Genomic DNA, 57,671 nt, shown 5'->3' with positions numbered 1-57,671 from the left:
GAAGATATCGAAATTCTCTATTGCTGTTAAAGAAAAAAGATTCTAACAAGGACTACTGTTGAGTTAGCAGTAATAATTGCACCTTCTCCATTTTTAACACCCGGCATTATGATTACATTTTGACCTATCCACACATCATTGCCAATCACTGTGTCACCCTGAAAAGGAAGTTGTTCTATTGCAGGAGTTACTTTTTCCCATCCACCGGTAGAGATATTAAAGGGGATAGGTTGTAACTTCATACATCCTATGAGTTGCTCCATTCATGATAAACCTAACACCCTCTGCAATAGCGCAAAATTTACCGATGATTAGCTTATCTCCAAGAAATTCATAGTGGTGCTCTATATTATTGTAAAAATTCCTCAGGAGACTTTTTCATCATCACTATAGTAAGTGTATTCACCAATCTCTGCATTGGGTTTTTCGGTAGGTTACTTATAGAACAAACCATTTTGATATTTTATTTGGGTATAATTTTTCTTATCTGATCCTAACATAGAATATAACTCACTCTCATATTTTTATATATTTTATTGTGTTTTATATGATTTATTATTTTGATACCACAGCAAAGCATCCTTTTCTAGTTGCTTTACAAATGCATCCTTGCCAGCGCAGTAGCCTTCAATATCCTCCGGGAATCGATAAGCCAGCTCCATCTTTAATTCACCATACTCTAAAGCGATGTCAGGATGTGTACGCAGAAAGTCCCTTACCGCTATATGCCTATTAATATCTTTGTGATTGCTTTGCTCAAAAATATGAATTTGGTATGTCCTGTTATCGCCACCTTTACGTAAATATCTCCGCCCTTTAATACCAAACTCACCCATACACTCATACCCAATGGCTACAAATTCTTCGTTATGCTTATCAACCAAACTAATATTTGTCACTACGGGCATTATATCTATGATTGGTTTAGCATGTAACCCCTTAACTGCTGTACTGCCAATATGGTAAATCTCCACCAATATATCCTTCAATATGTTACTTATCTTCTGTGATTCATTTTCATACTCTACTTCCCAAAAGGGGTCGTACGGAACAACTCGTATAAACAATAATAACCCTCCAATCTCTTTCTCAACAAATAACGTTACGACATTATTAGAAAAAGTCTTTATACTCTTTAACAATGGAGTCGCCAGCCAGAATAGACTATATTGACCAGCGACTACCTTAAATTTAATGTTTCAGATTTATTTTCTTATCACTAATTTCATAAACCACATCAGCCACATTATCGAGTAGCCGTTTGTCATGGGTGATAAACACTATAGTTCCAGAATACTCCTTCATTAATATTTCCAAAGCCTCTAAGCTTGGTATGTCAAGGAAGTTGCTGGGTTCATCCATTAGTAGGATGTTATATCTACCCATAAGCATTTTAGCTAACAATAATTTCATAATTTCACCACCGCTTAAAACAGCTAAGCTTTTTCCTATGTCGTTTTGTTTAATTCCCATTGATGCTAACACAGAACGAATTTCTGAAACATTGTAATCACAATCCTCCTGCATAAATTCCAAGACTTTTTGATTACTGTTGTACTTGTAACCATTTTGTGCAAAGTATCCTATTTTGGCCTTAGGTGAAATAGTAATTCCATCTTCATGATTTAAGATCATTTGGATTAAGGTTGTTTTTCCTGTTCCATTACCTCCAGTTATCGCTACTTTTGCTCCTAGCGGAATTTGAAAAGATGCATTTTCAAACAGTGCCTTATCCCCAAATATTTTATTAATTTCCGCACCGACTATAGGGTATGGATTATGGAGCTCCAATGCTTTACTTTGCCTGAAACGAATTCTGCGAATGTCTTCCGGAGCTTCTACTTTTCCTAAGGCCGCAATCCTGTGCTCTAGGGATTTAGCGGCATTATGCATCTTTTTTTCCTTACTTCCTATTGATTTTTGATGAGCTAAACGCCCTCCGCCTTCAGTACTTTTTTTCTTTGAAGCACCTTTTGCCTTCTGTTCTATTTTACGAGCCTGTTTTCGCTTTTCCTCTGCAGCCCTTTCCAATCGGGCACGTTCCGCAATAAATTGTTCGTATTCTGCAGCTTGGCTCTTACTTTCTTCCTCTTTCTGACGAAGATAATCAGAATAGTTTCCCCAATACTCAGTGATTTTGCCATCTTTCAGTTCCCATATTTTATCTACTATTTCATCAAGAAAATAGCGGTCATGGCTAATAACTAACAGTGCACCTGTAAAATATTTTAGCTGTCCTATTAGAAAATCAATTCCTTCACGGTCTAAATGGCTCGTAGGTTCATCCGCTAAAATACCATGAACCTGTGCCGATAAGGCCTGTGCTATTTTAAGCCTTGTTTCTTCACCACCGCTCATGGTCTGTATATTTAATTGCTCAACACCGAGCTTGCCTACAAGTGCAAAATCTTTTTCCTCCTGCAGAGTTACTTCGTCCAACTGGGGAATATAGGCAAGTTCACCCAGACGATTCATTTTACATCCTGGGGGAATTAATTCTCCTAAAAGTACCTTGAGTAAAGTGCTTTTTCCTGCACCATTTGCTCCTACTAAACCAATACGGTCATAATCATATACTTCTAATTCATTTATATCTAAAACATCGCGTCCTTTGAATTCCACACGAATGTCTTTTGCTTTTAATATTAATTCCATAACATTTCCTCCTGTCTATAATCGCATGCTTTCATTTGCTTGTACGCAGGGAAAACCCTGCGATTTTAGCAGGAAGAATTACATGAAAATAAGATACATAAATATCCCTCCAATATTGTTTATTTTAAATCTAATTTTCTAACCTCAGTTATCATTGGGCAAACTATAGCAATGCCAATAATTAAAATACCTGATAGTAAAAACCAATGATTTACACCGATTTTATCAGCAAAGAATCCAGAAAGAATTAACCCAATTGGCATAGCAAGTGACATGATACTTCCGGTCAAAGAAAATACACGTCCTAAATATTCAGACTTAATTTTCTCCTGAAAAAGAGCTGTTTGCACACCGCTATAAAATGGCACCGAAAGCCCCATTATTGCACAGCAAACTACAAATATTACAAATCCATTTGGAGGAAGTATTCCCGAAACGGCTAAACTGGCCCCCATTATAAAAAATGAACTAGTTATTAGTAATACACGCTTTTCGAAGCTCCCTAATCTTCCTAACAATAAGCCTCCTGCTAGCATTTCAAAGGCAAAGGAAATTTACGTAATAGAAATATGCACAGGTGTTCCATTAAAGTATTCCATGCTTATTAAAGGAAATAGTGCATTAATTGGCATATAAACAAAAGTATATAGTGTTCCTAAGAGTAATAAGGCAAACAATCCTTTGTTTTGTCTCAGAACGACAATTCCTTCTTTCATTTCTCTTATGAAATTTGGTTCCAAACTTTGCACTTGATTACCCAGCTTAGGTATACGTACAATTGCTACCGTAATAGATGCAATCACAGCACCCAATACGTCGATGGCAATAATAGCATTTAAATCCCAAACGGAGTATAAGAGTGCTGCAACTGCCGGACTAACAATATAACTTATAGACTGCAAAGACTGACTATAGCCTGCGCATTTCGTTAGCTGTTCTTCTGGTACTAAAAGTGATGTAACCGCATTGAGCGCTGGGGTATGAAAAGCTGTTCCAATGCTACGGATAAACAATACTATCATAACCATCCAGACAGGTAGCTCCATATAGAATGCAACAATAGCAAGCACTGCACCAGCTGCTGCGATAATTAAATCGGCACCAATCATTATCTTCTTCCTATCATGACGATCCACTAGCACACCAATGGCAGGCCCCAAAATCGTATAGGGTAAAAAACCTACTAATGAAGCCATAGACAAGACCATCGCAGATCCTGTTTTTTCTGTAAGGTAAAAAATAATCGCCATTTGCAGGATGGCACTAGTGATTAATGATACTGCTTGCCCTGCCCATATTGCATAAAATTTTCGTTTCCAATTGTTGTATTTTTCCATTTATATTATCTCCTGCATATTATTTTGCTTGAATTTCTATTTTGAATAGCATTCTAGGCAATAAAAAATGCAGGCCAAACCCCACAATGTGGCTTTTGGTCTGCATACATACAATTTGGAAACATTCATATTAAAGACATAGTTAAATAAAGGTATAGTTAAATAACCAATATCCTCACCGTAACTAATGAATGCTCAATATCGTATAAATAAGCACAACAAAAAAGCCTATCATCGGGGATAGATTCTGCTTTTTTTATTGCCAGCTTATCTTAAACGCATTGAGGCTGTCATAGGTTCGGTTCCTCCTACATCTTTATTTATACCAATTTATAGAATAACACAACAAGATGATATGTTCAATATAAAAATTATGGAATGAGTCTCATACTTCCAATTCGATGCCAGATTTAAAGGTTATGATAAAGTGGTCTTCATAGACTGTAACGCTCTGGATTATCTTTCTCACAAGCTTATCGTCGTACTCTAAGGTACGGAATTTATTATTGCGGATAAATTCAATCACCTCACCGATTCGCTCGTTCTCTCCACTGAGAGAGGCATCTTCTACTAAAAAGGTCTGGCGCTTATCTCGCAGCTCATCAATTTCATCTGCTAGATATTCATAGTCTTGACCCTTGTTCGCCAGCTTGATAAGTTCTTTTTGCTTTTCCTCCAATAAGTTGTTAATCTCTGAAATTTGGTATTCTGTCGTTTCACCAATCACAGCATGAATATTTTCTTCCAGTGTTTTTATCATGTTATCGCCACCTGAAAGCAGCTTATTAACTGCGGTCATCACAGCTCCATAGAGTTCATCTTCTTTTACGGTTCGGTTCTTACAGACTTCAGGACCCTGCTCAAATCTAGTAACGCATCGCCAGACAAATTCTTTTCTGCCGTGAATATTCCAATATGTTCTCCTATAAGTATCGCCACATTCTCCACAGAAGGTGATGGCACTTAAAGCGTACTTACTGCTATAAGTTCGTTTGCTCTTACCTTCTCCTGTGTAGATATTGCTTCTTCGATGAATTTCCTCCTGAACCTGCAAGAATAGTTCTTTTGGAATAATCGCTTCATGGCTATTTTCAACATAATACTGGGGAAGATGACCTTCGTTCTTCACTCGTTTCTTGGTCAGAAAATCTACTGTGACTGTCTTTTGAAGAAGGGCATCTCCGATGTGTTTTTCGTTTTGAAGGATCTTCTTAACTGATTCCGGTCGCCATCTTGGTTTTCCTGCTGCTGTTAAAATACCATCCTTTTCAAGACCCCGACCAATGCCCACTAGACTCTGACCTTCAAGGTATTCTCGGTAGATGCGTTTGATAATCTCAGCTTCTTCGGGGACAATGATTAAATTTCCATCTTCATCTTTGCTGTAGCCCATAAACCGTTTATGGTTGACCTGTACCTTTCCTTGTTGATATCGGTACTGTAGTCCAAGCTTAACGTTTTGTGAAAGGCTCTGGCTTTCCTGCTGTGCCAAAGATGCCATAATAGTCAGCAAAACCTCACCCTTGGCATCGAGTGTGTTTATTGCCTCCTTTTCAAAAATTATTCGAACTTTTAATTCCTTGAGTAATCTGACTGTCTTCAATGCTTCAATCGTATCTCGACCAAAACGACTCACACTCGTAGTGAGAACGATGGTTACTTTTTTATTGCGACAATCATCAATGAGACGGTTATACTCTTCCCGCTTTTATTTTGCTTTGGCTGAGGCTACATCAATATAGATATCAACTAACAGCCAATCCTCCACTATGGAGACTTTCTGAGTTAAGGCCGAAACTTGATTAGCTAGACTTCGTAACTGATCTTTTGTATTAGAGCTTACACGTGCATAAATAGCCACTCGCTTCCGTTTCGGTTGACGCCTCGCTGGAATATAATACATGTTGTCCTTTAAATCCATTGGTTCCCTCACTTTCTGGAATGGCTTAACTAATCACATTTAACCTAACTATCTATATAGAATAACCCCATAATAAGTAGGCTACTTAAATTTATTTTTATTTATTTTTTATATGAAAAGGTGTTGACCAATTCCCACATACTAGCTATTAAATATTGGATACAATTCCCCAACTCAACCGTTTCCAAACCCATCATATTAAAAAACCAGCCTCTAGAATATGGTAAACACATTCAAAAAGCTGATATAGCAACATATTACACTTTTACCTTTTGCATCAATACTATACACTCCACATGTATGGTGGTTAACGTATTAATTGATAATAGTATGTTGGAAGTGTGGTTTGGATGGTAATTAGATTACATGCTCAGATGCCAAAATTGCATAGACGTAACTATCCGTCCATTCGCCTTTACTCCAATAATCTTGGATAAAGTGTGCCTCTTGTCGCATACCTACTCTTTGACATAATTTCGCTGAGGCAAAATTTCTTGCATCTAGCACCGCCTGGATACGATGAACATTATGTTCTGAAAATAAATAGCCAATCACTCTCGTTACCGCTTCACTTGCATATCCACGTCCAGAATACTTAGGATTAAAAACATAGCCAATTTCTACCGTTTCTTTCATATCGGTGTACCAAACAGAAATATCCCCGATAACTTTCTCCTCTAACACACAAGCTATGTTCAACAACTTCGCTTCAGAAAGCTCATTATTATTTATTTTCTCATTTAATAACTCAGTAGAAGTACTATCATCCCATGGCTCATGTAACAAGTATTTACAAACCTCTTCATCTTGATAAAAATCTAATAGATCTCTTAAATCTTGTGATTTAAAAGTTCTCAAGGTCATTCTTTCTGTTGTTAAATTCATGCTTTTTCTCCTCCATATCGACTAGACAGAACCTTACAAGAAATTACTTCTTCTGGTAAGTCATCTGCACAAAGTTTTCTTGTTATCACTCAAATTTTATTGAAAAGTGCCTTCAAAGTAAATATTTATATACGACACATGACACAAATTTTCTTTAAAATAATACTAAAGAGGGACAAAGGCTATGCATAATCACTGCATAGCTCCATGTCTCTCCTATTTTTCGTTAAGATTAATGTTTAACTAATTCTTCAATCAATCTTTCAAAAAGATTATATCCAGCTCATATTAGTATTAGTAGAGCTTTTCAAATATACATCACTCTTTTCATCAATATGTCTTAAAAATTGCTCATTGTGCAATCCGCCTGAATTTATGTTTGTCTACATATCAATAGTCTAGCCAACATTAGGAATAAAACTTAAGAATCATAATCTATAAATTTAATTAAACAATTGATAACTCTCAAATATACTATCAAATTGTTCCAATGTGACCTGACTAAAATCATTAATCTTTACATTTTGTTTAACTCTTCGAATTTGGTTTTTAGTAAATAATTTTCGATAATCTTTATTCACCTAGCTATACACAAAATCCTCATAGATTTGTCTATCTCTTGATGTCATATAATTATTGAGTCTTTTCATTCTAATTAGTGAAGAGTCAACACTAGGTCTAGGATGAAATATTGTTCTCGGAATATTTTTTACGATTGATATTTCTAAATCTTTTCTAAGGATTAATGCCAAAGCTCGATTCATATCTAATAATCTTTTTGCAAAGCCTTCTTCTACAATTAAAAAACTGTCGCTTGCCGAGGTTTCGTAAGCAATCTTTTTTACAAGATCGGTACTGATGTTGTAAGGTATATTTCCAAATATTTTATAATCCTTGTCATGAGGGAAATTATAGGACAAAACATTCTCATTAATAATGTTAAGATTATTTTGATTTCCAACTCTTTTTCTAGTTGCCTCACACATCTTTGTATCAATTTCAATGGCAGTTACTTCCTTACAAATTTTGCATAATTCTTTTGTAAAATGTCCTTTACCAGATCCTATCTCATATAATAAATCATTCTGTGAGATATTAGTTAAGGATAATATGCCTTCAATGTCTTCTTTAGCAGTTATAAAATTTTGTGTGTATTTAATTTGTTGTCTTTTCATTATAAGCCCTTTCTATTGCTAACCGGGGGTTATTCTTTAGATAAATTGGTTTTAAATTATATGGTGCTTCTGGGATATGAACGAAAATGACATTTGTGCCATCCTCTAGATTTATAATTCGAACATCTTCATCTTCAATAATATTTGCGCTAACTTTTTGAGTGTTATTAAGCAAGTTAAACAAATCATCTCTTAGTTTATAAGGATCATCTACTCCAGTCACTTCATTATTTTTCTCATCCACTCCAAATACCACAAGACCACCATCAGTATTGGCGAAAGCAGAATAAGTATCCCAGAATGAGTCTGGAACATTATTTTTTGCTTTTTTTAGTTCAACGTTCTTTCCCTCGGTTAACTCTAATAATTTTTCTTTATCCATCTATATACCTCTATTTTTTCTATTTTAGCACGATTCACGCACGATTATTTTCTAAAAAGAGCCCTTTGTAAAGGGATTCTTTATTTATTTCTTGATTTTTTTGCACGATTCACGCACGATTCACGCACGATTTATTCATAATTATTCGCTTTATTCTCCTAATCTATCAAAAAAAAACTACCTTACGTGCGAAATAATTCTTCTAATAATTTTGCGAGTTTTAGGTTTCGAACCTATTATAGCAAAAAGAGAGACATAAAACTATGCAGCATCACTGCATAGCCCAATGTCTCTCTTATTTGTCAATATTAATTATGTCCCTAGTCTTCAACTCGACTTCAATACATTCATCCTTAATGACCACTCCCTCGACCAATCGATTCGTCAAACCCTCACCATACTCCTCCAGACGAGTGTGCTGAGTTTTCAAAAAAGCTTTGATGTCTGACCAGCGTCTCCGCTTCTCTTCATTGGTTGCATTCTCAATTAAAAGTTGCTGTTTCCTTTCTCGAAGTTTAAATATTCGCTCTGCTATGCGTTCATAGTCTTCTTTCTGATTTGCAAATTGATATAATTGCTTTTGTAAATCGTGTAACTGATTATCAACATCTTCCGCTGTTTCATCGTATTTGTTATTAAGAACTTGGGTAATATTTTTCTCCAAAACTTTCAAGTAGTTACCTTTATCTCCTATGAACTCATTAATCGCCTCTAATACTGCTTCATGAAGGAGATCTTCCTTAACCGTTCTCGCCTGACATTGCGTATGGTCAGTAAGGCGAGTCACACACCGCCAGACAGTCGCTTTACTTCCTCGACTGTTCCATTTTACTCGTCTAAAAATATCCCCACAGTGTTCACAAATCACTTTGCCTGATAAGGCATACTTCCCTTGGTACACTCGCTTCTGTTTTCGTTTGCCTGAATATAAGTTACTTCTTCTAGCCTTTTCTTGTTGAGCCAAATGAAAGGTTTCTTTGGAAACAATCGGCTCATGGTTGTCTTCGATATAATACTGTGGGACTGTCCCGTCATTTTCCACCCGCGTTTTGGTGAGGAAGTCCACAGTATAGGTTTTTTGAAGTAAGGCATCTCCCATATATTTTTCATTGCTAATAATGCGGTTAATACTATCTCCCGACCATTTTAGTTTGCCGGATCCCGTTGGGATTTTGTCGTTCATCAAGCCTCGTGCAATTCGTCCCGTCCCTTTCCCCTCAAGGTATTCTTTAAAGATGCGCCTGACCACCTTTGCCTGTTCCTGATTAATGATTAACGTACCTTCATCATCGGAATCATAGCCTAAGAACCGGGTTGTATTAAATTTCACCTGGCCTTGTTGATATCGATATTGTAATCCTAACTTGATGTTTTTACTCATAGATTCACTTTCTTGCTGAGCAAGAGATGCCATGATGGTAATCAGAACTTCCCCTTTTGAATCCAAAGTGTTAATGTTTTCTTTCTCAAAGTACACTGCTACATTCTTTGCTTTTAGCTGTCTAATATATTTTAGACAATCCAAGGTATTTCTAGCAAATCTTGAAATTGATTTTGTGATGATTAAATCAATATTTCCTGTCAAACACTCATTTATCATCCGGTTAAATTCGCGCCGGTTCTTAGTATTAGTCCCTGAAATACCTTCATCCGCATAAATATCAACTAATCGCCAGTCAGGATTTTTGTTAATATAATTCGTATAGTGACTAACCTGGGTCTCGAAACTTCCAGTTTGTTCTTCACTTTCTGTAGATACTCGACAGTAAGCAGCGACTCTCAATTTTGGATGTTCTTTATCTAATGCACCCTCTTGTAATTTTTTACGAGCTGGAATTACCATAACTCTTTTATCTTTCATACTTCCACCTCTATGCTTTCATACAGCACTGATGCCTTTCGTAGGGGGTCTCGTGGTAATTTGGCTTTTTCCTTCCATTGAAACTTAGTAGAGATAGACATTTTAAGGGGCTTACACTCAAAGTTTCGTCCTAGCTTATTTTTTCGCCTCTCACGTTCCATTTGAACTTTTTCAAATAGTTCTATTGAAACAATTGCCGGATAAAAATCGGTCCCCATATATATTGGATTTGCCAGAACCCTACCAATAAATCCATGGGTTTTATTGAGGCCCGCTTCTTCACCCACTTTAACCAAAGACTTTCCAGTTAAGTATATTTCAAATAAGTCCCTAATTATTCTCGCTTCGTTTTCATCGACTGTTATTTCACCATGTTTTATCTGATATCCGTAATAGGTTTTCATTGGCTACTCCTTTCCGTAAATCTTAAACCACATTTTAGATAAAAATGAAAGGTTTCTCGATTCTCTACTTTTACCCTTTCTAAGAATTCACTTAATACACTATCCTCATGCTCATTAAATGGATTCCTTCGTTTCAAAAATTGATTCAGTTTCTTTAATTCTTGAAATCGAATTAATTTATTTTCATCTTCCTCAAGAACAGTTCGTTTTTCGTTCAACAGATTCTTCTTTTCTTGTTCAATTCGGTTCAAGTACTGATGATAAAATTCAACATCTATCAACCCACTACTCTTGAGTTCCGTAAGTGTTTGGATGTTATTCTGACAATCCATAATTTTTTCCTCTACAAGATTCAATCGGTTTTGAGTGACAAAAGATGTTTCACTAAAAGCGTCAATCGTTTCTTCAATAAGTTCTTCTCTAGCAAATATTAGCTTGTTTATCATGGTCATGAATGCCGCTTGAATGTCAGTTTCTTTTATAAATTTCATCGGGCATTGTTCCTTGTTACTGATATGCGTAGGACAGCACCAAGCTATGTAATTGCTTTGATTAGTGGAATAGTGAATTCTCCTTTTATAATTACTTCCACAATGACCGCATATTATTTTCTTCGTCAAGGGGTAGACAGTATTGCCTCGACTTACTTTGGTTTCACTTCGATTACTGAGTAAATCCTTAACTTTTTCAAAGTCTTCTCTTGAAATAATAGCCTCATGATTATCTGGAATGTATAACATATCAACGTCACCGTCGTTAACATGACGCTGAAATTCCGAGTCAGTGTATGTTTTTTGATACAAAAAATCTCCAACATAACGTTCATTTGTCAAAATATACAGAATCGTACTTTCTCGCCATATCTCTTTCCTAGGCGGAGTTATATTTTTAGAGTTGAGCTTATTGGCAATGCGATAAGTCCCTTCCCCAGCCAGATAGCTTTCGAAAATATCTTGGATAATCCTTGCTTCCTTTTCATCTATTTCTAGATTATTATTTATAACTTTATAACCATATGGTGCACTAATGTGTCGATAGGAATTATTCTCAACGCGCTTTCTCAATGCCCACTTGATATTTTCGGATATTGTTCGTGATTCATTCTCCGCTAAGATACTCATTGAGGATAGTAATAATTCACCATCCATCTGTTGTGTATTCAAGTTTTCTTTATCGAAATGAATAGCTATTTTTAACGCACTTAATTCTCTGACTACGGTTAAACATTCCAAGATGTTTCTTGAAAATCTTGAAATGGATTTTATCAACACAAGGTCAATCTTTAATTGCTTGCAATCATCAATTAGAGATTGTAGACCTGGCCGTTTCTCCATATTCGTTCCGGTAATACCATCATCCGAATAGATCCCTACTTTATCCCATTCTGGATGAGAATCAATGAGTTGATCATAATGCGCCACTTGACTTTCTAAAGAACCTAATTGTTCTTCGCTATCCGTTGACACTCTACAGTAAGCTGCTACACGAGTTCGATTATTATTTAACGGTTGCTGCACCGCTTCTATTTTTGTTACTTTCTTCATAATCTCACCTCCTTCGGCAGTCACATATTACCTCTCAAACCTTATACTATCAACGTTTTAGGCCAGTAAATCCTTTAAGTATGGATTGAATTTTTCTAAGTTTAATTGATGTATTTCCGCCTTTTCCTCCTCGGTGATTAGACCGACTTCCTTTAATTCATTTAAGGCTTGTTCAGACAGAAAATAATCTATTTCACCATAAAATTGTGATGTTGTTATTTTGTCTTTCATCGTTCTCCTCCTTATTGCTTTATCGCCAAAATAGAGGTGAGTTCTTTTGTAAGTTAGTCTCCCTCTTACTATTAGCCAGGAGAATGAATGAATTCGGACGGTCTAAAAAATTTAGGCAAAAAAATAGACCTACCAGCACAGAATGCTAGTAGGTCATCTTATTATTTCTCTTTCATGGTTACTAAATATATTACGCCATCTACTTCGACTTCACCTTCTCCTTTTCTTGGTTGAGGCTGCTCACCACCTGCTGCTTGTTCAGAAGACAATGTAATTAGGTCTTTATCATTTTTTAACTTCTCATTTACTGCTTTTTGTATCAGTTCTGGATCATGCCCCAGTGAACGAATGCTTTGAATTCTCTCTTGACCGTTGCCATGCTTTCCGGAAATAATTTCACCAACTAACTGCTCCTTTGTAATGGGTTGGATTTGACGGTTCACTTCTTTTTGAACTTTTACCGCATCATAGCCGGCTTGTTCTAATCGTTGTGTCCGAGCATTTCCATTTCCCCATTTTCCTTGAATCACTTCACGTGCTACTTCTTGAATAGGAAGTCCTCTGTTGGATGTCACAAAACCATAACGCGCTCTTGCATAGCCCTGAATGGTACTAGAATACTTATGATAGCTTCTTCTGGCTACTTGCGAAACACCATTAATAATCGCATTCCCCTCTATTGTATTGATGTTATTTCCAGATACCGATTCTACCAGCCCAATGTGTTGTGCCCAGCCAGTTCGTAGATGATCCCATCTAAAAATAACGATATCACCTGGCAAAGGTAAGTATGTGTTCTCAGAAGATTTAAGTTGATACCAGATCCCTTTTTGTTTAAAGATATTTTTATGACGTTCGACCCCACACTCCCGCCCAATTAAGTCTGTTGCCCCTGCTTCATCGGATATAACAGTTATAAAGGCATCACACCAATCATCGGTATATTTTACAGGATAGCCCACTGGTAATGGCTTCACCTGATTATAACGGTCAATTAAATTTTTATGGTTAGTTGATTGTTTAGTCATACCAAGGTATTTTTTTGCTACTTGTATTATATTATTTGCACTTACAGGCATCTGCATTCCTCCTTCATCTAATATATCCAACGCCCCTGAATTTGCTGCGTTAATTGCTTTTCTTCTAGCAATCATTAGTTTTAAGTAATTCTTATAGCCAATCGCTGCATAATCATATTTTGCACCGCCCACCTTAAATAGACCTTTAACAGCTACTTCAAACTCTCTTTGACCACTCACGTTATAAATTCCTCCAGGACGTAATAAGTAGGTCCAATCATCAACAAAGTCCTCTAACGAATGATATCGATAATAATACCCCCCTTCTCTATCCGGTCGCTTACTTCCTTTGGTCACAGTAATCCCTGAAGGTCTCACTACAACATCTAAACTTTCTTCATTAAAAGGCATACTCATACCCGATAAGTTATTATTTTGAATCGCAACCGGACTCTTGCCCCACATACTTTCAACATGTAGTTGTGTAATTAATAAGGAAGGTAATATTAAGTAAGTTTTTGATTTGTCTAATATAAGCTGAATAACCTCTAACGCGAAGGTAGCACCTTGATAATTTAATTCCATAATTCCTCCTAACTTTCCGAATCTTTATCTTCAGACTGATTAATTTGTTTGAGCGCTTCTTTGATTTTGGCAGGAACTGGCAACCCTATTTGAATCGCATTTTCCAATATTGACAATCCTTCATTTGAGGCATAAAAACTGATTATTGTTGTTCTCAACACTGCGGACTCTCCTCCAAAAATATGAACATCTAATAAGTTAGCTAGACTTACAATGACGAAAATCATAAATTTCTTGGTAATACCTTTACGCCCTACTCGACTCGACAATTCATGATCATGGTAGGCTCTTAATAAACCAGTCACATAATCCGATAGAACCAAAGCAACAAGAAATGTCAGTAGACCGTCTATTGGCCCCAGATACCATCCCAAAATGCCGCCAACAATTGCGCTTGTATTATTTACTACATTTGAATTTAATAGTGTTTTCAATCGTCTTCACCCACCTCTCAAAGATGCACGTAATTCCATAAATCGATTGCGATAGCGGATATTATCGATAAAGGTAATGTTATAAACATTGTCTCTAAACGTTATCGCAGTATCTTCAGAAATGTCGTCTCGATACCGGATTGTAAATTTTAATTCCTTTTCTAATGATAATCCTAAAGCTGAATAATACTCATCACCATGAAGATTTGATACATGAGCCCATGCGGATCCAAATTCAACATACTCTTTCCCATATGGCGTCCCATATTCATCCACTAATGTGCGTTCCTCTGCAAAACTCATTCTTTGGTTTAAATCATTGATCGTAATATTCATTAAAAAACCTCATTTCGATAAGGAAACAGAATCGCCCTCATTAACTGAATCATGGATTTAAAATCTGCAGTTTCTCGATTTTCATATAAATAGGCTACCCCATAAAGGATAGCCATGATAATATCTGCTGGGACTTCATCATATTCTGTCAATGAGTGTCTTAATGTATTTTCTACAGTTTGCTGGGAGGATTGAATGAGTTGAGTAATCAGACTATCTTCAACTTCATTCTCTACCCTTAAAAATAGCTTTGCTTCTTCTAAACTAACTACCATTACATTCACCTACTAACTATTATGCTCCTGCTTTTTGTTTTAATAACTTAACAGCTTCTGGTAAGATCAGCTTTCCGTCCACTCTTTGTGACCCTAAAAAACCAACCTGACCTGTCGTCGCATATAATTCATTTAATCGTTTAAAGCTGCGTCCTTCTCGATCCGCAATCCAGTAGTAACTGAAATCACCAAAAATCACAGTGGTTGCTCCAGCTGCAATTTCCGGAACATAAGGAGAGGTTAGGACAGGACAGTTTAAAATTTTATCTGGTGTACCGGCCACTAAAGATGGCTGCCAGATATATTGGCCATTAGTATCCTTTAGCTGACGAATGGCTTTGACCGTTTGGTCATTCATAATGAATACTGAATTTTTACGGTAAGGCTCTTTAACGGAATAATATAAATCAATAAGATTATCGAAAGTGATTGCCTTATCAGAAGTAGTAGTAATTCCTACCTCCACAGAATTATCAGAAAGTAGCCCTAATGGTTTTCCAACCCCATCCCCTACTAAGAAGGCCTCTTCTTCCTTAGATCCTAATCGGCGAGCAAACTCACGCGCAATATAACTTGGTAAATTAAACGCAGAATCGTTTAATAATTCCTCTGATACTTTTACTAAAGTCCCCAATTTATGAGCTCCTAATAAAACTTGATTGAAACTCAAATCACTCTCAACATAGGACCCTTCTTCATCCATCCAAGAAGCATCTCCTTTTGAAGCGACCACTGGAATTTTTCGTTCACCGCTACTCGTTTGAATGACTTTCGCAATGCGGCGGAAGATATTTTCTGACTCTAATCCTTCTATTAATTGTCGTTCAAATTCATCTGGGACTAAATACCCACCTTCTGAATCCGTTCCAACCTGCAGTGCATTCTGTATAACACCGCTATTCTTACCGCGCATTACATTCCAAAATGCTTGTTCATATTCTGGGCTAGCTTTCCCTGACGCAATTTCTTTTGTACTCTGCGGTGATGTGACAATACCTTGTGAAGTAGCTTGGTTCATCACTTTATCCATTTCTAGTTGTTTTTCTAAACGTTCAATTTCATGACCTAAAGAAATAACTTCTTCCTCCATCGCTTCATAGCGCTGCGTATCTTCTGCTGATAAGACATCTGACACTTTATAGCAATCATCTAAAAAATCCTTGGTTTGATCCCAAGCTTTAGCACGTTTTTGTCTTAATTCTTGTAATTTATTCATTAAATTTTCCTCCTAATATTTCAATCGCTCTAAGCGATCATAAAATGATTGAATCGGTGTGTATTTAGTTTCTAACTTCGCGACAAATTCAAGAGCTAATTGCTTCGTTGAAAAAGAATAATTTGATAACGCAAGCTCTTTATCACCTTGATAAATCACATCGCAGAAGCCGAGTTCTTTGGCTTTATTCGCATTCATCCAAGTTTCAGCATCCATCATCTTAGACAATTCTTCTCTTGATAAATCAGTTTTTAGTTCATAGGCATTAATAATTGATTCTTTCACTTCCTCTAACATAACAATCGCTCGACTCATTTCTTTACTGCTTCCCATCACCGCTGTTAATGGATTATGAATCATCATGAGAGAGGTTGGTGCCATCTCCACAGTTGTTCCGGCCATTGCAATCACACTGGCAGCAGAAGCAGCAAGCCCGTCTACTCGAACTGTTACCTCATTGGGATAATTCATTAACATCGTATAAATTTGACTGGCTGCAATACAGTCACCTCCCGGAGAATTCAACCAAATAATAATAGGCCCATCTCCTTCATCTAATTGATTTTTAAATAGTTGAGGTGTGACCTCATCGTCTAACCAGGAATTCTCAGCAATGACTCCATCCATTACCAGCTCCCTTACACTTTCATTATTTGTCTTCTTCCAATTCCAAAATACGGTCATCTGCATCTATCCTCTCTTTATAAAAAGCCCCCGCTTGATCCAGTGGAAGCATGTTGCCATTCACTAAATATTGATTGCCACCCTCTTTATCACTGATATGGTTCATGTCTTCTAACTCTCGAATGTCATTTGCTGAAAGCCAACCGTTTTGACGTCCTACAGCATAACCATTCATTCGCGTCTCATAATCACCTCGTAAAAGTCCACTTACATTAAACTTTACAAAGTAGGTATCTTTCTCATCTTTAAAAAACAGTGATTGGTGAATTGCTTGTTCAATACGAACGAGCCAAGGATTTAGTGTGTATTTCACAAATTCCATGGATTGTTGCTCGATATTATTGAAGCTAGAGCGGTCTAAATCTCCAATCATATGTGGCGGCACTCGAAATATTCGCGCAATTTCATTCAACTGAAATTTTCTTGTTTCTAAAAACTGGGCTTGATCAGGTGGAATCGTTAATTGATGGAATTTCATCCCCTCCTCCAACACCGCGACTCGATGAACATTCCCTTTAGAAAATTGTGATTGCCACGTTTCTCTTAACCGTTCCGGATCCTTGACAATCCCTGGATGCTGTAAAACGCCTCCGGGTGTTGCACCATTCGCGAAAAACCTAGCCCCATAATCTTCTGTAGCCAACGCCATACCAATCGCGTTTTTAGCCATCGCAATGGGGCTGTACCCCATCAGCCCATCAAAGCCCAAACCCGGAATATGAAGCACTTCTGATCTAGTTAGTGATATCTTTTCTTCTCTACCTGAGCCATCAGAGGTTTTGGTGTAAACATAAATCAATTCATTATTCTTCGCTCTTTGAACTTCTACTTGATTAGGCATCAATGGGTACATTCCTAACACATCACCTCTACCGTTGCGAATCACTTGAGCATAGGCATTTCCGTATAGGAGCAGATGTGACATCATCGTTTCTCTGAAAGTAAAACTCGTCATTTCTTCATTGGGCTCATCATGTAATAGAAAGTAGAGAGGGTGCTCTCGTGCTTTAACTTTGCTGCCATTGTCTTCATAACGATATAAATGCAAAGGTAAGCTCGCAACAGACTCGGACAGAATACGAACGCAGGCATACACTCCTGTTGACTGCATGGCCGTCCTTTCATTAACTTGTTGGCCAGAAGGGGTTGAGCCAAATAAAAAAGATAAGCGACTATTTGTAAAATTGGTCGGCTTATCTCTCGATCGAAATAACATTTTTAATTGTTCAAACATTTTCAATTTATCACCTCATTTATAACAGTAAAATACCTCGGTCTTCATACACCGAACCATGTTTCCCAGCATTTCGAATGGCTCGATCTAATGCCATAATCGTTGCGACTATCCCATCAATTTTTTCAGATGATTTTTCCTTATCTGGTTTAATATTTCCAGCTGGATCTTTCTTAATAAAGATGTTATCCGCCATCCAATGTAAAACTGGATGACCACCATGAGCAATTTTTTCTTCAAGAACCAGTTTCATTAATTCTTTGGTCGGAGGACTCATGTCTTTAAATCCTTGCCCAAATGGAACCACAGTAAAACCCATTCCCTCCAAGTTTTGCGACATTTGAATTGCTCCCCAACGGTCAAAGGCTATTTCCTGAATATTAAATTGCGTTCCGAGTTCTTCTATAAACTTTTCAATATACCCATAATGAACGACATTACCTTCAGTCGTTAATAAATCTCCACTATGTATCCATTGATCATAATGTACATGGTCTCGACTTACTCTAAGTGCCACATTATCTTCCGGCATCCAAAAGTAAGGTAGCACTGCATATTTATCTTCTTCATCTTCTGGAGGAAAGACTAGGACAAATGCCGATAAGTCTGTCGTAGAAGATAAATCTAATCCGCCATAACATACCTTGCCTCTCAGGCGCTCAGGGTCTACTGGAAAATCACAGGCGGACCATTTATCCATTGGCATCCACCGCACCGCTTGTTTCACCCATTGGTTCAATCTAAGCTGTCTAAATGAATTTTCCTCCGCCGGATTCTGTCTGGCACTTTCAAAGGCTGCTTCGACTTTTTCCATAGCTACAGTAATATCTAAGGAGGGATTCGCTTTTTTCCAAACCTCTGGATCGGTCCAATCCTCATCTTCCTTCGCTCCATAAATGACTGGATAAAAAGTAGGATCCGTTTTGCGACCTTCTATAATATCCTCCGCTTTTTGATGAACCTCATAACCAATGCTTTGAGTATCGTTACCTGCTGTTGTAATTAAAAAATATAAAGGCTGTGTCCTCGCGTCCCCAGAACCTTTCGTCATAACATCAAATAATTTACGATTAGGTTGTGTATGGAGTTCATCAAAAATAACCCCACTAATATTAAACCCATGTTTCGAGTAGGCTTCTGCCGATAAAACTTGGTAAAAACTATTAGTGGGATGAAAAATGATTCTTTTTTGTGAGGCAAGAATTTTTACGCGTTTATTTAAGGCAGGACACATCCGCACCATATCAGCGGCCACTTCAAAAACAATTGAAGCTTGTTGTCTGTCTGCTGCACAACCGTATACTTCGGCTCGTTCTTCCCCATCCCCACAAGTGAGTAATAGCGCTAACGCTGCTGCAAGTTCTGACTTCCCTTGTTTCTTAGGAATCTCAACATAGGCGGTATTAAATTGCCGATACCCATTGGGCTTGATGGTGCCGAACAAATCTCTGATGATTTGTTCTTGCCAATCAATCAATTCAAATGGTTTGCCTGCCCATTGACCTTTGGTGTGCGTTAAACATTCAATAAAATCTACTGCGTAATCCGCTTTTTCTTTATCATATACTGATGTCTTTTCCTTGAATTGTGTAGGTACATACTTTTTAAGTTTTCTCAATCGTCTCCCTCCAAAAAAAACCAGAAAACTCTTTAAGAGTCCTCTGGTTTTAGAAATTATTGAGCCATATTACAATGTCGACAATAATAGGCTGTTCTATCTCTCATATTATGACAATATTTACACTCGATTTCATCCAACTCACCGGTCGATAGAAGCGTCCTATGATAACATTTTTGACAGTACACTGTATCACCTTCATCACAAAGCCAATCTTGATCATCATTACCACAATTTGCACAATTCATATTAACCTCCTAGAAATATATGATTTTTTATTATAAATATATTATATCTTGTATAAAAATAGAAGTTAATATATATTCTTAACTTTATCCTTTTGATATAGTACGTTTAATGAAGAACCGTTATCCCAAGAAACCATAATGGAACCAATATCATCGACTCCTACAACGGTTCCTAATGTGCCCACAGGAGGAGCTTGAACATCATCCATTTGAACTAATTCAATCCGACTGCCAAGAGGGTATCGTTTTTTGATAATTTCTAAAATTCGCTTATCCATTTTGGACCTCCTTTGGGAACCTAAAAGCACTATTTCCGGATAACTCTTTAAGTAAGATATTTCTTACGTCTTTGTAGTCCGGTCCTATCATCCCAATTGCCAGTAAAAATGTCCTAAAAGTATATTTGTCATTATCCGTTTGCGTTTCTTTTGCTGAAATAAATTTCCGTTCTTTTACGTACTGAATGGTTTTCTCAATGAATATGACTGTGGCTTGTATGACTTCTTGATCCGGTTGTTCATCGAACCAAGGAAATTCTAAATGATCACTTTTCACTTCAAAACAAACCCTGTCAGCATTTAAGGCTTTTTCAATTAGCACCCTTTTGGCAGTTAATAGATTTTCTAATTTGCCCAATTCACCGGCTTCAATTAACGGCACTGAAACAGCAAAGCCAGTTTCATTTTCTTGATTTATCACTCTAAATCCGGCTTCAAGAATCACTTGATGGACTTTTTCATTTAAACCAACGACTGTCGCATCGCGTTCAACCTTTATTTCCCCAATTTGATAAGCATATGTGGGTGTGCCAAGATACTTTATCGCCTCACCAGTTGCCTTTGATATGACTTCGCAAAGTTCTTTACGTTTACGACTTTCTAATTCATACATTATTTGCATGATTTCCCCCTCCTTTTCTTCATGTACATATATCACTCTAAACGGAGTAAAAGTCCAGTCATATCAGTGATTAAATAGCATTTATTACACATGATAAGATATACTATAAATAAAGGAGCTGATTTTATGCAATGGTTAACAACTTTCAATACCTGGTTTATCAATAGCAAAGATTCGATTACTTTATGGATTGCAATCATTGGATTTTTCTTGTCAATTTGGAACTTAATCTCAAAATGGTTAGATAACCGGACTCATTTAACCGTTGAAGTTAAAAACACCTATCGGATAAAATCAAACGTTCTTTTTCTAGAATTAGCTATTACCAATCATTCCAGAAAACAAACTGTACTCCAACGAACTAAAATTTCTATTCAAAACGAATATTTTGGTGTTTTACATGACGCTCGTCAGATTATGACAACCCAAGAAGTAGCAAAAGGATTTAAAGAAGCTACATATATTACTGCCTTTCCACTAACAATTCCACCGCTAGGTTGTGATCGATTTTGGGTAAGATATGACTTTGAAAATGAAATACCAGAATTGCTTGACGAAACGCAGGCTAATATTTCTTTAGTTTGTTTTGGTAAAGAGAAGCTTCATCCTGTCTCCTTACCTAAACGTTTAACTCTTGAGGAATTATTCAGAAATACTTGATAATACATCTGAATAGGTAAAATCTTTTCCTTTACGTTTTAAGCTTACACCTTTATCACTTCCAACTTGTTCAATATACCGTTTGATAATCACATCGCAGTATTTCTCATCTAGTTCAATTGTATAACAAACTCGATCCGTTTGTTCACATGCTATAAGCGTTGACCCGGATCCTCCAAAGGGGTCCAGTACAATCCCATTGGTTAAAGAAGAGTTTAAAATAGGGTACGCAATTAAGGGCACTGGTTTCATCGTTGGGTGGTCGCCATTTTTCTTCGGTTTATCAAACTCCCAAATAGTTGATTCCTTTCGTCCGGTATACCATAGATGCTTCCCTTTCTTCTTCCACCCAAATAGAATCGGTTCGTGTTGCCATTGATAAGGAGAGCGACCTAAGACCAGAGATTGTTTTTTCCAGATACAAGTGCCTGACAGATAAAACCCTGCCTCTTTAAAAGCTTTCCTAAAATTAAGACCTTCCGTATCAGCATGGAAGACATAGATCGATCCATCATCTGCTAGAACATCGTGAGAATGTTGAAATACGTCTAATAAAAACCGATAAAAGTCTTCATCGCTTTGGTTGTCATTTTGAATTTTCCCCGCTTTTCCTTCATAGTTCACGTTATAGGGTGGGTCCGTCACAACCAGATTTGTTTGACGGTCCCCCATTAACGATTCAAAAGTAGAGGCTTGGGTACTATCACCGCAGATTAAGCGGTGTCGGCCCAATTGCCAGATATCCCCTTGCTGCGTTATGGCGGGTTCACCAAGTACTTCATCCATATCAAAATCATCATCATGTATCCCCTCTTTTAAATCATCTTTAAATAAATCATCTAATTCATCCGGGTCAAATCCTGTTAATGATACATCAAAGTCTGTTGCTTCTAGGTCCGATATTAAAATGACGAGTTTGTCTTTATCCCAATCACCGCTAATTTTATTTAAGGCAACATTGAGTGCTTTCTCCTTGTCTTCATCTAAGTCGACAAGGACGCAATCGATCGTTTCATACCCTAAATCTTCTAATACCTTGAGTCGCTGATGCCCACCTACTACCCGTTCCGTTCTTTGATTCCAAATAATTGGATCAACGTAACCGAATGTTTCTAACGAACGTTTCAATTTTTCATATTCTGCATCACCTGGCTGTAAATTTTTTCGCGGATTATACTCAGCAGGAGTTAATTCTTTAAGAGATAACTTCCTCATCTCCATTGATAATCCCCTCCTTCGTTAATTTCTTATGAGCTGTTTGCTCCCAGGTAAACCGACTCGAATTAAAGTGGCCATAACAAGCTGTGCGCTGATATTTAACATGCCTTAAATTTAAATAGTCGATAATTCCCTTCGGACTTAAATCGTATGATAGTAAAATAATCTCTTTTAGTTTGTCGTCCGATAATTTACCGGTTCCAAACGTATTTACTGAAATGGCAACTGGCTGTGCTTTGCCTATCGCATAGGATATGCCGATTTCACATTTTTCTGCTAAGTTCTCATCAATCACTTGTCTTGCGATATGTCTTGCCATATAAGCACCCGACCGATCAACTTTTGTGGGATCTTTTCCTGAAAAGGCTCCTCCACCATGAGCACCTAAACCACCATATGTATCCACCATAATTTTACGACCCGTTAGTCCAGTATCTGCGTCAGGCCCTCCAATAACAAACCGACCAGACGGATTAATTAATATCAATGTATCTTCATCCAGTAAATCCTGACGGACAACTGGTAGAATAACACGAGATTTAACTTCTTGTTTTAATTGGTCGATATTTTTATCCTCATCATGTTGAATCGAAATGATAATCGCAGCAATCCTTTTCGGCTTTCCATCATTGTATTCTACACTGACCTGGGACTTGCCGTCTGAGTGGATTCCTTCAATCGTTCCTAACCATCTTGCTGAATCTAATCGTTGACATAATTGATGGGCATAAGATAATGGCATAGGTAAGCGGTCATAGGTTTCATTCGTCGCATAACCATAGACTGTCCCTTGGTCTCCGGCACCCAGCTCGTCATATTGACTTCCTTCTCGAACTTCCAGAGCTAAATCTACACCATCTCGAATGTCTTTACTTTGTTTTTGAATATGCATATGGATTTTGAACTTTCTCGCGTCATACCCACATGACTCCAATACCCGCCTAATAACTTGGCGGATTCCTATTTTTGTATTACATGTTATTTCTCCAGCTATAAATACATGACCTTTCGTAATCATTACTTCACAGGCTACTCGCGATTGATTATCCAGCGATAGTGCTTCATCTAAAATGGCATCCGATATTTGATCACATAGTTTATCAGGGTGTCCCTCACAAACACTTTCTGCTGTTTTAATTATTGTCATTGTCTATCCTCCAATTAAGATTTTTTCCTAAGTAGTTTTTCCATCAAATCATCTTTAGGTATCGGCCCATCATAGGACACACTCGCATTCTCTCGGACAATTTGATAAATCTGATACCACAGTGTATTAATTTGTTTCATGTAGTCTTTCGACATAGAAACATAGGGAGAGGCAATGGCATTCCCCGTCGTAGGATGCTTCGCTAGAAAACCAAATTCTGAAATAGCTTGTTCGCACTGGATCCATCTGGAAACTGTCATCGCATACTGTTCAATGAGTTGCTGATTCACAAGGGCTTCGCATTCATGTATTTTGAGCCAATTCCACATCTCCTTATAAATTTCTTCCACATAAAACTTTTCACCATTTTTTTGTTCTTGTTTTAAATAATCATTAATGGGTGGCATATCGGTCGCTTCCAAACCTGCTGGTGTGGGTAGAATATAAGTATCCTTCAACCGGTCATCATTTATCTTGTCCACTAAAGCATTCTTCTTTCGTCCTGCACCAATACGTGCGCCACCGCGCCTAGTACCATCTTTTGCCAACCACCTTTCACCTCATCTCAATTAGCCCCACTGTCAGGCAAATAGGAAGGGGGTAATACCCTGTTTGAATTCAAAAAAATTTACGCGAGGGTCCCCGCCCGCTGAACGCCTTAGCTTCAGAGAGATTCGACCTCCCCCTCCCCTTATATATTTCCACCATATTGACGTCACTAAAACCTATTTCTAGTATTTATACTCAACACCCTTTGGAAATCGATCCCCATCTAATATCGATTGCTTGGAGTGGCAAGGTTTGCATAATGTTTGAAGGTTAGTAAAGTCATTCGTTCCTCCTCGTCCCAGCGGTAAGATGTGATGCACTTCCTGACCAGCAGTCAGTCTTCCCTCTGCTTGACACTGCTCACACAAAGGATTCTGATGCAGATACAATTGTCGTATCCTTCGCCACTGTCTTCCATAGCGTTTGTTACTTTCAGGGTCTCTCTGATATCGATTGTAAGTTTGATGGCTTTCCTTTCGATGCGCCTCACAGTACCGTCCATCTACTAACTCTGGACACCCTGGATAAGAACAAGGTTTCTTGGGTTGTCTTGGCACAGTCTTTCACCTCCACATAGAAAAAGCCCATACAAGTTTTCAGCTTGCATAGGCTCGTGTCTTATCTTTTTTTCCTAGCTTAACATTAACAAAAGAGTTAACTGACATTCAATGACATTTACTGCTAAGATTTAAATTGTTTAGTCACATCATCTAATCCTTTATTATGTAACCGATAGATATGGCGGATATTATAATTTAAGTCGATAGCAATTTGTTCAAAAGGGAGAAAGCATAGATAACGTTTCTCTAGTACCATTTGTTCTTCTGAATCTTTTACTAACTTTATCCTCACCATGATATCTCGTTTCAAGTCCACTAGCTTATCTATATCGATATTGATTTCTTCTTGGAGGCTCATTATTTTGATAACGGTTTCTTCTAAGCTAGACTGCTTGGAATGAGGATACTTTGGCATGTCTGATAAAGTAGACGTTGCTTTAGTCGCTAAAAGTCTTAATTGGTCGACTTGTTCTAGTTTTGAATTAATACGTTGATCTAAGTAAAAAGCTTGTTGTAAATATTCTTTAGCATTCAATCTAACTTACCTCCAATTCCGCTTTGACAGCTTCCATTAATTGATTTTGAAATTTATCTTTTAACCTTAATGCTTTCATAACATCCTCATCAATCGTATCCTCAGTGATAATGTGATGGACTACAACTGACTCCTTTTGTCCTTGCCGATAGAGCCGCGCGTTGGTTTGTTGGTAAAGTTCTAAGGACCAAGTTAATGAAAACCAAACTAAAGTAGAGCCTCCTGCTTGTAAGTTTAAACCATGACCAGCACTAGCTGGATGAATCAAAGCGATTGGGATTAATCCTTTATTCCAATCTTGAAAGTCTTGTTGCGTCTTTAATACCTTCACATCAAATCGTTGGGTGATACGAGTTAAGTCATGTTTGAACCAATAGACTACCAAAAGTGGTTTTCCATTCGCAGCCTCGACAAGATCTTCTAGGGCATCTAACTTACGGTCATGAAGCCAGACACTCTCTTTTTGCTCATCGTAAACGGATCCACTGGCCATTTGGAGTAACTTATTGGAAAGACTGGCGGCATTAATCGCATCAATTTCTTTGTCTTTTACTTCCACAATCATTTCTTTTCGCATCTCGTCATAAACTTTGCGTTCCTTATCTGATAGCCTAACAACTACTTCATTGGTTATAAAGTTTGGCATATCTAAATAGTCCTCTGCCTTCATAGAAACTGTAATGTCTTCAATTTGATTGTAGATTGCTTCTTCTGCTTCAGGCTTAGGTTTATAAGAATAAATGACCATGCCATTCCGTTGATTGGGGTCAAAGTAACGCTGGCGGTAGTGAGTGATAAACCGTCCAAGACGCTCTCCCTTATCTAAGATTCGAAATTGTGCCCATAAATCCATTAAACCATTACTCGATGGCGTCCCAGTTAATCCGACAATTCGTTCGATAAAAGGTCTAACTTTTAGCAATGATTTAAAACGTTTTGCGGCATGTGACTTAAAACTAGAGAGTTCATCAATGATGACCATATCAAAATCAAATTGATAACCACTCTTTTCGATCAACCATGTGACATTCTCACGATTAATGATATATATTTCGACCTCTTGTTTAAGGGCTGACTGTCTTTCTATTTGATTACCAACTACGACAGAATAACGAAGATCCTGTAGATGGTTCCACTTTTCTATTTCATTGGGCCAAGTATCTCTTGCTACCCTCAACGGAGCTATCACCAAGACTTTCTTTACTTCAAAAGAGTCGTACATCAAATTCTTAATTGCTGTCAAAGTAATGACTGTCTTTCCAAGTCCCATATCTAAAAACAGAGCCGCGACAGGATGAGTATCAATGTATTCAATCATCTGTTGTTGATAACCATGTGGTTTAAACTCCATCACGAATCACCTCCTCAAGTATTCTTGATATATCTTCTGTGCTATCTAATACAAAACATTTAAAATCTAAGGATTGAAGTTGGTTAATCCGTTTCTGTTGAAGTTTACGTGGTTTATGACCGGGTGCTTTCACTTCAACAAAAGCCAGCTTGCCTCCTGGAAGCAATACCATTCGGTCAGGAATCCCAGTTAAACTTGGACTCGTCCACTTTAAACACCATCCTCCAAGACATCTGACTGCTCTAATTAATTGCTGTTCAATTTCCTTCTCTCTCATGTTACCCCCTCAAAAGTTTGATAAATCAATAAAGTGACGGTGAGTGATGGCTGTATCTATTCTTATTTATATATAATTTAAATTTTTGCTCTATATAAAATAGGTATAGAAATAGCCGTCACTGGGTGTCACTTTCCCTTTGAATCAAGCTTTATAAAAATTCACTTTGTAATTTCAGCCCATGGATGAAAGAACCACGATTGGTCTTCTTCCGTTCAAATCCCGCTGAGGCAAGAGCTGTATAAAAATCAGTCGTGCTTCTAGGGAATTCTCCAGAACGGTGACAATAGGCTCTATATTCCTCGTAGACTCTTCCTGATTTTTCTATGAGCCCTTCTTTAACATCACAGCAATCCATTATGAAATGATGGAACCAGTCATTCGTTTCCTTATAAAAAGCAACCGCATCTTTTACCTTTTGAGGCTGCGAAATTTTATAATCTTCAGCAATGACCTTCTGTGCCCCTTCAACTACCCAAGCTAAGATAGCTTCGCCGGCTTCTTGATAAAGAAAATCCGCGTAGTTTTTAATATCACTGTTTCCTTCAATCTTTGCCTCAAAGGGAATAACAATTAATCGTCGCCATGTTCCTTCATCCAAGGCACCTACTTTTGGAAGGTGATTGGTGTAAAGGACCAATGTATGACTCGGCGTATAAGAAAAGGGATCCTTAAACTTTTTCTCCGCGAAAATCTCATCAGTGGAGCATAACTTTTTGACAACCGACGTGTTGAGTCGCATCCCTTCTTGAAGTTCTGCAGAGATTAAGAGACGTTTTCCTTTTGCTTCTGCCAATTCGTATTTCACATTACCTTGTTGCTTCATCGTCAATGAATCCGCCGATAGATTCCCAGAGTAGCTACCTAGAACTTTGGCAATCACATTCCAAAAGGTAGACTTCCCGTTGCGGCCATCTCCATAGGCAATGATAAGGGCTTCCACGTATACCTTTCCTATCGCAGCAAGTCCGACAATTTTCTGAACGTAATCAATCAATTCTTGGTCCTCTTGGAAAAAAGTATTTAAAGCATCCAACCAATGTTTCTTTCCTTTGTCCGATACGTCCACTAAGGTTTGTTTGGTAATGAGGTCTTCTGGCCGATGCGCTAATATCTCTCCTGTTTTTAAATCAATCGTATAAGAAGGTGTATTAAGTAAAAACTCACCCTGGTCTAATTCACCTTGTTCAATTTCTACCAAATGACGTACCACATTTAATGCAGATTGAATGTATCGATTATCACGTCGTCTGAGCACAAAATCTTCATATGCTAAAGCATCTTCGAGATTTCGCATGACAACAGCTTGGTCTTTCGTCATGGCTTCTTGAGCTTTTTTCTTACTCATGGAAGTAAGTAACTGCATTCCCCCATTATTTTCCAGAAGCTGTCTGTATTCGTTGATTTTATTTCCTGCTTCTTCAAGTTGTTTATTCGTCAATTCTTTTACAACCCCAACAGCTTGAGACTTTGACTCGTCCCAATAACTCCCGTTATATACTAGAAAGTCCGTTGAAGGAGAATAGCAAAGCTGATGAGAAAAGTGTTCTGCCAATACAGAAGCTTGACCCACATCTGAATAGTCAGTGGGTTTATATTGATAGGTCACATTAAATTGGTCCGGCGGAATGTAATTAGGATCCTGAGACACGCGCTCTCCAAAATTCAATGCAGACTGCCAAATCTTATTCAATTCTTCTTCCGATAAAGGTGGCGAACAATCTAATGCTTTTTGATTAAACTGCTCTCGTGCTTCCTTAGTATTTCCTAAGCGAATTAAAAGTCGTCCAGCATAATGGCTCATCGTACTATTCCGAGACCCTTCTGGTATTAAAGACTGTTCATGATTCCATGTCTCAAATGAAGGCACTTGACGGATAAAGCTGCAGACCTTTTGATTGCCGGCGCAGTGGACTATTTCAGGATTGGCCACCCCAAATATCATACGCGCGCTATCTAAAGCATTGCGATCAAAGTAGGGAAAGTAATCGACAATTGATTCTTTTAACTGTTTATAATCTTGCGCATCATAAACTTCCTCAATCGGAAAATACACATGAAAGCGAGGTCGAGCTGATAAGCTGCCTTTACTCTTTTGATGGTTTCGACTCGCTACTAAATAACACGTCACATCTTGGAAGTAGGTAGTAAAGTCACTCATCTCAATCCAATCCTCTGAGTTATCAGAGTGATCATTATCTAAATCTAGTACAACAACATTTGACACCTTAAAATTCCCTACCGAACGATAGTTATTTTCATAGTCAGCAGCAACGTGATCATACGCTGCTGCTTGTTCTAATTTTTCTTTTGAATCGACACTGACTTGATGTGGAAATATGGTAGCTCGATGATTTCCAATCGTGTCTGAACAATATAAATCCATCTTTTCCCTCCTGTTAATCTTTTTGATAAAAGTGACATTCAAAACCATCGGCTCCAAGTTCTAAACCTTGAGCCCATTCTGGCTGTTTACTCATGATGGTTGATATTTCTTCAACACTTGATTGGCCTTCTGGAACTTCCAAGACAATCTCATCATGAACATGCATAACGACGCGATAGTCTTTGAGTCGGTACATAGCTTCAGCTAAAATATCTCTTGCAATACCTTGTACAATATTCTCAACAAACTTAGCTCCATAGGATTCTACTTCTTGCCAGTTATTTCCGGTCCCTATTCCCTCATAAACAACAGATTCTCCGCCGAAGCGATTTGATCCGATGCGAGGTTTGCAGTAAGCTAACCGACGTCCGGAGGGCAACTCAATAAATAAAATTCCTGATTCATAGGTAAAACGAAGTCCATGCGTTTCAGTGAGCATTCGTCCTTTCACTGTTTCTTTCGTACAGCGATCCACTGACCACCAGAAGTCTACAATATTAGGACTTGCATGACGCCAAGCATCTACGAGTGGTTTTAGGTCTCCTTCCTCTATCCCCATCTCAATGGCTCCCATGGCTTTAAGTGCGCCGACAGAACCCCCATAACCGAGAGCGAGTTCAGCAATTTTCCCTTTTTGGCGGAGATAGCTATTCACTCCATGCTTTTCAACGGGAACACCAAACATCTGGGAAGCAGACTCACAGTAAATATCCTTCCCTGCTTTAAAAGCTTCTTGTCGCCATTGTTCCTTGGATAACCATGCTAAGATTCGTGCTTCGATGGAAGAAAAGTCATCTACGATAAATCGATGACCCTTCTTGGGAATAAAAGCTGTTCGGATCAATTCCGATAAGGTATTAGATACTGAACCAAATAATAGTTCCAAACTTTTGGTATCTTTCATTTTTACTAAATTACGAGCTTCCTTTAGATTAGTTAGGTAGTTACGCGGGAGATTTTGTACTTGAATCAGGCGGCCAGCATAACGCCCGGTTCGATTGGCTCCGTAAAACTGGATAAGTCCTCGTGCTCTGGAATCCAATCCCGTCACTGATAGCATCGCATCATATTTCTTCACACTCGACTTCGAAAGTTCTTGCCGCAGTTCGAGCACTTGCTTGTTCTTTCCTTTCGAAGTTTCCAAAGCTTCTTTCACTGCTTTTTTCGCCATAGATTCGATGGGACATTCTTGTTGATTGAGCCATTCTTTTAATTGAAGCGGTGAGTTTGGATTTTCTAAACCCGTTAAATCTTTAGCTTCTTGAAGATGATGCTCTCTGGTTTGTCTGCCGCAATAAATTGCCCCTTCTACCAAATCCATTTCCACCTCAATCCCTAAATCATTGATTTTCTGGTCTTGGTGATAGTAGTTCCACTCTTCACTTGACACAGGAAATTTAGACAGACGATGTTGAATTGCTAATTCTACTTCAATATCTCTTAGGTTATATTCTTTGAAAGATTTCCAATCTTGTAGGGAATGATCAGGCAGATTCCTTGCTCGGTAGTCATTCGCTTTGGTTGGTTTACAAGGTGTGCAAAAGTATCGAATCAGCCGCTTACCTTCCTGCATCTTTTTACATTCTAGCCCTAGCACCTCGCCAACTTTCTCTAATGACAGAGGTAAACCTAGAGAAGCGGACCACACCATAGAGCAATACCATCCACTTGGATCCAAATATTGTCCCGGTGGATATCCCAAAAATTGGCTTAAACAAACGCGTTCAAAGTTGGCATTAAAAGCCCATTTTTCAATGGTTTCATCTTCCAAACTTTTCAATACCTCATCAGGTAATTTTTCTCCCAAAGCGATATCTACCACTTGAGCGGGACCACTATCAATTGAATAAGCAAAGAGGAGGACTTCAAAGTCCCCACTCTCGGCATATTTATACACTCCTGCTTTAGATAAATTAACTGATGAGAAAGTTTCTATATCAATACTTATTGTCCTCATTTTTCATCCTCTTTACTTCTTGCTCATATTGATTCCATCGTCTAAGGATTGAGATCATAAGGTCCGTTCCAAGATCTAAAATAATGTTTAACCAAATTACGACGATAATGATCCAAACAATTAACTCTCCCATTACTCCCCCTCCTAAGCTAAGAAATCATCCGTTGCATCAGAAAGTGGTTTAAAATCTGAACTCGCAGAGGATCCACCACCTAGAGGTTCTCCGTCACGAATTTTCTGGATATTTCCTAGACCGCAAGCTACTCCTCGGTTCCCATTCACGTTATAAGCATAAAAATTGATAGACACTCGCGCATAAACGCCAGAATAAACTTCTGAACGGTCTAAAATGGGATTGACATACTCATCGACAATCTGTGGGGCTCTTACAGCATTGGCATTTACAAAGTAGGCATCTTGGTACTCTGTATCTTCTTTCTCAATATCCCCATCACGTAACGGCAATTTTAAAGCTGCTTTATTAGGCTTCTTCCCTCCAAACTTTCCAATTCCCTGTTCAATCGCGGCATCAATGGCTCGTTCAATAGCCTCAATAGTTTTCGTATCTGACTTCGGAATAATTAATGACGCGGAGTATTTTTCTTTTCCACCATTCATGGCAGCACGTGGCTCCCAGACATTGGCATAACTTAATCTCACTTCACCTGTAACGACTTTCGTTGAATTCATATTTGACATAATTCTTTCTCCTTTTTTATTTAAAATCTTCTTTAACATCGTGTCTGACAATAGCTGGACGTCCATCACTATCTGGGACTAACTGTATTTTGCCTGCTGAGCGCATTATCAAATCACCAAATATTTCATTAAATTTCTTGTTACCGATTTGCTTCTCTAATTTTGTTAGAGCCTTTAATTTCACTTCATGAATATCTTTAATGTCTTCTTCATTTGCACGTTGTTCCACTAAATCTACATCCATATATTTTCGAGTGGTTCGGCCTTCTACCAATTTAAAGCCAGACCATTCTTTGTTATGATCAGTTGCTTGTTGGTAGGCATAGGCCTTCACATCCTCAGCCCATCGCACGAGGTCATCTAACTGAGGTAATATCGCTTCAATCTCCTCATCTGACAGCAAATGCGCTTCTTTTAATTCATGCTTTTTGAGTTCAAGGTGGTGATTCGCTCTGTCTTTAGACACTGCTCTAATCTTGGTATGCTTTAACCACTCGCCAGGATTCAATTCACCTTCACCTTGATAAGCAAGTTCGGCTTTCTCCTTCAAATCACCGTTTGCCCATTCTAGGAGCGCATCTAAATCAATGACCCATGTCGCGATATTTCCGATACGAGGTTGATAGATAGAAAGATGGATTGTTTCAATATCATAAATCGCTTCAAATATCGAAAAAGCTCCAAGTGCGTATAGTTTCATTTGTGGGTTGTCTTCCACCGGGACATAGGTCTTTCCATACTTAAAATCTACAACTTTAAGGGTTGCCCCCGATGCGAGAATACAGTCTGCGGTTCCGAATCCTTCTGGAACATAAGTTGAAAAATCAACTCTTTGTTCAATTAAAACAAGCGGACTTTCTAATTCAGACATTTGTTCATGAATAAAACTGACGTAATCATCAGTGTAGGCTTCCATTTCATCAGAGTGATAAACAGAGGCCGGACGATTATTTTCAATACCTAATGACTTTTTCAATTTAAATTCAGCTAGTTCATGGGCAGCGGTTCCTTCTTCGGCATATACATTGGAGTCATCCACCCCCATGTCTTCGACAGCAATTTGTTCGAGTCTTGAAATGGGTGGGTGCTCTAACCACTTATGGGCACTGGAAGCTGATAAGAGAGCATGCTTCTTATTCGTCATGACTTAATGCCTCCGCTTCATGCCATAGGATGAAATAAGCTGATGGGTCTAATTCGCTTAACTTATTGGACCCCATTTTTTTAATGAGCAATCGGATTTCATCCGAGAACCCTTCTTGTGCTTTCTTTGCTAAATGTTTTTGTATTGCCTCAAAACTGATTGGCTGGACCGATTCTTGTTCATCAGGAATCGAGTATTCATCTAATGTCATCTGATTAGGATCCTCACTAACAAATGCTTGGTAAAAGTGTTCCCAATCTTCGTAAAACGATTGAATATTATCGTTGATGGCTTGTAACTGTTTCATCTGACTCATCTAAGATTTCCTCCTCTTTAATTTCGACTGATGTAATTTCATCGCCGGGTACTAGAATAGTGATATTCTGTTCTGCGCCAAACAACTTTTGACATAAACGCTGACTAAGTCGAGCTTTTCTTATGCGGACCATCTCTTGCTGACGCTTTGGCATGGTTTTAATGGTTAGAGTTTGTCTCATCCAGGTTCCTCCTTTCGAAGGGCTTTTGATTTTTTCCCCTTCACTATTAGCCACCAGGGGGACCTAATTCGGACGGTCTTGTAAATATTTTTTTAATTTAGTTTTTGCTCGGTTGACTGCTTTACGAATGGCGGATTCATCTTTACCTTCTTCTCGTGCGATGCTGGAGTAACTTTCCCCATCAATTAGGCATCTTTTTATCAAATATATCTGCCGGTCAGATAAGATACTCGATAACTCGTTCATCCATATTTTGCTTAATACCTGGGACTCCACATCAATATTCGATTCAATAACTCTTTTTTGTAATTTACGATTTTTATAATCCTCACGACTTATATCTTCATAAGACCTATGTCGATCACTTCTAGATTGTTTCCTATCATTCAGCTTTTCCTCATAATAAAAATCTAGAAGTTCTGTTTTCCAATCAGCCTGATAATTCGAATCAGTCATTGCAATGATTAATTCCTGGTCATCTGGGAAGTCCTCAATTATCAACTCAATTTCTTTGCCACTCTTTCCTACATATTTCACTTTTAACGGTTTATACTGTTTCACTGTTTTGCTCCCTCTTGCCTAGAGAGCATCAAGAGCAAGAGAACAGCAAAAAGGCCTGTGACCAACAAAGTACACAGACCTACTCCTGCCATAAAATGAGCGCATTAAGGTAAGGGTACTTTTATCTACTAAAATCTAAGTACCAAACTTAGATCTTGAGTAGATTTTGTATCCTCTTGCCCTTAATGCATATCAGGCAGTATGATATTTAATATGAAATAAATTATCTATTTCTATTTTCATTATCACAGGAAGCTCACATTATGACCCGGCATTAATCGTGCCGATTTAAACACAAAAAAACTGCTTTAATCAACGGTTTTCATTCCGTTGATTAAAGCAGTTTTTATTAAATCCAATTCTAATAGCATTTCAAGCGGCAGTTCTCATTCCGCATTTTCAAAATAATGTTTATCTGTTCTACCTAAAACATTAAAATTTTGTGAATATAGTATTTTATTACATGCATGTAAGCCTAAATTGGAGTGACTAAATAATAAAGTTTGATACATTACGTCTCGAGGAGTAGACCTTAACTCGTACCCAGCTAATCTCAGTATTTTAAAACTAATATGGGGAGGTAAACTCATACCTAGACAGAATTGCATTATAACATCAAGAGAATGCTCTATATCATCTTGATTTTTCAATTGTCTTAATTTTCGGTCACTCAAATCACATAATTCCGCGACTTCCTCTACCGTATAATCATATAATTTGATAATATAACTAATCGCCTCAGGTAAATTATTTGGTATGTTTTTTAACAGTTCGTACAGATTGTCTTGTTCTTCTCTCAAGAAGCTTGTTTTATCCTCAACATCTTCTGGATAGGCTAAGCTAAATTGTAATCTTGACCTTTGGCTATGATATAAAACCCCTAAATAAAGAAAATGAAGTTGGGACCTGGTTGTTGACATTAATTTCACGTTAAAAGGAAGACAACATTCATCCATATGATATCTGGCATAATCAGTTAGATTAATTTCACCATTAATTGTCTCATAGAGGTAAACTCATACCTAGACAGAATTGCATTATAACATCAAGAGAATGCTCTATATCATCTTGATTTTTCAATTGTCTTAATTTTCGGTCACTCAAATCACATAATTCCGCGACTTCCTCTACCGTATAATCATATAATTTGATAATATAACTAATCGCCTCAGGTAAATTATTTGGTATGTTTTTTAACAGTTCGTACAGATTGTCTTGTTCTTCTCTCAAGAAGCTTGTTTTATCCTCAACATCTTCTGGATAGGCTAAGCTAAATTGTAATCTTGACCTTTGGCTATGATATAAAACCCCTAAATAAAGAAAATGAAGTTGGGACCTGGTTGTTGACATTAATTTCACGTTAAAAGGAAGACAACATTCATCCATATGATATCTGGCATAATCAGTTAGATTAATTTCACCATTAATTGTCTCATAAAGATATTTACTATCATTTTTAATTACATGTGATTCTACATAAACATAGTTTTCTCCAGATAATTTACGCCCTAATTCTTCTGAACTATCAAGTAGGTCTATAAAATCATCATATTTTAATGAAAATGTCTGATTTCGTTTTAAACTTCCTCGAGAAAATGCATAATCTTCAACATAACTTCCATCTACATAATTTAGTACGCCAATAGCTTCTTCATAACCTAGGTCAATGAGTCTTATTTTTGCTGTAACTATAGGTACATTAAAGTTTTGAGCAATCTGAAATATGGCCCAATGGATCTGGGCAACCTTTTTTTCTAATTCACTTTTTTCCTGTAAGTGTTGTAATTCTTTTATACTACCCAGCAAATCAGAAATATTTTGATGCTCTATTTGATATTCTTCAACTTTGGTTATGCAAACTTCTCTAGGCAGTAAGATACATGGAGCTAGACTCCGAGCATGTACTTCCATAAAAGCATTTTCTTGGTGAGTTTGATTAAAATTATGTAAGAATGTTTCTTCATCAATTTGCATATTGGAGTGAACTAATTCGCCAAACATTGCCGCTTTATAATGAAGAATCCAATGAATACATTCATGGATGATTGTATTGTTATATGCTCCCGTACCTTTTAATTCTTTTAGTCGGGGATCAATTACAACTGTTCCTTTTTCTATAGAAACAATTTCTTTAGGATAATGTTGGATTTCCATAGTCTCGACTTCACAGTCACGGAAATAAACTTGTCCATGAATGCTACAGTCTTCGCTAAGAACTAACTCTTTCACATCAAGTTTAATACGATGGGCAAAAGCTAATGGATTAATAGCTTTGCCATTTTCTAAAACTTCTGGATAAACTATCTTAAGAATTTCAGAGGCTATTTCATCATTTTGACCTTTATGTATAATAGGAACTAATTGATCATCAAGCGGATAAACGTGATCAACTTTTTCTGAGTATTTACCGTAGCTTAGAGCTCCCATTTCATGAAAATCTTCCCCGATTCTGAATTGTGTCTGCAAGTTAGCCCAAGGATGCCCAGTAAATCCATAGGAACCATCTTCCTCATAGACCGAAACTTGCCACCTTTGCCTAATTTGAATTGTTATATCTAATAAATAAGGACCAATATCATTGATAAATAACTTTATTATATCGAAATCAAGCAATTTAATATGGCCAATACTTTCATTCGGATAATGTAAGTCGGTCAATTCATTTAAATGGTTTGGAATATAGCTTTCCAACCAATCTTTTATTTCATCTGTATATTCAGTCTTAATTAGCTGTTTAAATGATAGCAAAAGAGCACCCCCTTCAAAAAAAGAACATACGTTCTCGTTTATATTCTAACACCTTTTAATATGGAGAACAACTTAAGTAAAATTAGAATAAATAATATAATACTCCTCTTAAGGTAGATTTTTCTTAAGCATCTACTGTAAAAGGAGTATTCATAACTTATCTAAAAATTGTTATAGTTTTGATATCATTTCGTCAACAGCTGTTTTAAACTCAGCCAGACGATGCTCTTCATTGAATAAAGGTAATCCAAGTACACGATACTTATTATTAAATGTATACTTATCATCTAACTTAGCGACAGATTCAATCTGGATAGAAAAATTATCTTTCCACTGATCATATTCTAATAAGTGGCTTCCTTTCGGTTCAGCATATACTTGACTAACTTCATAGCCAGAATCTCGATTACGTTTGATGAAAAGTAGAAAATCTGGTTCAAAACGTTCTCCATTTTCGAAACTATAAATTGCTAAATCTGCGATTCGTTCATTTCGAATAACATAATACTCCAATCCTTTTTCATCTAATCTAGGTGCAATATAAGTTTTGAAATAAACTATGAACTTCTTTTCTTCACTCGTACCATAATTATCTTCATAGACGTACCAATCTTCTTGTCTTAAATCAAGCCTTAATCGTTCATCTGACACATCTCTTTGAGAAACACCTATACCATCATTATTTTCATCAAATAAACTTCCCTGACCGCTATCCGATAATAAAATACTCTTATCTTTAATAACATTGCTTATAGCATTTGCTTTAAAAAATTCACTACCTTGATACTCTGGCTTTATATTAACAACAGTCTTAGCAATATTTTTAAAAATATCAATTAGCCCATTATATAAATCTCGGGTTGTATATTCCTCTGTATAGTAAACTAGTTCAAGTGTATTATTACCTAAGTAATCATCTCCAGTTAAAAACTGACGTAAACTTTTTAAATGCGGATATTTCTTCCTAAGTGAAGAAAATCTCAATGCAGGGTAGCGCTCACAAGCACCAACTAGTACGTTGTATGGAATCTCTGCAAATCTTAATTGTACAAACTTCTGGTTTATTTTAGTATGAGGAAGTTCTTTGATGCCACCTTCTAGCATGGTCGTAACTAAACCTGAATGTGACCGAAGTACTGCTCGGTGTGTTTCGAATTGTTGACTAGCATCAAGGCCTAGTACTTCTTGTCGATCTTTCAATATTCGTTCATTTGAAAACACCAACCCAGTGTTGAATAAATCAGACTCTCTGAAACTATCTTTTAAAATATACGTAATCTTACGTTTTTTATCATCTACCATGCCTGTGAAAATCAAAGCTTCCCGCAATTCTGAAATGTAGCGTGAATCATTGTTACTATGAAAGTACATTGTTTCCAAGTATCGAAATGGATTATCTATATCTTGATCATACTTCCGTTTATATCGTTCTTGGCCCTCTGTCACCTGGAATGGAAAATACCTAGCACCACGACCAATTAACTGCGCTTCCGATAAGGTGTACTTTTTAGATTGACGTTTATCGAACGCTCTAACAATATCGAATAAGTTTAACACATCCCAACCTTCGATCAGCATTTTCACTGTGAAAATTAAACGTAAAGAATTGTCCTTATCCTCCAATGAGTTTAACAAAACATGATTTTTCGGAGTATTTTCTGTCGTACTGTTAATGTTTAATGAATATTCTTTAGTCATTGACTTACGTAGGCTATTAGCAAGTAAGTTCAATGATGATTCTTTCTTTTTAAAATAATCAAGTGCTTCATGAAGCTCTGGGACATTTTGAATGCTATATAACTTCTGGAGCTCTTCTGCAGTGATTTTGTGGATGTTATCATGGAATTCTTCATAGAAAGTTTCCGATTCCTTCTTCGTATTAGATTGAATCATTATAACTGGCTTCACATTTTGACCAGCATCTGCAAACAAATACCGTCTAAATTCACTCATAATACAGGCAATAAGTGTTCGCGTCCAGATATCGGTACTTGTTGCAAAGTTATGGAATTCTTTCGTGAATCCACTCTCACGGAAATGCTTCAATGAATAGTCGTAGACAATCTTATCAAGATATTTGTTACGAATTGATTCTTCATTTAAGTCCACCGTAGCAGTAAATTCCAACATAATATTATTAATATTTGCATGAAAAGCCCGCCCTCGAATAGTTTGTTCCCAATTATTATCTATTTCCGCAGCGTCTCTCTTTTCAGTGGGGGTCCTTAAAGTTTGACGATTTAAATGATGGCTCTCATCTGCTAAAAATACTACCGGCGTACCTTCAAAGTCATCAATTGACATTAAATTTTCTCTAGGCATTGTAATATTATTGTGTAGACCATTCGTGGTTGAAAAATGGATATTAATCGCGTTTTCTTCTGGATTTAAGGCTGTAAACTTATCGACCTCACGAATAATAATCTTTTCACCTGAAATTGACAGTTCATTGGCAAAAAGATATTTGTTCGATTTCATATTCAAAAAGTTTTCTTTTGTTTTTTGTATAATATTATTCTGATCTACAACAAAAACATAATTACGATAACCTTTAGTATATAGGTAAAGAATTAATGCTGCCATAATAACAGTCTTACCTGAGCCGGTTGCCATATGGAAAAGTGTATCAATTTGCTTGTTATCACTTAACCCCGTTTCATAGTAGGTCACAAAGTAACGTAAAGCTTCTATCTGATACGGCCTTAAAGCAATATGATCGGCCAATCCTGCCTCAACAATCTCTGGTAACTGTTTCAGACCGATTGCTTCTTGTACGGCTAGAATTTTTTGATGAAGATACTGTTTATTATTCATGACTTCCACTACCTTCGTAGAATGATTTGCTGAAAGCTTTATCTTCTTCACTTACTTCGTATTCATCATCATCAATAGAAGAGTAATTAACATACAGCTTATTTTTATCAATTAGTCCTATCAGTACTTCCTTCTTATCTTCTAAAGTTAATTCGCTGAAGACCTTATCTGCTTTTTTTAAGTCTGAAGTCAAAATATAAGGGACGATTTGCTCGCTGTGATAAATAGTTTCTTTGATCCCTTGTATGGTGTCCTCATTAGCGGATATTATCATATCTATTAAACGTTGGCTGTCTTCCAAAAGTTCACAGTAAACAAAAGTACCACCACCCTGCCAATTGACGTCGACTAAAGTGGAAATTCCAGATTTATCACCTGAAATAACATTTTTAAGGCGTTGAACTGTAAGATTATTAATATAATTCATTTGTTCAATTCCTATGTATCTTCTATTTAATTTGTGACAAACAGACGCTGTAGTCCCAGAGCCTACAAAGAAATCTAAGACTAAATCTCCTCTGTTTGTTGATAATTCAATTATACGCTTTAAAAGCTGTTCCGGTTTCTTTCCAGCGGGAAATGAAATTCCTCCTTCATTTTGAGTATTATTAAAATTAATATCTACCCAAATGTCAGTTACCAACTTTGCAATAACCTCTTCCCCGTCAACATATTTGATATTATTATTTAAAAAACCAAGTCTTCTACCATTTAAAGCAAACTGTGGTTCATTGTTATTATCAAAATAACTAATAATTTCCCCTTGCTTTGAGATTGATTCTTCTTTAATAACTTTCGGAATAGAGCTTTTGGTTGTGTAAATCTTTTTTCTATTCTCAAAAACAAAGTTTAAAAAGAATTCGTCATTTATAGAATTTTCATCAATTTTGTAATCCTCAGGGATAATACCTTCTTGAATCATGTAATCTCTTAATGATAGTGTTTCGTATCCGTTATCGCCCTTATGCAAGATGGAGTTAAAGTGTGTATCCCACTTATCTTGCGCCATATATTGAGGATTTAAAATTATATTTGTACTGTTTTTATAAACCAAGATAGAATCTTTGGTTTTAATTATTGTTTTATCTTTGTGTGCTGTTTTATTTCCTGATGCTGTTGAAGATTGAACAGCGATACTGTTTACAAAGTTTTCTTCTCCAAATATTTTATCCATTAATACTTTTAAATAGTGTTCCTCATTTTTGTCTATTTGCACAAAAATAATGCCTGAACTTTTTAGTAATTTTTTGGCTATTTTTAACCTGTTTTGCATAAATGTGAGCCAAGTAGCTCGATTAAATCGATCATTATATTGAAAACTATCATTCAGAGTATTAAATGGCGGATCAATATAGATAAGCTTAACTTTCTCCTTATACCGCTCTAATAGACTGTTTAGTGCTGCATAATTATTTCCTTTAATGATTAAGTTATCGTTATCATCTAAGATAATATCATCTTCAGTACCTTCGGAGGTGTACCGCTTTGCATTAGCCAATACTTTAGGGGCTTTTAAGTTCGTAATTTGATCATAACCTAATATTTCATGATACATTATTTCTTGTCGTTTCTGATCATCTTTATCTTGACCTCCCACGACAATTGCGTCCTTATAAGGGAAGTCTAACACAACGTCAGTGCTCGCACTCAAAAACCTGCCACCCGTTGTTAAACCAATTTCAGAAGTGTAAGCCGTATAGCTATCTTCTAAAAACTCTTTTGAATTGACTACCCATTTTAACTTTTCTTGATTCAACACCCATGTATCTTCTATTTGGCTAAAGAATACCTTACAAGTGATCTCGTTATCTCTAAAAGCTTTAACTAAGAATGAATCAAGGTTACTGACTGCCTCTATTACTTTTGTCTTAAGTATCTCACCGTTCTCCCCAATATAAGCAGGATTTGAACGTAAAATATGCTCTATGGTTTCATGTAAATTCATAAGTTACAACTCCACTATCTGTAAAAAATATTTAATATACATTATCTAATTTACAATACATTATAAGTATTATTTATTTACTATTTTTATTATCATTTGACATTTTACCATTAATGTCAACCTTTATCGAATTATTTTTATCGTCCTGTTCCCACACACGTGCCCATCCTTTATAGCTCCAAACGAAAAATCAGACACTGATTTATCCCTAATTTCGTAAAAAGAGGTTTTTAGACGCTTTCATAAAGCCTACACCCCCCCTCTGTTAAGCGATTCTATTCTATTTCTTTTCCATCAATACTACACACTCAACATGGGACGAGTTGATAGAATTGATGTATTTGCGATTTTTAATGAAATAGTCGTATGCGGGAACATATCGACTGTTTCATACGTTTGTGGAAACATGTCAATTATAGGAAAGATGAATTCCCATAATTCAATTAACATTGCAAAAGTATTAGTGATATTATATTATATTATTATGTTAGTAACTTTATAAATTAGGGGTGTACATTATGAATCAAGAGGTTATGCAAAAAAAGCAGAAATTCGATGAGTTTATAAAAAAAATAGAAATCAATCATATTTTTGAAAGTAGAGATAGTATTGAACATAATGTAAGTATATTTGAGACTCAACAATCCATAAAAGGAGGGCAAAATGCCTACTTTTTCATTCCATTTGATGATTCTATCTTTAATACGTGTGAAATTGCTTTTGCTAATTTAAATAATGTAAATAAAAAAGAACAAATTCTTGAATTATTAAATGAACTAAATGCAGAAAATAAATATATAAAGTACATATTAAACCCTCATAATAATGATATTATTTCTGAATTCTGTTTAATAGGAGATGCAAATTCTTTTGATGCAGAACTGTTTTGGGGTTTGATAATTCAGGCATTCAAAAATATTGAGGATAATATTTATAAAAAAATAATGAGAGTAATATGGTCATAATTTTTTACTTTTGATTGTTTAAATATCTTTAATGTTGATTTTAAATTCCGTATTGAATACGGAATCCTACAATAATTACATTTAGGATTCCGTATTCATATTATACTTCTATTTTAATTTCAATCCCTGACTTAAATTTAATTGTTAATTCTCTTTCATGAATAGTTATTTTCTCAATCAATCGCCTTACTAATAATTCGTCATACGTTTCAAGTTGCTGCGGTTGCTTTTTTAAAAATTTTGTCATTTCTACAATCCGCTGCCTAAGCCCTTCCCTTGCTGCATTTTTCATCATGACTTCTTGCTTCAGTTCCCGTAATCGGTATATTTCTTCTGCTACATCATCGTAATCTTCTTTCTGAATTTGCGAGTCTGAGCAGTTCCATTTGGAGCTCTTCTAACTTTTCATCAATATCAGCTGTTGGTTTATCCGCATTTTCATTCAAAACTGTTTCAATATTTTCTATTAATATACTCAAATAGTTATCCTTGTTGCCTAACACTTCATTGATGGCTTGTACTATTGCTTGGTGAAGTTCATCTTCTCTGATTGTTTCTGCATTGCAAAGATGTGTTTTTCTTTCTAGCCTACTAACGCATCGCCACACGATAGATCTGTATCCTAGGTTATTCCAATGTACCCTTCGGAAAACATCTTCACATTCTTTGCAAAAGACAATGCTCGACAAGGCATACTTGCTGCTATACACTCTTTTCTTTCCAGTTTTTCCGTTTCGAATGTTTGCCCTTCGCATCATTTCTTCTTGAACTTGTAGGTAAATCTCTCTTGGAATGATTGGTTCGTGATTATTTTCAACATAATATTGTGGAACATGACCGTTATTTACAACACGTTTTTTTGTTAAAAAATCTATGGTGTATGTTTTTTGGAGTAGTGCATCTCCTATATACTTTTCATTTTGGAGAATTTTTTTATCGATTCAGGTCGCCACTTAGAACGTTTAGCTGCGGTAAGTATTTCGTCCGCTTCAAGTCCTCGTGCAATTTGAACCAAACTGGCCCCCTCTAAATATTCCCGGTAAATCCGTTTAACAACTTTCGCTTGTTCTGGGTTGATGACTAGTTTGTTGTTCTCATCTTTGGTATATCCTAGAAAACGATTATGGTTCACTTGCACCTCACCTTGCTGGTATCGGTATTGTATTCCTAGTTTTACGTTTTGGCTAAGTGACTGACTTTCTTGTTGTGCAAGAGATGCCATGATGGTAAGCATTATTTCGCCTTTGGCATCCATTGTATTGATGTTTTCCTTTTCAAAAAAGAAGGTATTTCTTTATCTTTCAATTGCCTGATATACTTTAAACAGTCCAGCGTGTTTCTCGCAAATCGACTGATGGATTTAGTAATGATCATGTCGATTTTTCCATTCATGCTATCCTCAATCATCTTATTAAACTGCTCACGCTTTTTGGTATTTGTCCCAGATATTCCATCGTCCGCATAGATACCTGCAAGTTCCCATTCAGGATTGTTCTGAATGTAGGTAGTGTAGTGTTCCACTTGAACTTCATAACTAGTTGCTTGTTCTTCGCTATCTGTCGATACCCGACAATAAGCTGCTACTTTTAATTTTTCCTTTTTCTCTGCATCAACATTCCTCGTTCTTCTCCTAGCCGGGATAACTGAGGCACTTCTTGCTAATGACATTTTAAATCACCTCTTCTTTTATTAAGCTGTATACATATTCTGCTTGTTTAATAGGATTGTCGTATTTATCTTCCACTTTTTCGATTGTGAATGTAAAACTAGGTGTAAATGTTTCTTCCTCTTTCATTCTATTTAAACGCCCTAGTTTTTTCGCACGTTTAAACCTTTCTTCTTTCAGCCGTTCAAATTGTTCTTCTGAAATTAATCTAGGAAATATTTCATTCCCCATATACCTTTCATCTGTTAATATTCTAGTAATTCCGCCATGTGACCGATTACTACCAGATTCCCTTGCTGCATTAGCTAAAGATTTACCAGATAAGTATGACTGAATTAAAAGCTTTAATTGCTCAGCTTATCTGGCATGATTTTCAATTTTGCCGTCTACTATTTCATATCCAAAGGGTGTGTGTGCCATCAACGATCAATCCTTTCTCTAAGTGTAATGCCACATTTCAAATGAAATCCTATTTCATTAGGTGAATATACGATCATCTTTTTTACAATGTCTTGAAAAGATTCTTCATCAAATGCATCTATAAATATTCCTTGTTTAAAGTATTTAATGAGCCGCTTTACTTCACTTAGCTGATTTGAACTGTCATTAATTAAATAAAGTAACTGCTCTCTTTCTTTTTTTAGCTTCATATGTCGATGGGTCAATTCGATTTTCTGTTCATCAAAAATTGCCGGTTCTAAAAATCCTTTTGTCATTAATTGAATTAATGTATTCAGTTCGTCTTTTGTAACCTCCAGTTGTTCTTCTATTTCAGTAATCATTTGATAGTTTTCATCTTGGTTTGACGTTTCTAGTTGTTTCGATAGTGGGGTTAAAATATAACTATAGCCAAACTTTAATTTGTTCATCATTGTAATAAAAGCTTGATGAATACGTTCTTCCCTTATAAATAGCATCGAACACTCATCTTTGTTTTTGATGTGTGTTCAACAGCACCAGGCAATATATTTACTATGCGTGGAAGTGTGAACTCTTCTTTTAAAGGTATCGCCACATTCCGCACATTCAATCTTCCCTGAAAAAGGATAGCGGTTTAAATATTTTCTGCTTCCAGCAGTTACATTCTTTTGGCTTGCTTGATATTCTAGCATTCGATTAGCCGCTTCAAAATCAGCATGTGTGATAATCGCTTCATGATGATTTTCGATTAGGTATTGATCAAGTTCACCTTGATTAACCTTTCGATTAAAATGTTCATCAGTAAAAGTCTTTTGAAGCAAAACATCTCCTGTATATTTTTCATTCTTAACAATTCCACGTATCGTAGAACCTGTCCAATTACCATTTCGCTTTGTTGGAATTCTTTCTTCATTTAATTGTCTAGCAATTCGTTCTGTTCCCACTCCTTTAAGCACACTATTGAATATTCGCTTGACAACCTGTGCTTGCTCTTCATTTACAATAACCTGTTCATCGATATAATCGTAACCGAAAGGCGGATATGATAATTTGTAGGTTCCACGTTTGAACCGTTGTCTAATCGACCATTTACTGTTCTCTGATAAAGATACGGACTCATTCTCAGCAAGGCTACTTAAGATTGAAAGCATAAGTTCACTTTCCATCGAATTCGTATTGATATTTTCCTTTTCAAAATAAATATGCACACCTAAGTCCATTAATTTTCTAACTAACTCTAGGCAATCAATCGTGCTTCTCGCAAATCGACTAATTAATTTTGTTAAAATGAAATCAATCTTTCCTTTTTCGCAGTCGGATATTAAGCGAAGCAGTTCAGGTCGTCTGTCTTTTTTCGTTCCTGTGATACCCTCATCACTATAAATATCCACGAGCTGCCATTCATCATTCTTTTCGATTAAAGTTTTGTAGTGTCGTCTTTGGGCTTCTAAGCTAATTAGCTGTTCCTCATTTGATGTTGACACACGTATATAGGCAGCGACTTTTTGTTTCGACTTTGCTGCTGAAGATGTTGTCACATCAAATGTTGTTATCTTTCTCATCCACTCAACCTCCCTTCTCGCATGTGACATATTAGCGTTAGAACGCTGTTATATCAAGGTTTATCGCACATTAAAGGGCCTAATAATGGATTGAATTTTTGATGATTTAATTTACTTAATTGATTGAATTCTTCCTGAGAAATAAGTTTCTCTTCATATAGTTTCATAAGCATTTTTTCAGCAAGATGAAAATGGAGTTCATTTTGAACTTGTTCTTCGGTTGGTTTTGATGATTTATGATTTGGTGTTTGATGATTAGGTGAGAGTTGTGTCATTCGCATATAGGTTTCCTCCTAAATAGTCATCTACCTATATGCGAAAAAAAGTGGGAATTCGAACCCTTATTTCTGTAATATGTTGATTAATAGTAGACATGTAATTGAAGTTCTAGATATAATGAAAGTAGATTATTCAACAAACGGGCCAGATTGTGTAATAAAAACAATTTATTTTTACAGAACAAATATTATGTTAAGGGAGGGTATTTTAAATTTGTGGGATTTGTAAGTAGGCATAGAGCAAGAGATTTAAAATTACCAAATAAACGTAAAAAATTATTAGACGCAATTGAAATTGATTTATCAAGTGATGATAATGTCCTTGCATTTTTTTATGGTGGATCTGTTGGGAATAAGAACACAGATGTCTATTCAGATATTGATCTTAGAATAGTCATCAAACCTAACAAAATAAAAGAATACGTTTTAAATAAGAAAAATCATGCTAAAAACTGGGGCAATGTCCTTTATTATGAGAATTTAGACCCTTATTCAATTTATACTATTGCTCACTATGATTGTTTTGTTAAAGTAGATATCTTTTATTTTAGTCCAGATGATATTCAACCATCTACATGGTTGAAAAATATAAAAATAATAAAGGACAATGAAGGTTTAATGACTGATATATTAAAGCAGTCAATGGTTCTTAGTTATAAACCATCGGTAGATGAATTTGATAATTGGAGGACAAAATTCTTTGCATATTTGCATGAGGCATATAGAAGAGCAATGAGACAAGAGTATTATTATGCTTTGGATTGTATTGATAAATTACGCTTATCAATAGTAACTGCTTGGTACATGCATTTAGGAATACAACCCAATACGTTTGGTGATTGGGCTAAATACGAAGATGATCGAAGTGAATTGAGAGAATGGCAAAAGTCACTACTCAAAAGTTGGGAATGTGGAAGAAATACGGAAGAAATTATAAATGTTATGAAAAGTATCGTTCTTGAATTTAAGAATCTCCATAGTTCTCTTTGTGAATTATTGGAAATTGAAGAGGATTTAAAGTGGGTAAATAAAATTGTAAGTATGGTCTTATGAAAATCAATAATTATTAAGGCATCTTTTATTCCACTAACGGGCGCGATTGTGGAAGAACAAATAGTCAATTAAGTTACAACCGAAGAGTTTAACTACTCCTCGGTTGTTTTTATTTATTCATACTTCACAAACGCATCTTTAAAGCCAGCATTCTTTGCTTTTTCCAACTGCTTATCCGCATTCTTTTTAACACTATACGCACCAATCTGTACACGATATAGCTTCTTTCCACCAGTTGATGGTTTAGATGATGACGTACCTTTCGCTAATTCCTTCTTCACATCTGCCCGGAACGTATCCATTGACTTATCATGTTTTGAAAACCAATGACGGGGATCTCCATGGTTACTCGCAATTTTCTTCTGATATCCATCGTAATGTCCAATGATGCTTTTCTCCGTTAACTTGTATTGCTTACAAAGATAAGCAGCGAGTTCAACCGCCTCTTTATAAACTTTATTAAAGTAAGTTTTATCGGTTAAATTATCTTCACAGATTTCAAATCCAATATGCGTATTATTCGCATCACCACCCGCATGCCATCCGCGATGATTCCAAGGTAACGTTTGATAAGTGGCAATCGATCCATCTTTTAACTTTCCGATAAAAGCATGAACACACACCTGTCTGCCATCTGGTCGTGGTTGATTCCAGTGATTGTTGTATTGATTCTTTCCTAATAAATCATCATCTGGACCAACGTAACGCTTTAAATTCGGATTGTTTGCCCCTGTGCTATGGACCATAATTCCCTTTGGTGTAATTTTCCTTCCTGCTTTATAACAATTATTCTTCGTCAATAATACTTTTATAATTAAAGATTTCCACATAAAAAACATCTATTTCACCACGTGGATACGGCGCTCTGATAGAGCCACCTCGTCGCAGTGCATTGTACCACCTAAATCGCTATTTGTTGTACCACCCAAATCACTTTTCTAGGACCACTTTTGTGGTTCTTTTTGTTTTTCTAATGGTATAACTAAGATGTATGATGAAATCATACAAATATATGATGGAGGTGCATATATGCCCAATTATTTAGAAATTGTGCGGTTACACGAAGCTGGTTTTAGTTTACGACAGATAGCTAAAATTGTTGGTTCTGGTAGAAGTACAGTCACAAGAACGGTCAATATTGCTCAAGAAAAAGACTTAAGTTACGAGGGATTATCTCAATGGTCAGTGAAAGAAATTGAAGAGTTATTTAGGCACTCTCAGAAAAAACAAGCGATTACTCACTATGTGATGCCAAATTATGAGGTTTTATCGAAAGAATTAGTCAAACCAGGTGTCACGATGCAGTTATTGTGGGAAGAATATGCTCAAACTTGTCGAATAAATGGAAAGATTTACTATCAATTGACTCAGTTTAAAAAGTACTTCAATGATTATCTAAATAAGACGAGCTTTAGCCACATACTCAAACATAAGGCTGGCGAACAAATTCAAGTAGATTGGGCGGGGACTCGACCTCAATGGGTAGATCCAACAACCGGTGAAATCATTAAGGGGGAATTATTTGTCGGCACATTACCGTTTAGTAACTATACCTATGCGCAAGCTTGTGTCGATCAAAAATCAGCGAGTTGGATAGACGCTCATGTGAATATGTTTAAGTTTTTCAATGGTGTCTCTACGTTATTGATTCCAGATAATCTTCGTGTAGGTGTCACTAAGCATACAAAGAATGAGTTAATTCTCAACTCAACTTATGAAGATATGGCCACTTATTACCAAACGATTGTCGTGCCAACTCGAGTTCATAGGCCTAAAGACAAAGCAGCTGTCGAAGGTCATGTAAAGCATCTGACCACACACCTGATTGCACGTATGAGACATTATCAGTGTTTTAGTATTCAAGAATATAATCATTATCTTTTAATTGCGCTGGCTGAGTTCAATGCGAAACCCTTCCAGAAGAAAGAAGGTAGTCGATTCTCTCTCTTTGAAACATTTGAACGAGAAACCTTAAAACCTTTGCCTCACTATCCTTATGAAATGTGTACCTTCAAAGACGCTAAAGTTTATAACAATAGTCATGTCACACTGAATAAACATTACTATTCTGTTCCTTATCAATATATTGGCGAAAAAGTCACCCTTAAAATCTATGCAGAGCATTTAGAGGTGTATCATAAGCAACAACTTGTCTGCCAACACAGAACAACCGGTACGCGTCCAGGTGCGTATTCAACAGTCGAAGCGCACTTACCTGAAGAGAGTCAACATTATGGTCAGTGGAATAGCACGCGTTATTTAAAATGGGCGAGTCGAATTGGACCCAATACTCATACTGTGATTGCGCAATTATTCGCTCAAGGGCCTGAACAACAGTATTATCGAAGAGTTCACGCAATATTAAAAATGGCAGATACCTACTCCGACCAAAGATTAGATAAAGCCTGCCATTATGCATTAGAACGCTCAAGTCAACCAAATTTAGCCTTAATTAAGCAGTTAATTGAACATCCTATGACGCAAATAAATTCTAACACGTTACCACCAACAGAACAATCTTATCTGAGAGGAGCGGCTTATTATGACAAATTCAACCGAAAGAATTAAACACCTGACTGGCTATCTACGACAAATGAGGTTACCAGTTATGGCAGAACGTTTAGTAGACCTCTATGGTGATTCTACCGCCTCTCATGGCTCTACTTTAGATATTCTGGAAGATATCGTTAGCGAAGAGTACCAAGCACGACGACATAATACCATACAACGCAACTTAAAATTAGCTAAACTCACTCAACCACACGCTCATATTCAAGATATTGACTACTCCCCAGCTCGACGAATCAATCAAGAAACGATTCATCAACTGTCTACCTGTCAATTTATTACCAACAATCGACATGTGATTATACAAGGTGCTACTGGTACCGGAAAGTCTTATCTAACGAACGCTTTATGTCGCTACGTGATTGAGGAAGGCTACACTGCTCGGTATATCCGAATGTATGACCTACTTTCTGAGCTGTCGGCAGCTGATATAGAAGATAGATTACCTAGCTATCTTAAAAAAATCTCAAAACTAGATGTATTAGTCATTGATGATTTCTTACTCACGCCAACCACAGAACACGAGCAGAAATATCTGATGGAAGTGTTTGAATTACGAAGTAGGCATCGTTCACTAATTCTGTCATCACAAATGGAGACTGGTGAGTGGCATAAGAAATTAGGTGGTGGAGCGATTGCAGATGCGATTCTCGATCGCGCGATTTCAAACTCTTATCACATCTATATTTATGGTGAATCTTTACGAATGAAAAGTGGTACAATACCTGCCGACTAAGCTGGTACAAAAAATCGCGATTCACCTGGTCTAGGGAATCGCGATTTTGTGATTTTATATGGACGCTATAAGCACCACGTGAGCAAAATAGATGATTCTTCTTAATACCTTGTTATATCAACGTTTCTCCTCTTGACATTAACGCCACACACTCAACATGTGTCGAGGATAAAGTATGGATTGAAAGAGGTATGTCGAGTAGGGAGTTTGGATGGAATTGATCTCCATTACTCATTACACTCGACCATCAGTTTATCAAACAGTTCTTCCAATAAATCTAGCCTATCATCAACTAACCCATTCATATACAATTTATAATTATCCGCATCTGATAAATCAAAATCCATTCGATATCCTTTATCTAGCGCCAAACTTCTGATAGCTTCTCTCTGAGTCCGACCATTACCTTCTCTAAATGGATGTAAATGATTCAGATTGTCCAATATCTCTACTAAGGATTTAATTAGCTCTGACCGATTGTTCGAAATAGTCGTTATATGAGCAAGTAAAGAATTAATGTAATTTTCACCCTGTTCTAAACGTGATAAAGGCATAAACATGTGATGACCCTTGCCAATATCCACGGCCCGATAATCTCCGGCCCATTCATAAATTGATTCAAAAAGAAATCGGTGAATCAGTTTCACATCTTCCATCGTATGGATTTTAATGGGCTGAATATATAATTCAATAAGACGTTGATTTGTAATTTCACGTTCCACTAGTTCTAGTTCCTCTTCATTCCTAATCGAGAACTTATTACGTAGAACACCCGAATCACTATAGACATATATTAAACCCGGATCATCATATTGATAATCCGGGTAATCTCTATTATTTCGCTTCATATTTATCAAAAATCTCATCAGTTTGTTTTTTAACTAATTGAACATCCTCTCTTGTAGGAGTCCAACCCTCAATCATATTAGATGAAATAGCATAAAGGGCCGCACGATATTTTTTATTAGAACCAAAAATTACACCCATAATGGTATTTTTACTTTCATCAACAGAAATTAACTTTGGAGCCATTTCCATAATATCTTCTCCCCTTTCTTAATTACATTATATCATAGATTGATCCTTTATTCAGCCTAATGACATATTCTGTATTGTCAAGCCAATACTTTCATCAGCAAAAATAAACTATCACTTGCATTAAAACCCCTCAATTGCTTAAATTTCCGACCAAAATAATAGGAATCTTGCGCATACTTTTTAGTAAAAGTCTTCACTGTCAGATTTTTACTGGCTTGATTTTGCATGTCAGTAATGGTTTCAAATAGATGATCTTAAATTTTTCCTACTTTATACTTCTTGAACCATGTTTTAGAATCCAATCTGTCGCTTCAGATTTCTTTTCATTATCCCATTTTTTTACTATTTTTTCAAAGTGGATAGGACTCTCCTTATATAAATCATTGAGATTATTCGCTACTGATTTTTGAACAAATTTATCAGAATCATGTTTTAAGTTGCTTAGTATCTCTTCATATGCCTCAAAGTAATCAAGAGCAACTGTCAATTTTTTTGACCAAGGTAGACGGATGCGAATACATTCGGATGCAAGACGGCGAACGCGCATATTTCCATCTTGACTCCATTCCAATAAAGTTTGGAGACTTTCTTCAGGATAGGCCGCAAGTAAGGGACGCATACAATACTCAGAGGTGAATCGTTTAGTGAGCTCCTTACTAAAAGCAATCGAAGCAGCATAATCATCTAGACCATAAATCTCAACAAACTTACCAATAGGCCACAGCCAATAGCCTTTATTATAATTATCTTTATTATTTGGTAATTCAGGACCCAGTATGGAGTAAAAAACTTCAAGACACTCTGGATAACCTATAGCTAAAGACTCATGAATTGCATGAGCTATTAGATTTTGTCTAGCCATAAATTCAAAAACATCGATATCATCGAGCGTTAGCTGAAAAAAGGACTCACTATCAAAATCTGAACTGGCTTCATCTAGGAGTTTAGCAAATGCTTCAAGATAATTTTTATCATAATATGTTTTTAATTTTTTAGCCATTTGATCTAAATCCTTTCAGAAAAATATGAATCGCTTGCCTAAATTCTTCAGCTGAGTTCTCCGATTGATTAACAAGTTTCATTGCTAATTCATTGAGGCCACCGGAAATTAAGACTGTAGCATAGTCTACATTCATCTTTTGAAATTCACCAGCAGCTACCAGTTCCATGATAATTTCTTGAAGGAGAGTCTGAGAATTATTTTCGTCCATTTCTTTCCATTTTGACCAAGACATAACCATTATGCTATCAATTAAAAGTATCGGGTATATTTCGGGTCTAATGGCATATTCTACAAAAGCTATGCAACCCTCTTCTAATTGCCCCCACAAAGTTCCTTCTTCTGAAGCTTTGCCCTCTACATAGTCTCCTAATTCTTCATGAATCTCTTCTAAAACTGCCAAAAATAAGGTCTCTTTATTTGAAAAATGATGGTAAAATGCACCTCGTGTCATGCCCATCTCTTGGACAATCTCATTTAATGAGGTTTTGGCAAAACCTTTTTCAGAGAATTTTTTTCGAGCAATCTCCAATAACTTTTCAACAGTCTCTTTGGAAGCTTGTTCATTCTTATTCATAATTTCCACTATATTCAGACGTTGGTGGAATCACCTTAATAATATCAATGAGAATTTGGTTCGGTCCCTCAATAATAAAGTGTTTTTGACCAAAGTCTTCTTCTTTGAGATCCAAGACGAAGTTGATTTCTTCTTTATCTTTCAATTGACTATATAAATCATCAATCTCCTCTTTTTCAAAGTTTAAAATGAGATGTGAACTTTTTCCATTAAAGCCCTGAGGAATCGTTTCATGGCTCTCATCCAAGAAAGCTAATTCGTGGCCAGCTTCATCGACTAAAGAAATATACCAATCTGATTTAAAAGTAGCTTGAAATCCGAAATAGTTCATAAAAAATTTGGCGTCTTTTTCAATATGATCTGTCAATAATACAGGGTAAAAACTAGTAGTTTGCATATTCATCCCTCCTAAATAAATTATACCATACATACAGCATGTATGTATGGTATTTTGAATTAAAAAACAGCACATCGGCTGTTTTTATACTTAATAAAATTATTCTTTAACTAAAAGCACCACTATCTCAAGCGATTGGTAACTCGCTACTCTCCAACAGCTTTAGCATAATTACACACTCAAACAGCCGATTGCTCCCAAGCGCCGATTCGCGCTTGGGCAATCCGTGCATCAATCACTCGTAATTGATGAACTACGAAGCTTTCAACTCCACACCTTTGGAAGGCCTGCTCACTCCATTCGCGGACCAACCGCATCTCTAAGTTTAATCTTCGCTGTCGCTCGATTTCACTAAGAGACTGACGGTTTCAACATGCATCGTATGCGGAAATTGATCTACCGGCTGCACCACTTGCAGCTCATACCCAAAATCACGTAACCAAACTAAATCTTCTGCTAAACTCTTTGGATTACAAGACACATAGACAATTTTTTCTGTTCCAAAGCGACCAATACTACGCATGACTTTACCACCTGCACCACTTCTCGGCGGATCCAATAACAACAAATCAGGTTGTCCCCACTCTTCCTTCAACGTTTTTAAACCACTTCGTGCATCACTGACCATGAAATAAGTATTGTCCAAACCATTATCCACAGCATTTCTTCGTGCGGACTGAATAGAAGACTCAACGATTTCAATTCCTGCTAACTCCTTTGAACGAGCTGCCATTGGTAAACTGAATGTTCCTACACCACAAAACAAGTCCAATGTCCGCATTGATGCATCAACTTCTGCATAACCCAATGCCAAATCAACCAACTTTTCTGCTTGTACAGGATTCGCTTGGAAAAACGTATCATGCCAAATTCGATAATTAAAACCTTTTAACTGATCATAAATATAGTCTCGTCCAAACAAAACCGTCTCTTCTTCAGACTGCGTACTATCCGCCACATTACGATTTAAAACCCAGATTAAACTAGCTAAATTCTCAAATTGCCCACTCAATCGATTTGTTAAATCAGCTGCAACTTCTGGTAGGTCCTCCGCTCTTTCCGTTGCAAATATCACAACCATCAATTCTTCGGTCGCAAATGACTTCCGCATCATCAAATTACGCAACAGACCTTCCTTGCTATCTTTGTCATAACCTCTTAATGTATGGTCTTTTTGCCATTGACTGACTGCATCCTTCACCTTCACCATCTCCTCGGGCGCAAGCATAGAGTCCTCCATATCAATAATTTCCCGGAAATTCCCTTGGCGATGCATCCCCAAAGCCCCATCTGACCCAAAGGTCAACTCCATCTTATTGCGATATCGATACGGATTCTCCATCCCAATAATCGGCTGAACCTTTTCAACATCAAAACCTTTTTCAACTAAATATCCCTGCACCAACTCTTGCTTCAACTTCAATTGGTCCTCGTATTTCATAAATTGTAAAGGAGTGCCACCTGCTTCGTTAACAGTGATATTTACTTCAGAAATACGGCTTGGTCCAGGGGCTAATAATTCATCGAATTCAACGACGGCTGTCTTACGTCCTTTGGCATTATCAATAGTGACACGAACTTTATCACCTGGTACCACATTATTCATGATAATTTTCAAATGTTTTCCATTAGATCCCTTGTCTGGGGCATGGACATAACTTACAACCCCGCGCCCCTTTTCATCCAATCTGTCAATCGTTACATCTAGAACTTCTGTTGGATATATTTCTTTTTTCATATACTCACCTATTCAATAAATTCTTATTCATTAATATAACATATTCTTGCTTGATAATGCTGTTCTATTATTCTGATATCTTTCTACAAATTAATATCTATTCCTCTTCAACTAAAAAAACAAAGAAACTCCGAACTTTTAAATGATAGTGTAAAGAACGGACAGACACACATCGAACGCTTAGACCTTTTGCGCTTAGCGTTCGAGTAGTCGGCCGAGTCTTTTGCCTCTCATAGAGAGGCAAAAGACGGTTCCACTATTATTTAAAAGCTCGGAGTTTCAAATTTATGAATTTATTTTCGTTCAAGCAAAGGAGCAATTTCTAATTCCTACTTGATAGCCCCTTCGACCATTCCTTTCATGATTTGCTTTTGGGCAAATAGGAAGATGATAATCACAGGTGCAATAACCATCAAAGATGAGGTCAGAATCATATCCCATTGACGGGTATAGGATCCCGCAAAGTTAGCCACTGCAATGGGCAAAGTTTGAATATCATTCCCCACACCCAATAACAACAATGGTAGCAAGTAGTCATTCCAAATCCAAATCCCATTTAAGATAAGAATCGTAACCGTAATCGGCTTCAATAACGGCAAGACGACATAAACAAAGGTCTGGAACTTATTGGCACCATCAATTTCAGCAGCTTCTTCAATTTCTACAGGTACCCCTTTAATAAAACCATGGAACATAAAAACAGACATCCCCATACCAAAACCAGCATAAGCTAGAAAGACACCCCAATATGAACGGAGCAAATTAAAACCAAAGAGCGGCTTTGTAACATTTTCTTGAATAATCCTAAACCAAGAAATCAAAGGATACATGACCACTTGGAAAGGAATAACCATTGAAGCAACAAACATTAAAAAGATCGCATTTGATAACCGCGTTTTCCGACGAACTAGTCCCCAAGCGGCTAAAGACGAAATCAAAGTAATAATAAGCAACGAGACAACCGTAATAATCACCGAAGAAACAAAACTTTCCGCATAATTAATCGATGGGTTATTCCAAATCGAAACCACATTCTCAATAAATATCCCCCAATCTTGTGGTAGAGAAAGTGGATTTAATAAAATATCGCGTGAAGATTTCGCAGAGTTGATGATAATTAAAATAAAAGGACTGACAACGACGATAAAAAGTATGATAGCAACAATTTCTAAAACAACTAAACCTCGTTTGCGTGCTTTCATTACATTTCGACCTCCCGACGTTTAGTAATGGTTGTTTGGGTAAGACTAATAATCACTAGGATAACAAATAGTATGACTGCTCTTGCTTGTCCTCTTGCTAATTGATTTTCAACCGAGGCTGTATTATAAATATTCATCGTAATAAATTCCGTTCCTTTAATTGCCTGGCCTTCCCACATAATAGAAGGTCCCCCACCTGTTAAGGAAACGTTGACATCAAAGATTTTGAATGAGTTATTTATTGTGAGGAAAAGAGAAACAGTAAAGGCTGGCATGACCATCGGTATAGTGATATGACGCAATTTAGCGAACCAATTGGCGCCATCAAGTGACGCAGATTCATATAAGGAGTCAGGTACGGCTTGTAGACCAGCAAAATAAATCATCATGATATATCCGGCATATTGCCAAGAGTTTGTGATGACTAAGGCTGACATGGCTAAATTAGGTTTGCCAAGAAATAAGTTTCTCATCAACCA

58 protein-coding genes and 5 pseudogenes (1 of these 63 only partly in view) are annotated in these 57,671 nt (G+C 36.7%); 5 read left to right on the top strand and 58 right to left on the bottom strand.

Annotation, left to right across the window (positions count from 1 at the left end; translation table 11 throughout):
• Positions 1-53: 53 nt before the first annotated feature.
• The 24 genes and pseudogenes from ACTQ54_RS02215 to ACTQ54_RS02100 all read right to left on the bottom strand — a co-directional run.
• Positions 54-454: pseudogene (locus ACTQ54_RS02215) on the bottom strand (CatB-related O-acetyltransferase); the annotation flags it as partial.
• A 79-nt stretch (positions 455-533) separates the two neighbouring features.
• Entirely contained in the window at positions 534-1,142 is a 609-nt protein-coding gene (locus ACTQ54_RS02210; protein WP_441754232.1) for a GrpB family protein, read from the bottom strand.
• A 49-nt stretch (positions 1,143-1,191) separates the two neighbouring features.
• Positions 1,192-2,655 carry an ABC-F type ribosomal protection protein Msr(D) gene (gene msr(D), locus ACTQ54_RS02205; protein WP_441754230.1) on the bottom strand — a complete coding sequence of 488 codons (1,464 nt, stop codon included), beginning with the start codon at positions 2,653-2,655 and terminating at the stop codon, positions 1,192-1,194.
• Positions 2,656-2,774: 119 nt separating this feature from the next.
• Positions 2,775-3,992: pseudogene (gene mef(A) / locus ACTQ54_RS02200) on the bottom strand (macrolide efflux MFS transporter Mef(A)).
• 385 nt (positions 3,993-4,377) lie between these two features.
• Positions 4,378-5,046, bottom strand: coding sequence for a recombinase zinc beta ribbon domain-containing protein (locus tag ACTQ54_RS02195; protein ID WP_441754416.1), 669 nt, complete (start codon positions 5,044-5,046; stop codon positions 4,378-4,380).
• Positions 5,029-5,685, bottom strand: a pseudogene (locus ACTQ54_RS02190) (recombinase family protein); the annotation flags it as partial. The pseudogene ACTQ54_RS02190 and the gene ACTQ54_RS02195, both read right to left, overlap by 18 nt.
• A gap of 15 nt (positions 5,686-5,700) precedes the next feature.
• Positions 5,701-5,913, bottom strand: a complete 213-nt coding sequence (locus tag ACTQ54_RS02185; protein ID WP_441754228.1) for a recombinase family protein — start codon at positions 5,911-5,913, stop codon at positions 5,701-5,703.
• Positions 5,914-6,270: 357 nt separating this feature from the next.
• Entirely contained in the window at positions 6,271-6,798 is a 528-nt protein-coding gene (locus tag ACTQ54_RS02180) for a GNAT family N-acetyltransferase (protein WP_006702270.1), read from the bottom strand.
• Positions 6,799-7,241: 443 nt separating this feature from the next.
• Positions 7,242-7,973 (bottom strand): annotated as a pseudogene (gene erm / locus ACTQ54_RS02175) (23S ribosomal RNA methyltransferase Erm).
• On the bottom strand, positions 7,954-8,355 hold the full coding sequence (locus tag ACTQ54_RS02170; RefSeq protein ID WP_274729994.1) for an AlbA family DNA-binding domain-containing protein: 402 nt from the start codon (positions 8,353-8,355) through the stop codon (positions 7,954-7,956). The pseudogene erm and the gene ACTQ54_RS02170 overlap by 20 nt, the downstream one beginning before the upstream one ends.
• Before the next feature lie 295 nt (positions 8,356-8,650).
• Positions 8,651-10,216 carry a recombinase family protein gene (locus ACTQ54_RS02165; RefSeq protein ID WP_274729993.1) on the bottom strand — a complete coding sequence of 522 codons (1,566 nt, stop codon included), beginning with the start codon at positions 10,214-10,216 and terminating at the stop codon, positions 8,651-8,653.
• Positions 10,213-10,620: a recombinase family protein gene (locus ACTQ54_RS02160; RefSeq protein WP_218930249.1), complete on the bottom strand. Its 408-nt coding sequence runs from the start codon at positions 10,618-10,620 to the stop codon at positions 10,213-10,215. Before ACTQ54_RS02160 ends, ACTQ54_RS02165 begins: the two co-directional genes overlap by 4 nt.
• Positions 10,617-12,164: a recombinase family protein gene (locus ACTQ54_RS02155; protein ID WP_274729992.1), complete on the bottom strand. Its 1,548-nt coding sequence runs from the start codon at positions 12,162-12,164 to the stop codon at positions 10,617-10,619. Before ACTQ54_RS02155 ends, ACTQ54_RS02160 begins: the two co-directional genes overlap by 4 nt.
• Positions 12,165-12,221: 57 nt before the next feature.
• Positions 12,222-12,395, bottom strand: coding sequence for an SHOCT domain-containing protein (locus ACTQ54_RS02150; protein ID WP_274729991.1), 174 nt, complete (start codon positions 12,393-12,395; stop codon positions 12,222-12,224).
• 161 nt (positions 12,396-12,556) lie between these two features.
• Positions 12,557-13,999, bottom strand: a complete 1,443-nt coding sequence (locus ACTQ54_RS02145) for a glucosaminidase domain-containing protein (protein ID WP_274729990.1) — start codon at positions 13,997-13,999, stop codon at positions 12,557-12,559.
• Positions 14,000-14,007: 8 nt separating this feature from the next.
• Positions 14,008-14,433, bottom strand: coding sequence for a phage holin family protein (locus tag ACTQ54_RS02140; RefSeq protein ID WP_274729989.1), 426 nt, complete (start codon positions 14,431-14,433; stop codon positions 14,008-14,010).
• Positions 14,434-14,439: 6 nt separating this feature from the next.
• Positions 14,440-14,769, bottom strand: a complete 330-nt coding sequence (locus tag ACTQ54_RS02135) for a phage head closure protein (RefSeq protein ID WP_274729988.1) — start codon at positions 14,767-14,769, stop codon at positions 14,440-14,442.
• Positions 14,769-15,044 (bottom strand): head-tail connector protein, encoded by a 276-nt coding sequence (locus ACTQ54_RS02130; RefSeq protein ID WP_197115141.1) that lies wholly within the window; start codon positions 15,042-15,044, stop codon positions 14,769-14,771. Before ACTQ54_RS02130 ends, ACTQ54_RS02135 begins: the two co-directional genes overlap by 1 nt.
• A gap of 19 nt (positions 15,045-15,063) precedes the next feature.
• Entirely contained in the window at positions 15,064-16,260 is a 1,197-nt protein-coding gene (locus ACTQ54_RS02125) for a phage major capsid protein (protein ID WP_197115142.1), read from the bottom strand.
• Positions 16,261-16,272: 12 nt separating this feature from the next.
• On the bottom strand, positions 16,273-16,944 hold the full coding sequence (locus tag ACTQ54_RS02120) for a head maturation protease, ClpP-related (protein ID WP_062467890.1): 672 nt from the start codon (positions 16,942-16,944) through the stop codon (positions 16,273-16,275).
• Positions 16,910-18,178 (bottom strand): phage portal protein, encoded by a 1,269-nt coding sequence (locus ACTQ54_RS02115; RefSeq protein WP_274730039.1) that lies wholly within the window; start codon positions 18,176-18,178, stop codon positions 16,910-16,912. The genes ACTQ54_RS02120 and ACTQ54_RS02115 overlap by 35 nt, the downstream gene beginning before the upstream one ends.
• A gap of 19 nt (positions 18,179-18,197) precedes the next feature.
• Positions 18,198-19,796, bottom strand: coding sequence for a terminase large subunit (locus tag ACTQ54_RS02110; protein WP_218930255.1), 1,599 nt, complete (start codon positions 19,794-19,796; stop codon positions 18,198-18,200).
• 313 nt (positions 19,797-20,109) lie between these two features.
• Positions 20,110-20,322 (bottom strand): DUF4314 domain-containing protein, encoded by a 213-nt coding sequence (locus ACTQ54_RS02105; protein WP_218930256.1) that lies wholly within the window; start codon positions 20,320-20,322, stop codon positions 20,110-20,112.
• Positions 20,315-20,944 (bottom strand): hypothetical protein, encoded by a 630-nt coding sequence (locus ACTQ54_RS02100; protein ID WP_218930257.1) that lies wholly within the window; start codon positions 20,942-20,944, stop codon positions 20,315-20,317. Before ACTQ54_RS02100 ends, ACTQ54_RS02105 begins: the two co-directional genes overlap by 8 nt.
• Before the next feature lie 126 nt (positions 20,945-21,070).
• On the opposite strand from ACTQ54_RS02100, the gene ACTQ54_RS02095 reads away from it, so the two are divergent.
• The gene (locus tag ACTQ54_RS02095) at positions 21,071-21,604 is read left to right on the top strand and encodes a hypothetical protein (protein WP_218930258.1); all 534 of its coding nucleotides are present in this window, start codon (positions 21,071-21,073) and stop codon (positions 21,602-21,604) included.
• On the opposite strand, the gene ACTQ54_RS02090 is transcribed toward ACTQ54_RS02095, so the two are convergent.
• The 19 genes from ACTQ54_RS02090 to ACTQ54_RS02000 form a co-directional block, all read right to left on the bottom strand.
• Positions 21,587-22,825, bottom strand: coding sequence for a site-specific DNA-methyltransferase (locus ACTQ54_RS02090; protein ID WP_218930259.1), 1,239 nt, complete (start codon positions 22,823-22,825; stop codon positions 21,587-21,589). The genes ACTQ54_RS02095 and ACTQ54_RS02090 overlap by 18 nt on opposite strands.
• Complete coding sequence (metK, locus tag ACTQ54_RS02085; protein WP_235956225.1) at positions 22,800-23,969, bottom strand: methionine adenosyltransferase; 1,170 nt, start codon at positions 23,967-23,969, stop codon at positions 22,800-22,802. The genes ACTQ54_RS02090 and metK overlap by 26 nt, the downstream gene beginning before the upstream one ends.
• 14 nt (positions 23,970-23,983) lie before the next feature.
• On the bottom strand, positions 23,984-24,517 hold the full coding sequence (locus ACTQ54_RS02080; protein WP_274729987.1) for a P27 family phage terminase small subunit: 534 nt from the start codon (positions 24,515-24,517) through the stop codon (positions 23,984-23,986).
• A gap of 183 nt (positions 24,518-24,700) precedes the next feature.
• A complete protein-coding gene (locus ACTQ54_RS02075; protein WP_062467881.1) occupies positions 24,701-25,075 on the bottom strand; it encodes an HNH endonuclease in 375 nt (124 codons plus the stop codon).
• 124 nt (positions 25,076-25,199) lie between these two features.
• Positions 25,200-25,613: a hypothetical protein gene (locus ACTQ54_RS02070; RefSeq protein WP_218930261.1), complete on the bottom strand. Its 414-nt coding sequence runs from the start codon at positions 25,611-25,613 to the stop codon at positions 25,200-25,202.
• A gap of 1 nt (position 25,614) precedes the next feature.
• On the bottom strand, positions 25,615-26,964 hold the full coding sequence (locus ACTQ54_RS02065; RefSeq protein ID WP_274729986.1) for a DEAD/DEAH box helicase: 1,350 nt from the start codon (positions 26,962-26,964) through the stop codon (positions 25,615-25,617).
• A complete protein-coding gene (locus tag ACTQ54_RS02060; RefSeq protein ID WP_218930263.1) occupies positions 26,954-27,241 on the bottom strand; it encodes a VRR-NUC domain-containing protein in 288 nt (95 codons plus the stop codon). The genes ACTQ54_RS02065 and ACTQ54_RS02060 overlap by 11 nt, the downstream gene beginning before the upstream one ends.
• A 151-nt stretch (positions 27,242-27,392) precedes the next feature.
• A complete protein-coding gene (locus ACTQ54_RS02055) occupies positions 27,393-29,627 on the bottom strand; it encodes a phage/plasmid primase, P4 family (protein WP_274729985.1) in 2,235 nt (744 codons plus the stop codon).
• A 13-nt stretch (positions 29,628-29,640) separates the two neighbouring features.
• Complete coding sequence (locus tag ACTQ54_RS02050; RefSeq protein WP_274729984.1) at positions 29,641-31,584, bottom strand: DNA polymerase; 1,944 nt, start codon at positions 31,582-31,584, stop codon at positions 29,641-29,643.
• Positions 31,565-31,717, bottom strand: a complete 153-nt coding sequence (locus ACTQ54_RS02045; RefSeq protein ID WP_441754220.1) for a hypothetical protein — start codon at positions 31,715-31,717, stop codon at positions 31,565-31,567. The genes ACTQ54_RS02050 and ACTQ54_RS02045 overlap by 20 nt, the downstream gene beginning before the upstream one ends.
• Positions 31,718-31,728: 11 nt before the next feature.
• Positions 31,729-32,283: a DUF2815 family protein gene (locus ACTQ54_RS02040; RefSeq protein ID WP_218930266.1), complete on the bottom strand. Its 555-nt coding sequence runs from the start codon at positions 32,281-32,283 to the stop codon at positions 31,729-31,731.
• A gap of 16 nt (positions 32,284-32,299) precedes the next feature.
• Positions 32,300-33,427: a DUF2800 domain-containing protein gene (locus tag ACTQ54_RS02035; RefSeq protein WP_218930267.1), complete on the bottom strand. Its 1,128-nt coding sequence runs from the start codon at positions 33,425-33,427 to the stop codon at positions 32,300-32,302.
• Complete coding sequence (locus ACTQ54_RS02030; protein WP_218930268.1) at positions 33,417-33,743, bottom strand: hypothetical protein; 327 nt, start codon at positions 33,741-33,743, stop codon at positions 33,417-33,419. Before ACTQ54_RS02030 ends, ACTQ54_RS02035 begins: the two co-directional genes overlap by 11 nt.
• Complete coding sequence (locus ACTQ54_RS02025; protein WP_441754217.1) at positions 33,706-33,924, bottom strand: hypothetical protein; 219 nt, start codon at positions 33,922-33,924, stop codon at positions 33,706-33,708. The genes ACTQ54_RS02030 and ACTQ54_RS02025 overlap by 38 nt, the downstream gene beginning before the upstream one ends.
• Positions 33,925-33,987: 63 nt before the next feature.
• A complete protein-coding gene (locus ACTQ54_RS02020) occupies positions 33,988-34,485 on the bottom strand; it encodes a hypothetical protein (RefSeq protein ID WP_274729983.1) in 498 nt (165 codons plus the stop codon).
• A 386-nt stretch (positions 34,486-34,871) separates the two neighbouring features.
• Complete coding sequence (locus tag ACTQ54_RS02015; protein ID WP_441754215.1) at positions 34,872-35,405, bottom strand: hypothetical protein; 534 nt, start codon at positions 35,403-35,405, stop codon at positions 34,872-34,874.
• 82 nt (positions 35,406-35,487) lie between these two features.
• Positions 35,488-37,233, bottom strand: a complete 1,746-nt coding sequence (locus tag ACTQ54_RS02010) for a hypothetical protein (RefSeq protein WP_441754213.1) — start codon at positions 37,231-37,233, stop codon at positions 35,488-35,490.
• Between the two features lie 171 nt (positions 37,234-37,404).
• Positions 37,405-40,047, bottom strand: a complete 2,643-nt coding sequence (locus tag ACTQ54_RS02005) for a DEAD/DEAH box helicase family protein (RefSeq protein WP_218930272.1) — start codon at positions 40,045-40,047, stop codon at positions 37,405-37,407.
• Positions 40,040-41,992, bottom strand: a complete 1,953-nt coding sequence (locus ACTQ54_RS02000; protein WP_441754211.1) for a DNA methyltransferase — start codon at positions 41,990-41,992, stop codon at positions 40,040-40,042. The genes ACTQ54_RS02005 and ACTQ54_RS02000 overlap by 8 nt, the downstream gene beginning before the upstream one ends.
• A gap of 518 nt (positions 41,993-42,510) precedes the next feature.
• Here ACTQ54_RS02000 and ACTQ54_RS01995 point away from each other — a divergent pair.
• Entirely contained in the window at positions 42,511-42,957 is a 447-nt protein-coding gene (locus ACTQ54_RS01995; RefSeq protein WP_441754209.1) for a hypothetical protein, read from the top strand.
• 100 nt (positions 42,958-43,057) lie between these two features.
• Here the strand turns inward: ACTQ54_RS01995 and ACTQ54_RS01990 are convergent.
• The 5 genes and pseudogenes from ACTQ54_RS01990 to ACTQ54_RS01970 form a co-directional block, all read right to left on the bottom strand.
• Positions 43,058-44,625 (bottom strand): annotated as a pseudogene (locus ACTQ54_RS01990) (recombinase family protein).
• Between the two features lies 1 nt (position 44,626).
• Complete coding sequence (locus ACTQ54_RS01985) at positions 44,627-44,854, bottom strand: hypothetical protein (RefSeq protein ID WP_441754207.1); 228 nt, start codon at positions 44,852-44,854, stop codon at positions 44,627-44,629.
• A gap of 188 nt (positions 44,855-45,042) precedes the next feature.
• Positions 45,043-45,540: a hypothetical protein gene (locus tag ACTQ54_RS01980; protein ID WP_441754205.1), complete on the bottom strand. Its 498-nt coding sequence runs from the start codon at positions 45,538-45,540 to the stop codon at positions 45,043-45,045.
• Positions 45,541-45,570: 30 nt separating this feature from the next.
• A complete protein-coding gene (locus ACTQ54_RS01975) occupies positions 45,571-46,605 on the bottom strand; it encodes a recombinase family protein (RefSeq protein ID WP_441754203.1) in 1,035 nt (344 codons plus the stop codon).
• Between the two features lie 53 nt (positions 46,606-46,658).
• Positions 46,659-46,886 carry an SHOCT domain-containing protein gene (locus ACTQ54_RS01970; protein ID WP_441754201.1) on the bottom strand — a complete coding sequence of 76 codons (228 nt, stop codon included), beginning with the start codon at positions 46,884-46,886 and terminating at the stop codon, positions 46,659-46,661.
• A gap of 213 nt (positions 46,887-47,099) precedes the next feature.
• Here ACTQ54_RS01970 and ACTQ54_RS01965 point away from each other — a divergent pair, with 213 nt between their 5' ends.
• Positions 47,100-47,936, top strand: coding sequence for an aminoglycoside 6-adenylyltransferase (locus ACTQ54_RS01965; RefSeq protein ID WP_441754199.1), 837 nt, complete (start codon positions 47,100-47,102; stop codon positions 47,934-47,936).
• Between the two features lie 113 nt (positions 47,937-48,049).
• On the opposite strand, the gene ACTQ54_RS01960 is transcribed toward ACTQ54_RS01965, so the two are convergent.
• Positions 48,050-48,766 (bottom strand): N-acetylmuramoyl-L-alanine amidase, encoded by a 717-nt coding sequence (locus ACTQ54_RS01960; protein WP_441754197.1) that lies wholly within the window; start codon positions 48,764-48,766, stop codon positions 48,050-48,052.
• 199 nt (positions 48,767-48,965) lie between these two features.
• Between ACTQ54_RS01960 and istA the strand changes: the two genes are divergently transcribed.
• The gene (gene istA / locus ACTQ54_RS01955; RefSeq protein ID WP_441754195.1) at positions 48,966-50,504 is read left to right on the top strand and encodes an IS21 family transposase; all 1,539 of its coding nucleotides are present in this window, start codon (positions 48,966-48,968) and stop codon (positions 50,502-50,504) included.
• Entirely contained in the window at positions 50,479-51,240 is a 762-nt protein-coding gene (locus tag ACTQ54_RS01950; protein WP_441754193.1) for an ATP-binding protein, read from the top strand. The genes istA and ACTQ54_RS01950 overlap by 26 nt, the downstream gene beginning before the upstream one ends.
• A gap of 227 nt (positions 51,241-51,467) precedes the next feature.
• Here the strand turns inward: ACTQ54_RS01950 and ACTQ54_RS01945 are convergent, their stop codons facing one another.
• The 9 genes from ACTQ54_RS01945 to ACTQ54_RS01905 form a co-directional block, all read right to left on the bottom strand.
• A complete protein-coding gene (locus ACTQ54_RS01945; RefSeq protein ID WP_441754191.1) occupies positions 51,468-52,088 on the bottom strand; it encodes a Fic/DOC family protein in 621 nt (206 codons plus the stop codon).
• Positions 52,075-52,278 carry a hypothetical protein gene (locus ACTQ54_RS01940; protein ID WP_441754189.1) on the bottom strand — a complete coding sequence of 68 codons (204 nt, stop codon included), beginning with the start codon at positions 52,276-52,278 and terminating at the stop codon, positions 52,075-52,077. The genes ACTQ54_RS01945 and ACTQ54_RS01940 overlap by 14 nt, the downstream gene beginning before the upstream one ends.
• 265 nt (positions 52,279-52,543) lie before the next feature.
• On the bottom strand, positions 52,544-53,278 hold the full coding sequence (locus ACTQ54_RS01935; RefSeq protein WP_441754187.1) for a DNA alkylation repair protein: 735 nt from the start codon (positions 53,276-53,278) through the stop codon (positions 52,544-52,546).
• Positions 53,271-53,855, bottom strand: coding sequence for a TetR/AcrR family transcriptional regulator (locus ACTQ54_RS01930; RefSeq protein ID WP_441754185.1), 585 nt, complete (start codon positions 53,853-53,855; stop codon positions 53,271-53,273). The genes ACTQ54_RS01935 and ACTQ54_RS01930 overlap by 8 nt, the downstream gene beginning before the upstream one ends.
• Positions 53,848-54,252 carry a VOC family protein gene (locus ACTQ54_RS01925; protein ID WP_441754183.1) on the bottom strand — a complete coding sequence of 135 codons (405 nt, stop codon included), beginning with the start codon at positions 54,250-54,252 and terminating at the stop codon, positions 53,848-53,850. Before ACTQ54_RS01925 ends, ACTQ54_RS01930 begins: the two co-directional genes overlap by 8 nt.
• A 179-nt stretch (positions 54,253-54,431) precedes the next feature.
• Positions 54,432-54,569, bottom strand: coding sequence for a hypothetical protein (locus tag ACTQ54_RS01920; protein WP_441754181.1), 138 nt, complete (start codon positions 54,567-54,569; stop codon positions 54,432-54,434).
• Between the two features lie 8 nt (positions 54,570-54,577).
• Positions 54,578-55,990 carry a 23S rRNA (uracil(1939)-C(5))-methyltransferase RlmD gene (gene rlmD / locus ACTQ54_RS01915; RefSeq protein ID WP_441754179.1) on the bottom strand — a complete coding sequence of 471 codons (1,413 nt, stop codon included), beginning with the start codon at positions 55,988-55,990 and terminating at the stop codon, positions 54,578-54,580.
• 329 nt (positions 55,991-56,319) lie between these two features.
• Positions 56,320-57,192 carry a carbohydrate ABC transporter permease gene (locus ACTQ54_RS01910; RefSeq protein ID WP_313794338.1) on the bottom strand — a complete coding sequence of 291 codons (873 nt, stop codon included), beginning with the start codon at positions 57,190-57,192 and terminating at the stop codon, positions 56,320-56,322.
• Positions 57,192-57,671, bottom strand: partial view of a carbohydrate ABC transporter permease gene (locus tag ACTQ54_RS01905; RefSeq protein ID WP_441754176.1) — the 3' portion only. Its footprint extends 450 nt past the window's final position; 480 of the gene's 930 nt are visible here — the last part of the coding sequence; its start codon lies off the right edge, out of view; it ends in the stop codon at positions 57,192-57,194. The genes ACTQ54_RS01910 and ACTQ54_RS01905 overlap by 1 nt, the downstream gene beginning before the upstream one ends.

It is taken from the genome of Fundicoccus sp. Sow4_H7 (assembly GCF_052115865.1).
In the GTDB taxonomy this organism is placed as follows: Bacteria; Bacillota; Bacilli; order Lactobacillales; family Aerococcaceae; genus Fundicoccus_A.
This window is presented reverse-complemented; position numbering and strand designations above follow the sequence as displayed.

Coding starts and splice junctions, on each gene's coding strand:
- ACTQ54_RS02185 (WP_441754228.1), bottom strand. CDS start 5,913: ATGGATTTAAAGGACAACATGTATTATATTCCAGCGAGGCGTCAACCG.
- ACTQ54_RS02180 (WP_006702270.1), bottom strand. CDS start 6,798: ATGAATTTAACAACAGAAAGAATGACCTTGAGAACTTTTAAATCACAA.
- ACTQ54_RS02170 (WP_274729994.1), bottom strand. CDS start 8,355: ATGGATAAAGAAAAATTATTAGAGTTAACCGAGGGAAAGAACGTTGAA.
- ACTQ54_RS02165 (WP_274729993.1), bottom strand. CDS start 10,216: ATGAAAGATAAAAGAGTTATGGTAATTCCAGCTCGTAAAAAATTACAA.
- ACTQ54_RS02160 (WP_218930249.1), bottom strand. CDS start 10,620: ATGAAAACCTATTACGGATATCAGATAAAACATGGTGAAATAACAGTC.
- ACTQ54_RS02155 (WP_274729992.1), bottom strand. CDS start 12,164: ATGAAGAAAGTAACAAAAATAGAAGCGGTGCAGCAACCGTTAAATAAT.
- ACTQ54_RS02150 (WP_274729991.1), bottom strand. CDS start 12,395: ATGAAAGACAAAATAACAACATCACAATTTTATGGTGAAATAGATTAT.
- ACTQ54_RS02145 (WP_274729990.1), bottom strand. CDS start 13,999: ATGGAATTAAATTATCAAGGTGCTACCTTCGCGTTAGAGGTTATTCAG.
- ACTQ54_RS02135 (WP_274729988.1), bottom strand. CDS start 14,769: ATGAATATTACGATCAATGATTTAAACCAAAGAATGAGTTTTGCAGAG.
- ACTQ54_RS02130 (WP_197115141.1), bottom strand. CDS start 15,044: ATGGTAGTTAGTTTAGAAGAAGCAAAGCTATTTTTAAGGGTAGAGAAT.
- ACTQ54_RS02125 (WP_197115142.1), bottom strand. CDS start 16,260: ATGAATAAATTACAAGAATTAAGACAAAAACGTGCTAAAGCTTGGGAT.
- ACTQ54_RS02120 (WP_062467890.1), bottom strand. CDS start 16,944: ATGACCGTATTTTGGAATTGGAAGAAGACAAATAATGAAAGTGTAAGG.
- ACTQ54_RS02115 (WP_274730039.1), bottom strand. CDS start 18,178: ATGTTTGAACAATTAAAAATGTTATTTCGATCGAGAGATAAGCCGACC.
- ACTQ54_RS02105 (WP_218930256.1), bottom strand. CDS start 20,322: ATGGATAAGCGAATTTTAGAAATTATCAAAAAACGATACCCTCTTGGC.
- ACTQ54_RS02100 (WP_218930257.1), bottom strand. CDS start 20,944: ATGCAAATAATGTATGAATTAGAAAGTCGTAAACGTAAAGAACTTTGC.
- ACTQ54_RS02095 (WP_218930258.1), top strand. CDS start 21,071: ATGCAATGGTTAACAACTTTCAATACCTGGTTTATCAATAGCAAAGAT.
- ACTQ54_RS02090 (WP_218930259.1), bottom strand. CDS start 22,825: ATGGAGATGAGGAAGTTATCTCTTAAAGAATTAACTCCTGCTGAGTAT.
- metK (WP_235956225.1), bottom strand. CDS start 23,969: ATGACAATAATTAAAACAGCAGAAAGTGTTTGTGAGGGACACCCTGAT.
- ACTQ54_RS02065 (WP_274729986.1), bottom strand. CDS start 26,964: ATGGAGTTTAAACCACATGGTTATCAACAACAGATGATTGAATACATT.
- ACTQ54_RS02060 (WP_218930263.1), bottom strand. CDS start 27,241: ATGAGAGAGAAGGAAATTGAACAGCAATTAATTAGAGCAGTCAGATGT.
- ACTQ54_RS02055 (WP_274729985.1), bottom strand. CDS start 29,627: ATGGATTTATATTGTTCAGACACGATTGGAAATCATCGAGCTACCATA.
- ACTQ54_RS02050 (WP_274729984.1), bottom strand. CDS start 31,584: ATGAGGACAATAAGTATTGATATAGAAACTTTCTCATCAGTTAATTTA.
- ACTQ54_RS02045 (WP_441754220.1), bottom strand. CDS start 31,717: ATGGGAGAGTTAATTGTTTGGATCATTATCGTCGTAATTTGGTTAAAC.
- ACTQ54_RS02040 (WP_218930266.1), bottom strand. CDS start 32,283: ATGTCAAATATGAATTCAACGAAAGTCGTTACAGGTGAAGTGAGATTA.
- ACTQ54_RS02035 (WP_218930267.1), bottom strand. CDS start 33,427: ATGACGAATAAGAAGCATGCTCTCTTATCAGCTTCCAGTGCCCATAAG.
- ACTQ54_RS02030 (WP_218930268.1), bottom strand. CDS start 33,743: ATGAGTCAGATGAAACAGTTACAAGCCATCAACGATAATATTCAATCG.
- ACTQ54_RS02025 (WP_441754217.1), bottom strand. CDS start 33,924: ATGAGACAAACTCTAACCATTAAAACCATGCCAAAGCGTCAGCAAGAG.
- ACTQ54_RS02015 (WP_441754215.1), bottom strand. CDS start 35,405: ATGTCAACAACCAGGTCCCAACTTCATTTTCTTTATTTAGGGGTTTTA.
- ACTQ54_RS02005 (WP_218930272.1), bottom strand. CDS start 40,047: ATGAATAATAAACAGTATCTTCATCAAAAAATTCTAGCCGTACAAGAA.
- ACTQ54_RS02000 (WP_441754211.1), bottom strand. CDS start 41,992: ATGAATTTACATGAAACCATAGAGCATATTTTACGTTCAAATCCTGCT.
- ACTQ54_RS01995 (WP_441754209.1), top strand. CDS start 42,511: ATGAATCAAGAGGTTATGCAAAAAAAGCAGAAATTCGATGAGTTTATA.
- ACTQ54_RS01985 (WP_441754207.1), bottom strand. CDS start 44,854: ATGGGGAATGAAATATTTCCTAGATTAATTTCAGAAGAACAATTTGAA.
- ACTQ54_RS01980 (WP_441754205.1), bottom strand. CDS start 45,540: ATGCTATTTATAAGGGAAGAACGTATTCATCAAGCTTTTATTACAATG.
- ACTQ54_RS01975 (WP_441754203.1), bottom strand. CDS start 46,605: ATGAGAAAGATAACAACATTTGATGTGACAACATCTTCAGCAGCAAAG.
- ACTQ54_RS01970 (WP_441754201.1), bottom strand. CDS start 46,886: ATGCGAATGACACAACTCTCACCTAATCATCAAACACCAAATCATAAA.
- ACTQ54_RS01960 (WP_441754197.1), bottom strand. CDS start 48,766: ATGTGGAAATCTTTAATTATAAAAGTATTATTGACGAAGAATAATTGT.
- istA (WP_441754195.1), top strand. CDS start 48,966: ATGCCCAATTATTTAGAAATTGTGCGGTTACACGAAGCTGGTTTTAGT.
- ACTQ54_RS01950 (WP_441754193.1), top strand. CDS start 50,479: ATGACAAATTCAACCGAAAGAATTAAACACCTGACTGGCTATCTACGA.
- ACTQ54_RS01945 (WP_441754191.1), bottom strand. CDS start 52,088: ATGAAGCGAAATAATAGAGATTACCCGGATTATCAATATGATGATCCG.
- ACTQ54_RS01940 (WP_441754189.1), bottom strand. CDS start 52,278: ATGGAAATGGCTCCAAAGTTAATTTCTGTTGATGAAAGTAAAAATACC.
- ACTQ54_RS01935 (WP_441754187.1), bottom strand. CDS start 53,278: ATGGCTAAAAAATTAAAAACATATTATGATAAAAATTATCTTGAAGCA.
- ACTQ54_RS01930 (WP_441754185.1), bottom strand. CDS start 53,855: ATGAATAAGAATGAACAAGCTTCCAAAGAGACTGTTGAAAAGTTATTG.
- ACTQ54_RS01925 (WP_441754183.1), bottom strand. CDS start 54,252: ATGCAAACTACTAGTTTTTACCCTGTATTATTGACAGATCATATTGAA.
- ACTQ54_RS01920 (WP_441754181.1), bottom strand. CDS start 54,569: ATGCGGTTGGTCCGCGAATGGAGTGAGCAGGCCTTCCAAAGGTGTGGA.
- rlmD (WP_441754179.1), bottom strand. CDS start 55,990: ATGAAAAAAGAAATATATCCAACAGAAGTTCTAGATGTAACGATTGAC.
- ACTQ54_RS01910 (WP_313794338.1), bottom strand. CDS start 57,192: ATGAAAGCACGCAAACGAGGTTTAGTTGTTTTAGAAATTGTTGCTATC.